Annotated in this window: 51 protein-coding genes (2 of these 51 running past the window's edge); 25 read left to right on the top strand and 26 right to left on the bottom strand. The window is 72.2% G+C overall.

The genetic code is table 11. From position 1 onward, the window contains the following. The 5 genes from atpA to ACZ7MY_RS16685 form a co-directional block, all read left to right on the top strand. Positions 1-1,340: the 3' portion of a F0F1 ATP synthase subunit alpha gene (atpA, locus tag ACZ7MY_RS16705; RefSeq protein WP_499602481.1), read on the top strand. It extends 232 nt beyond the left edge of the window; the window shows 1,340 of its 1,572 coding nt (coding positions 233-1,572); its start codon lies beyond the left edge, outside the window; the stop codon is at positions 1,338-1,340. A 2-nt stretch (positions 1,341-1,342) separates the two neighbouring features. Further along, the gene (locus ACZ7MY_RS16700; RefSeq protein ID WP_499602478.1) at positions 1,343-2,260 is read left to right on the top strand and encodes a F0F1 ATP synthase subunit gamma; all 918 of its coding nucleotides are present in this window, start codon (positions 1,343-1,345) and stop codon (positions 2,258-2,260) included. 2 nt (positions 2,261-2,262) lie between these two features. Then, entirely contained in the window at positions 2,263-3,705 is a 1,443-nt protein-coding gene (gene atpD / locus ACZ7MY_RS16695) for a F0F1 ATP synthase subunit beta (protein WP_499602476.1), read from the top strand. Positions 3,706-3,828: 123 nt separating this feature from the next. After that, the gene (locus ACZ7MY_RS16690; RefSeq protein WP_499602756.1) at positions 3,829-4,209 is read left to right on the top strand and encodes a F0F1 ATP synthase subunit epsilon; all 381 of its coding nucleotides are present in this window, start codon (positions 3,829-3,831) and stop codon (positions 4,207-4,209) included. A 99-nt stretch (positions 4,210-4,308) separates the two neighbouring features. Continuing rightward, positions 4,309-4,755, top strand: coding sequence for a DUF2550 domain-containing protein (locus ACZ7MY_RS16685; RefSeq protein ID WP_499602474.1), 447 nt, complete (start codon positions 4,309-4,311; stop codon positions 4,753-4,755). Positions 4,756-4,829: 74 nt separating this feature from the next. On the opposite strand, the gene ACZ7MY_RS16680 is transcribed toward ACZ7MY_RS16685, so the two are convergent. Then, positions 4,830-5,480 (bottom strand): response regulator, encoded by a 651-nt coding sequence (locus ACZ7MY_RS16680; RefSeq protein ID WP_499602472.1) that lies wholly within the window; start codon positions 5,478-5,480, stop codon positions 4,830-4,832. Beyond that, positions 5,477-6,679 carry a sensor histidine kinase gene (locus ACZ7MY_RS16675; RefSeq protein WP_499602471.1) on the bottom strand — a complete coding sequence of 401 codons (1,203 nt, stop codon included), beginning with the start codon at positions 6,677-6,679 and terminating at the stop codon, positions 5,477-5,479. The genes ACZ7MY_RS16680 and ACZ7MY_RS16675 overlap by 4 nt, the downstream gene beginning before the upstream one ends. A 135-nt stretch (positions 6,680-6,814) precedes the next feature. Here ACZ7MY_RS16675 and ACZ7MY_RS16670 point away from each other — a divergent pair, with 135 nt between their 5' ends. After that, positions 6,815-7,366, top strand: coding sequence for a hypothetical protein (locus ACZ7MY_RS16670; RefSeq protein ID WP_499602469.1), 552 nt, complete (start codon positions 6,815-6,817; stop codon positions 7,364-7,366). Between the two features lie 49 nt (positions 7,367-7,415). Here ACZ7MY_RS16670 and ACZ7MY_RS16665 read toward each other — a convergent pair whose 3' ends face one another. Next, the gene (locus tag ACZ7MY_RS16665; protein WP_499602468.1) at positions 7,416-7,988 is read right to left on the bottom strand and encodes a cob(I)yrinic acid a,c-diamide adenosyltransferase; all 573 of its coding nucleotides are present in this window, start codon (positions 7,986-7,988) and stop codon (positions 7,416-7,418) included. A 242-nt stretch (positions 7,989-8,230) separates the two neighbouring features. Here ACZ7MY_RS16665 and ACZ7MY_RS16660 point away from each other — a divergent pair, with 242 nt between their 5' ends. The 3 genes from ACZ7MY_RS16660 to ACZ7MY_RS16650 all read left to right on the top strand — a co-directional run bounded on the left by ACZ7MY_RS16660 (position 8,231) and on the right by ACZ7MY_RS16650 (position 12,404). Next, on the top strand, positions 8,231-9,079 hold the full coding sequence (locus ACZ7MY_RS16660; RefSeq protein WP_499602466.1) for a 3-hydroxyacyl-CoA dehydrogenase family protein: 849 nt from the start codon (positions 8,231-8,233) through the stop codon (positions 9,077-9,079). Positions 9,080-9,269: 190 nt separating this feature from the next. Then, positions 9,270-9,593, top strand: a complete 324-nt coding sequence (locus ACZ7MY_RS16655) for an STAS domain-containing protein (RefSeq protein WP_018563514.1) — start codon at positions 9,270-9,272, stop codon at positions 9,591-9,593. Positions 9,594-9,836: 243 nt separating this feature from the next. Continuing rightward, positions 9,837-12,404, top strand: coding sequence for a P-loop NTPase family protein (locus tag ACZ7MY_RS16650; protein WP_499602465.1), 2,568 nt, complete (start codon positions 9,837-9,839; stop codon positions 12,402-12,404). Between the two features lie 92 nt (positions 12,405-12,496). Here the strand turns inward: ACZ7MY_RS16650 and nucS are convergent, their stop codons facing one another. After that, positions 12,497-13,159 carry an endonuclease NucS gene (nucS, locus tag ACZ7MY_RS16645; RefSeq protein ID WP_499602464.1) on the bottom strand — a complete coding sequence of 221 codons (663 nt, stop codon included), beginning with the start codon at positions 13,157-13,159 and terminating at the stop codon, positions 12,497-12,499. Positions 13,160-13,345: 186 nt separating this feature from the next. On the opposite strand from nucS, the gene ACZ7MY_RS16640 reads away from it, so the two are divergent. Then, positions 13,346-13,738, top strand: a complete 393-nt coding sequence (locus ACZ7MY_RS16640) for an SCO5389 family protein (RefSeq protein ID WP_499602463.1) — start codon at positions 13,346-13,348, stop codon at positions 13,736-13,738. 53 nt (positions 13,739-13,791) lie between these two features. Here the strand turns inward: ACZ7MY_RS16640 and ACZ7MY_RS16635 are convergent, their stop codons facing one another. Further along, on the bottom strand, positions 13,792-14,817 hold the full coding sequence (locus ACZ7MY_RS16635) for an LLM class flavin-dependent oxidoreductase (RefSeq protein WP_499602462.1): 1,026 nt from the start codon (positions 14,815-14,817) through the stop codon (positions 13,792-13,794). Positions 14,818-15,028: 211 nt separating this feature from the next. Here ACZ7MY_RS16635 and ACZ7MY_RS16630 point away from each other — a divergent pair, with 211 nt between their 5' ends. Then, complete coding sequence (locus tag ACZ7MY_RS16630) at positions 15,029-15,352, top strand: Rv1322 family protein (protein ID WP_499602460.1); 324 nt, start codon at positions 15,029-15,031, stop codon at positions 15,350-15,352. 28 nt (positions 15,353-15,380) lie between these two features. Here the strand turns inward: ACZ7MY_RS16630 and ACZ7MY_RS16625 are convergent, their stop codons facing one another. The 7 genes from ACZ7MY_RS16625 to mce form a co-directional block, all read right to left on the bottom strand. Next, complete coding sequence (locus tag ACZ7MY_RS16625; RefSeq protein WP_499602459.1) at positions 15,381-16,250, bottom strand: ABC transporter permease; 870 nt, start codon at positions 16,248-16,250, stop codon at positions 15,381-15,383. Further along, positions 16,247-17,515, bottom strand: a complete 1,269-nt coding sequence (locus ACZ7MY_RS16620) for an ABC transporter ATP-binding protein (protein WP_499602458.1) — start codon at positions 17,513-17,515, stop codon at positions 16,247-16,249. Before ACZ7MY_RS16620 ends, ACZ7MY_RS16625 begins: the two co-directional genes overlap by 4 nt. A gap of 113 nt (positions 17,516-17,628) precedes the next feature. After that, a complete protein-coding gene (locus tag ACZ7MY_RS16615) occupies positions 17,629-18,405 on the bottom strand; it encodes an ABC transporter permease (protein ID WP_499602456.1) in 777 nt (258 codons plus the stop codon). A 1-nt stretch (position 18,406) separates the two neighbouring features. Then, positions 18,407-19,393, bottom strand: a complete 987-nt coding sequence (locus ACZ7MY_RS16610; RefSeq protein ID WP_499602455.1) for an ABC transporter ATP-binding protein — start codon at positions 19,391-19,393, stop codon at positions 18,407-18,409. Between the two features lie 137 nt (positions 19,394-19,530). Beyond that, a complete protein-coding gene (locus ACZ7MY_RS16605) occupies positions 19,531-20,463 on the bottom strand; it encodes a cellulose-binding protein (protein WP_499602454.1) in 933 nt (310 codons plus the stop codon). 103 nt (positions 20,464-20,566) lie between these two features. Continuing rightward, the gene (gene scy, locus ACZ7MY_RS16600; RefSeq protein ID WP_499602453.1) at positions 20,567-24,463 is read right to left on the bottom strand and encodes a polarized growth protein Scy; all 3,897 of its coding nucleotides are present in this window, start codon (positions 24,461-24,463) and stop codon (positions 20,567-20,569) included. A 178-nt stretch (positions 24,464-24,641) separates the two neighbouring features. Beyond that, positions 24,642-25,070 (bottom strand): methylmalonyl-CoA epimerase, encoded by a 429-nt coding sequence (gene mce / locus ACZ7MY_RS16595; RefSeq protein WP_499602451.1) that lies wholly within the window; start codon positions 25,068-25,070, stop codon positions 24,642-24,644. A gap of 172 nt (positions 25,071-25,242) precedes the next feature. Here mce and ACZ7MY_RS16590 point away from each other — a divergent pair, with 172 nt between their 5' ends. Together ACZ7MY_RS16590 and meaB are read left to right on the top strand one after the other, a co-directional pair. Then, positions 25,243-26,418 carry an acetyl-CoA C-acetyltransferase gene (locus ACZ7MY_RS16590; RefSeq protein ID WP_499602755.1) on the top strand — a complete coding sequence of 392 codons (1,176 nt, stop codon included), beginning with the start codon at positions 25,243-25,245 and terminating at the stop codon, positions 26,416-26,418. A 168-nt stretch (positions 26,419-26,586) separates the two neighbouring features. Then, positions 26,587-27,543, top strand: a complete 957-nt coding sequence (gene meaB / locus ACZ7MY_RS16585; RefSeq protein ID WP_499602449.1) for a methylmalonyl Co-A mutase-associated GTPase MeaB — start codon at positions 26,587-26,589, stop codon at positions 27,541-27,543. A 35-nt stretch (positions 27,544-27,578) separates the two neighbouring features. Here the strand turns inward: meaB and ACZ7MY_RS16580 are convergent, their stop codons facing one another. The 5 genes from ACZ7MY_RS16580 to ACZ7MY_RS16560 form a co-directional block, all read right to left on the bottom strand. Beyond that, positions 27,579-28,055 carry a MarR family winged helix-turn-helix transcriptional regulator gene (locus ACZ7MY_RS16580; RefSeq protein WP_499602447.1) on the bottom strand — a complete coding sequence of 159 codons (477 nt, stop codon included), beginning with the start codon at positions 28,053-28,055 and terminating at the stop codon, positions 27,579-27,581. Positions 28,056-28,119: 64 nt separating this feature from the next. Continuing rightward, positions 28,120-28,899 carry an AIM24 family protein gene (locus tag ACZ7MY_RS16575; RefSeq protein WP_499602446.1) on the bottom strand — a complete coding sequence of 260 codons (780 nt, stop codon included), beginning with the start codon at positions 28,897-28,899 and terminating at the stop codon, positions 28,120-28,122. Beyond that, a complete protein-coding gene (locus ACZ7MY_RS16570; protein ID WP_499602445.1) occupies positions 28,896-29,546 on the bottom strand; it encodes an AIM24 family protein in 651 nt (216 codons plus the stop codon). The genes ACZ7MY_RS16575 and ACZ7MY_RS16570 overlap by 4 nt, the downstream gene beginning before the upstream one ends. After that, entirely contained in the window at positions 29,546-30,184 is a 639-nt protein-coding gene (locus ACZ7MY_RS16565) for an AIM24 family protein (protein ID WP_499602443.1), read from the bottom strand. Before ACZ7MY_RS16565 ends, ACZ7MY_RS16570 begins: the two co-directional genes overlap by 1 nt. A gap of 3 nt (positions 30,185-30,187) precedes the next feature. After that, entirely contained in the window at positions 30,188-31,015 is an 828-nt protein-coding gene (locus ACZ7MY_RS16560) for a DUF2127 domain-containing protein (protein WP_499602442.1), read from the bottom strand. 211 nt (positions 31,016-31,226) lie between these two features. On the opposite strand from ACZ7MY_RS16560, the gene ACZ7MY_RS16555 reads away from it, so the two are divergent. Both ACZ7MY_RS16555 and ACZ7MY_RS16550 read left to right on the top strand, forming a co-directional pair. Then, complete coding sequence (locus tag ACZ7MY_RS16555; protein WP_499602440.1) at positions 31,227-31,580, top strand: DUF3817 domain-containing protein; 354 nt, start codon at positions 31,227-31,229, stop codon at positions 31,578-31,580. Further along, entirely contained in the window at positions 31,577-31,870 is a 294-nt protein-coding gene (locus ACZ7MY_RS16550; RefSeq protein ID WP_499514063.1) for an MTH1187 family thiamine-binding protein, read from the top strand. Before ACZ7MY_RS16555 ends, ACZ7MY_RS16550 begins: the two co-directional genes overlap by 4 nt. 150 nt (positions 31,871-32,020) lie before the next feature. Here the strand turns inward: ACZ7MY_RS16550 and ACZ7MY_RS16545 are convergent, their stop codons facing one another. Then, a complete protein-coding gene (locus ACZ7MY_RS16545; protein WP_499602439.1) occupies positions 32,021-32,995 on the bottom strand; it encodes an ArsR/SmtB family transcription factor in 975 nt (324 codons plus the stop codon). A 108-nt stretch (positions 32,996-33,103) separates the two neighbouring features. Here ACZ7MY_RS16545 and ACZ7MY_RS16540 point away from each other — a divergent pair, with 108 nt between their 5' ends. Next, positions 33,104-34,327, top strand: a complete 1,224-nt coding sequence (locus ACZ7MY_RS16540; RefSeq protein ID WP_499602437.1) for an MFS transporter — start codon at positions 33,104-33,106, stop codon at positions 34,325-34,327. Between the two features lie 102 nt (positions 34,328-34,429). Here the strand turns inward: ACZ7MY_RS16540 and ACZ7MY_RS16535 are convergent, their stop codons facing one another. After that, positions 34,430-36,055, bottom strand: coding sequence for a M4 family metallopeptidase (locus ACZ7MY_RS16535; RefSeq protein WP_499602434.1), 1,626 nt, complete (start codon positions 36,053-36,055; stop codon positions 34,430-34,432). A 417-nt stretch (positions 36,056-36,472) separates the two neighbouring features. On the opposite strand from ACZ7MY_RS16535, the gene ACZ7MY_RS16530 reads away from it, so the two are divergent. The 3 genes from ACZ7MY_RS16530 (at position 36,473) to icmA (ending at position 39,222) form a co-directional block, all read left to right on the top strand. Next, the gene (locus tag ACZ7MY_RS16530; RefSeq protein WP_319163135.1) at positions 36,473-36,979 is read left to right on the top strand and encodes a MarR family winged helix-turn-helix transcriptional regulator; all 507 of its coding nucleotides are present in this window, start codon (positions 36,473-36,475) and stop codon (positions 36,977-36,979) included. Between the two features lie 60 nt (positions 36,980-37,039). After that, positions 37,040-37,369: a DUF3817 domain-containing protein gene (locus ACZ7MY_RS16525; protein WP_499602432.1), complete on the top strand. Its 330-nt coding sequence runs from the start codon at positions 37,040-37,042 to the stop codon at positions 37,367-37,369. A gap of 152 nt (positions 37,370-37,521) precedes the next feature. Next, positions 37,522-39,222 carry a coenzyme B12-dependent isobutyryl-CoA mutase large subunit gene (icmA, locus tag ACZ7MY_RS16520; RefSeq protein WP_499602430.1) on the top strand — a complete coding sequence of 567 codons (1,701 nt, stop codon included), beginning with the start codon at positions 37,522-37,524 and terminating at the stop codon, positions 39,220-39,222. A 138-nt stretch (positions 39,223-39,360) separates the two neighbouring features. On the opposite strand, the gene ACZ7MY_RS16515 is transcribed toward icmA, so the two are convergent. Further along, a complete protein-coding gene (locus ACZ7MY_RS16515; RefSeq protein WP_499602428.1) occupies positions 39,361-40,506 on the bottom strand; it encodes a DUF3103 family protein in 1,146 nt (381 codons plus the stop codon). 202 nt (positions 40,507-40,708) lie between these two features. Next, positions 40,709-41,326 (bottom strand): TetR/AcrR family transcriptional regulator, encoded by a 618-nt coding sequence (locus ACZ7MY_RS16510; RefSeq protein ID WP_499602426.1) that lies wholly within the window; start codon positions 41,324-41,326, stop codon positions 40,709-40,711. Positions 41,327-41,517: 191 nt separating this feature from the next. Here ACZ7MY_RS16510 and ACZ7MY_RS16505 point away from each other — a divergent pair, with 191 nt between their 5' ends. The 4 genes from ACZ7MY_RS16505 (at position 41,518) to ACZ7MY_RS16490 (ending at position 45,697) form a co-directional block, all read left to right on the top strand. Beyond that, a complete protein-coding gene (locus ACZ7MY_RS16505) occupies positions 41,518-42,477 on the top strand; it encodes a tetratricopeptide repeat protein (RefSeq protein ID WP_499602425.1) in 960 nt (319 codons plus the stop codon). A 618-nt stretch (positions 42,478-43,095) separates the two neighbouring features. Beyond that, positions 43,096-43,719, top strand: coding sequence for a DUF6230 family protein (locus tag ACZ7MY_RS16500; protein WP_499602423.1), 624 nt, complete (start codon positions 43,096-43,098; stop codon positions 43,717-43,719). A 93-nt stretch (positions 43,720-43,812) separates the two neighbouring features. Continuing rightward, complete coding sequence (locus ACZ7MY_RS16495) at positions 43,813-44,436, top strand: DUF6114 domain-containing protein (RefSeq protein WP_499602422.1); 624 nt, start codon at positions 43,813-43,815, stop codon at positions 44,434-44,436. Beyond that, positions 44,426-45,697 carry a hydrogenase expression protein HypF gene (locus tag ACZ7MY_RS16490; RefSeq protein ID WP_499602420.1) on the top strand — a complete coding sequence of 424 codons (1,272 nt, stop codon included), beginning with the start codon at positions 44,426-44,428 and terminating at the stop codon, positions 45,695-45,697. Before ACZ7MY_RS16495 ends, ACZ7MY_RS16490 begins: the two co-directional genes overlap by 11 nt. A 127-nt stretch (positions 45,698-45,824) precedes the next feature. Here the strand turns inward: ACZ7MY_RS16490 and pyk are convergent, their stop codons facing one another. From pyk to pta, 3 genes are all read right to left on the bottom strand, one after another. Then, positions 45,825-47,249 (bottom strand): pyruvate kinase, encoded by a 1,425-nt coding sequence (gene pyk, locus ACZ7MY_RS16485; protein WP_499602418.1) that lies wholly within the window; start codon positions 47,247-47,249, stop codon positions 45,825-45,827. A gap of 109 nt (positions 47,250-47,358) precedes the next feature. Then, complete coding sequence (locus tag ACZ7MY_RS16480) at positions 47,359-48,510, bottom strand: acetate kinase (protein WP_499602416.1); 1,152 nt, start codon at positions 48,508-48,510, stop codon at positions 47,359-47,361. Positions 48,511-48,533: 23 nt separating this feature from the next. Continuing rightward, positions 48,534-50,612 carry a phosphate acetyltransferase gene (gene pta / locus ACZ7MY_RS16475; RefSeq protein ID WP_499602414.1) on the bottom strand — a complete coding sequence of 693 codons (2,079 nt, stop codon included), beginning with the start codon at positions 50,610-50,612 and terminating at the stop codon, positions 48,534-48,536. A 160-nt stretch (positions 50,613-50,772) separates the two neighbouring features. Here pta and ACZ7MY_RS16470 point away from each other — a divergent pair, with 160 nt between their 5' ends. Continuing rightward, positions 50,773-51,798, top strand: a complete 1,026-nt coding sequence (locus ACZ7MY_RS16470) for an ATP-dependent 6-phosphofructokinase (protein ID WP_499602413.1) — start codon at positions 50,773-50,775, stop codon at positions 51,796-51,798. Positions 51,799-51,859: 61 nt separating this feature from the next. Here ACZ7MY_RS16470 and ACZ7MY_RS16465 read toward each other — a convergent pair whose 3' ends face one another. Beyond that, on the bottom strand, positions 51,860-52,543 hold the full coding sequence (locus tag ACZ7MY_RS16465) for a response regulator (protein WP_499602410.1): 684 nt from the start codon (positions 52,541-52,543) through the stop codon (positions 51,860-51,862). Then, positions 52,540-54,174, bottom strand: coding sequence for a sensor histidine kinase (locus tag ACZ7MY_RS16460; RefSeq protein WP_499602408.1), 1,635 nt, complete (start codon positions 54,172-54,174; stop codon positions 52,540-52,542). The genes ACZ7MY_RS16465 and ACZ7MY_RS16460 overlap by 4 nt, the downstream gene beginning before the upstream one ends. Positions 54,175-54,317: 143 nt before the next feature. On the opposite strand from ACZ7MY_RS16460, the gene ACZ7MY_RS16455 reads away from it, so the two are divergent. Continuing rightward, on the top strand, positions 54,318-55,378 hold the 5' portion of the coding sequence (locus ACZ7MY_RS16455) for a cation:dicarboxylate symporter family transporter (protein WP_499602754.1). Its footprint extends 322 nt past the window's final position; 1,061 of the gene's 1,383 nt are visible here — the first part of the coding sequence; it begins with the start codon at positions 54,318-54,320; its stop codon lies beyond the right edge, outside the window.

Genomic DNA, 55,378 nt, shown 5'->3' with positions numbered 1-55,378 from the left:
TCGTTCTCGGCGAGTTCAGCGGCATCGAGGAGGGCCAGCCGGTGCGCCGCACCGGTGAGGTGCTCTCCGTCGCGGTCGGCGAGGGATACCTGGGTCGCGTCGTCGACCCGCTCGGCAACCCGATCGACGGCCTCGGCGAGATCGAGACCGACGGCCGCCGCGCCCTGGAGCTCCAGGCTCCCGGCGTCATGGCCCGTAAGTCCGTGCACGAGCCGATGCAGACCGGCCTCAAGGCCGTCGACGCGATGACCCCGATCGGCCGCGGCCAGCGCCAGCTGATCATCGGCGACCGCCAGACCGGCAAGACCGCCCTGGCGATCGACACGATCATCAACCAGCGCGACAACTGGCGTTCCGGCGACCCGAAGAAGCAGGTCCGCTGCATCTACGTCGCCATCGGCCAGAAGGGCTCCACCATCGCGGGCGTGCGCGCCTCGCTGGAGGAGGCAGGCGCCCTGGAGTACACGACGATCGTCGCGGCTCCGGCGTCCGACCCGGCCGGCTTCAAGTACCTCGCCCCGTACACCGGCTCGGCCATCGGCCAGCACTGGATGTACCAGGGCAAGCACGTCCTGATCGTCTTCGACGACCTGAGCAAGCAGGCCGACGCCTACCGCGCCGTCTCCCTGCTGCTGCGCCGCCCGCCGGGCCGTGAGGCCTACCCGGGTGACGTCTTCTACCTGCACTCCCGTCTGCTGGAGCGCTGCGCCAAGCTCTCCGACGAGCTGGGCGCCGGCTCGATGACCGGTCTGCCGGTCGTCGAGACCAAGGCCAACGACGTGTCGGCGTTCATCCCGACCAACGTCATCTCCATCACCGACGGCCAGTGCTTCCTGGAGTCCGACCTGTTCAACGCGGGCCAGCGACCGGCGCTGAACGTCGGTATCTCGGTCTCCCGAGTCGGTGGCTCGGCGCAGATCAAGGCCATGAAGTCGGTCGCCGGCCGCCTGCGCGTGGACCTCGCCCAGTACCGCGAGCTCGAGGCGTTCGCCGCCTTCGGTTCCGACCTGGACGCGGCCTCCAAGGCGCAGCTGGAGCGCGGCAAGCGCATGGTCGAGCTGCTGAAGCAGGGCCAGTACGCCCCGTTCCCGATCGAGGACCAGGTCGTCTCCATCTGGGCCGGCACCACCGGCAAGCTGGACGACGTGCCGGTCGAGGACATCCGCCGCTTCGAGCGCGAGCTGCTGGACTACCTCCGCCGCGAGAAGAAGGACCTGCTGCTGAGCATCGCCGAGACCGGCAAGCTCGGCGACGACACCGTCGAGGCCCTGACCGACGCGGTCGCGGAGTTCAAGAAGCAGTTCGAGACCTCGGACGGCAAGCTGCTGGGTGAGGGCTGAGCATGGGCGCCCAGCTTCGGGTATACAAGCGCCGCATCAAGACCGTCACCGCGACGAAGAAGATCACGAAGGCGATGGAGATGATCTCCGCGTCCCGGATCGTCAAGGCCCAGCGCCAGGTCGCGGCATCGTCCCCGTACGCCGACGAGCTCACCCGGGCCGTCGCGGCGGTCGCGACCGGTTCCAACACGAACCACCCGCTGACCACCGAGGCCGAGAACCCGACCCGCGCCGCGGTGCTGCTCGTCACGAGCGACCGCGGTCTGGCCGGCGGCTACTCGTCCAACGCGATCAAGGCTGCCGACCGGCTCACCGAGCGGCTGCGCGCGGAGGGCAAGGAGGTCGTGCACTACATCATCGGCCGCAAGGGCGTGGCGTACTACGGCTTCCGTGAGCGCCCGATCGCCGGGTCGTGGACCGGGTTCACCGACAAGCCGGCCTACGCGGACGCCAAGTCCGTGGCCGACCCGCTGATCGACCAGGTCCTCAAGGACACGGCCGAGGGCGGCGTCGACGAACTGCACATCGTCTTCACGGAGTTCGTGTCGATGCTGACGCAGGCGCCGGTGGAGAGGCGGCTGCTGCCGCTGTCCCTGGACGACGCCACCGGTGGCGAGGCCCGCAAGGAGGGGGAGATCCTCCCCCTGTACGACTTCGAGCCGTCGGCGGAGGGCGTCCTGGACGCGCTGCTGCCGCGGTACGTCGAGAGCCGGATCTTCAACGCGCTGCTGCAGGGTGCCGCTTCCGAGCACGCCGCCCGCCGCCGCGCGATGAAGTCGGCGACCGACAACGCCGAGGAGCTCATCAAGACGCTCACGCGGCTTGCCAACCAGGCCCGCCAGGCCGAAATCACCCAGGAAATCAGCGAGATCGTCGGTGGCTCCAGCGCCCTGGCCGACGCGTCTGCGGGGAGTGACTAAACATGACCACCACTGTTGAGACGGCCGCTGCCACGGGCCGCGTCGCCCGGGTCATCGGCCCGGTCGTCGACGTGGAGTTCCCCGTCGACGCCATGCCGGAGATCTACAACGCCCTCCACGTCGAGGTCGCCGACCCGGCCGAGGACGGCAAGAAGAAGACGCTGACCCTCGAGGTCGCCCAGCACCTGGGTGACGGCCTGGTCCGCGCCATCTCCATGCAGCCCACCGACGGCCTGGTCCGCCAGTCCGTGGTGACCGACACGGGCACGGGCATCACCGTCCCGGTCGGCGACTTCACCAAGGGCAAGGTGTTCAACACCCTCGGTGAGGTGCTGAACGTCCCCGAGGAGAACGCCAACGTCGGCGAGCGCTGGGCGATCCACCGCAAGGCGCCGAAGTTCGAGGACCTCGAGTCGAAGACCGAGATGTTCGAGACCGGCCTGAAGGTCGTCGACCTGCTGACCCCGTACGTCAAGGGCGGCAAGATCGGCCTGTTCGGCGGCGCCGGTGTCGGCAAGACCGTCCTCATCCAGGAAATGATCATGCGTGTGGCGAAGCTGCACGAGGGCGTTTCCGTGTTCGCCGGCGTCGGCGAGCGCACCCGTGAGGGCAACGACCTCATCCAGGAGATGGAGGAGTCCGACGTCCTCAGCAAGACCGCGCTGGTCTTCGGTCAGATGGACGAGCCCCCGGGCACCCGTCTCCGTGTGGCGCTGGCGGGTCTGACCATGGCGGAGTACTTCCGCGATGTGCAGAAGCAGGACGTGCTGTTCTTCATCGACAACATCTTCCGCTTCACCCAGGCCGGCTCCGAGGTCTCCACGCTGCTCGGCCGCATGCCCTCCGCGGTGGGTTACCAGCCGAACCTCGCGGACGAGATGGGCCTCCTCCAGGAGCGCATCACCTCGACCCGTGGTCACTCGATCACCTCGATGCAGGCGATCTACGTCCCCGCGGACGACCTGACCGACCCGGCGCCGGCGACCACCTTCGCCCACCTGGACGCGACGACCGTTCTGTCGCGTCCGATCTCGGAGAAGGGCATCTACCCGGCGGTCGACCCGCTGGACTCGACGTCCCGCATCCTGGACCCCCGCTATATCGCGGCGGACCACTACGAGTGCGCCATGCGCGTCAAGGGGATCCTGCAGAAGTACAAGGACCTCCAGGACATCATCGCGATCCTCGGTATCGACGAGCTGGGCGAGGAGGACAAGCTCACCGTCCACCGCGCCCGCCGCATCGAGCGCTTCCTGTCGCAGAACACCCACGCGGCGAAGCAGTTCACCGGCGTCGACGGCTCCGACGTCCCGCTGGACGAGTCGATCTCCGCGTTCAACGCCATCGCCGACGGAAAGTACGACCACTTCCCTGAGCAGGCGTTCTTCATGTGCGGTGGCATCGAGGACCTCGAGCGCAACGCCCGCGAGCTCGGCGTCAGCTGACGCCCGTCGCCCGACGGCTCACCGTGGCAGGGGGCGGACCCTGTGTCCGCCCCCTTGCCGCACCCCCGTTATCCTTTGTTTTATGCACCCGCCGGACGGCGGCGGGTGCCGACCCGAGGAGCCATCTTGGCTGAGCTGCACGTCGAGCTGGTCGCAGCGGACCGCAACGTCTGGTCCGGCGCGGCCACACTTGTCGTCGCACGCACCGAGTCCGGCGACATCGGCGTCATGCCGAACCACGAGCCGCTGCTGGGCGTGCTCCAGTCCGGCCCCGTGACCATCCGCACCGGCGAGGGCGGCACCGTCGTCGCGGCGGTGCACGGAGGCTTCATCTCCTTCGCGGACAACAAGCTCTCGGTGCTGGCGGAGATCGCCGAGCTCGCCGAGGAGATCGACGTCCAGCGTGCGGAGCGGGCCCTGGAGCGGGCGAAGGCCGACGCCGACGCCGCCGGCGAGCGCCGGGCCGAGGTCCGGCTGATCGCCGCGACCAGCGGGTCGCGCTGAGCATCCGGCCCACTGGGCCATGAGCCGCGGGAGGCCCGTGAGGGTGTCCCGCGGCTGCAGTATCCCTATTCGTGACACGGAGCGAGGAGGTCGGTGGGCGTGATCCTCGCTTTTCAGGTGTGCGGGGCCCTGGTGGCGCTTGCGCTGCTGGGGCTGTTCGTCTTCGGGCTGCGGCGCCGGCTGATCCAGCGGCCCGGCGGCACGTTCGACTGCAGCCTGCGGATGCCGCCCACCGCTGCCGGTGAGCCCTCGGGCAAGGGCTGGGCCTACGGCGTCGCCCGCTACAGCGGTGACCGGATCGAGTGGTTCCGGGTCTTCTCCTACGCGCCCCGGCCGCGCCGGGTGCTGGAGCGCTCCGCCATCGAGGTGCTGCACCGGCGCCTCCCGGAGGGGCAGGAGGAGCTGGCGCTCCTCTCCGACGCCGTCATCCTGGTCTGCGAGCACCGCGGCACCCGTCTGGAACTCGCCATGAGCGACGACGCCCTCACCGGCTTCCTCGCCTGGCTCGAGGCCGCCCCTCCGGGGCAGAGGGTGAACGTCGCCTAGCAGTCCGCTTCCGCCCCTCCCGGCTGGGGAAGGGTGAACGTCGCCCGACAGGCGCCGTCCGGTCCTGCCCGGCCCTACGGCCGTACCGACAGCCCCAACTCCTGCGCGAGCACCGCTGCCTGCACGCGGCTGCGCAGCTCCAGCTTGGCCAGCATGCGGCTGACGTGCGTCTTCGCGGTGGCCTCCGCCATCTCCAGGCGTGCCGCGATCTCCGCGTTGGACAGGCCCTGGCCCACGCAGACCAGCACCTCGCGCTCCCGGGGCGTCAGCGTGCCGAGGGCGGCGTGGTCGGCAGCCGGACGCGGCCGCGGGCGGGCGAACTCGCCAATCAGCCGGCGGGTCACCGCGGGCGCGATCATCCCCTCGCCGCGGGCCACCAGCCGTACGCCCTCGATCAGCAGGTCCGCCTCGGTGTCCTTCAGCAGGAATCCCGCGGCGCCCGCGCGCAGTGCCCCGAAGACGTACTCGTCCAGGTCGAACGTGGTGAGGACGAGCACGTCGGCGAGTCCCTCCCCGACGACCTCCCGGGTGGCGGAGACCCCGTCCAGCCGGGGCATCTGGAGGTCCATGAGGATCACGTCCGGGCGCAGCTCGCGGGCGAGGCGGACCGCGGCCTCCCCGTCGGCCGCCTCGCCGACCACCTCGATGTCGGGCACCGAACCCAGGATGAGCACCAGTCCCGCGCGTACGGCGGACTGGTCCTCGGCGACCACCACCCGGATCATGCGCTTCCCTCCGTGGGCAGTACCGCCCGTACCCGCCACGTCGTGCCCTCCCGGCCCGCCTCGAAGGTGCCGCCCAGCAACTCGGTGCGTTCCCGCATGCCGATCAGGCCGCTGCCGGAGCCGGGGGCGCGGGGGCCCGGCCGGTGCGCGGCGGCGCCGTTCCGGCAGGGGCTCGCCACGGTCACCGTCAGGGCCTTGCCGTCCTGCTCCAGCATGACGGGCACCTCGCCCGGCGACGCGTGCTTCAGGACGTTGGTCAAGGACTCCTGCACGATCCGGTAGGCCGCCAGCTCCACCGGCGCGGGCAGCGGGACGGCGCCCTCGGGGCGCGCGTCGCGCAGGACGAAGGCCGAGTGCGGGGCCGCCGCGTGCATCTGCCGCAGGAGCACGTCCAGACCGGCCAGCCGCGGGACCGCGGCCGGCTCCCCCTCCTCGCCCGCCGAGTCGCGCAGCAGCCCGATCAGCCGGCGCATCTCGGACAGGCCCTCCACGCTGTTCTGCCGGATGACCGCCAGTGCCTGGCGGGCAGGGCCCTCCTGGCGGTCCAGGGACAGCGCGGCGGTGGAGTGGACGGCGATCGCGGAGAGGTGGCCCGCCACCATGTCGTGCAGTTCGCGGGCCATCCGGGCCCGCTCGCGGCCCACCGCCTCCCGGCGGTCCAGCTCGGCCAGGAGCGCGGTCTGCTCCGCGCGCAGCCGTTCGTGGGCGGCCTCGTCGCGGTGCCGTCGTACGATCGCGCCCGTCGAGGCGGGGGCCACCGAGACCAGGGCGCCGACCACACCGATGAGCAGGGACTCGGCGACCGGGTGCACCGCCACGGCGGTGGCGGTGAGGGCCGCCGTGCCGAGCACGCTGCCGACCGGGACGATCCGGGCCAGCCGCTTCGGCCCGTACAGGACGGCGGCGTACACCAGGTCGGTGAACATCAGCACGGTCACCAGCAGCGAGCCGATCACGAAGTCCGCGCAGAAGGCGAGGACGCCGACGGCGATCGCGGCGCCGGGCGCGGTCCGGCGCAGCAACTCGCATGCGGCCATGATCGCCAGCGGCAGCAGGGGCAGCCAGGCGCGGTCGCCCGCCGGATGGTTCCCGGAGTAGGTGTACAGCCCGAACGCCCACATCGTGAGGCCCCCCGCGAGCCCCGCCACGGCGATCAGCACGTCGTCGCGGTGCGGGCGCCGGGCGGCGGTGGTCGTCATGGGCCCATCCCAGCACGCGGCGCGGACGACGCGCGTCCGCCCGGGGGCGGAGCCGGTGCCTACACCGAAGGTTGCAGCCGGGTCTCATCAGCGCAGGCGACGCCTCCCGCGGCGGCGGTGGGGGAGCCTTGCGGCATGTTGGTGACGCTGATCATCGCGTGCGAGATCGCCTTCTGGGTGCTGCTCGGCGCCGGGCTCGCCGTGCGCTACCTGCTGCGCCGGCCCCGGACGGGCGCGGCCCTGCTGCTGTGCGTGCCCCTGGTGGACCTGGTGCTGCTGGCCGCCGCCGTGGCCGACCTGCGCGACGGCGGCGAGGCCGCCGCCCGGCACGGTCTGGCCGCCGTCTACGTCGGCTTCTCGGCCGGGTACGGCCACTCCGTCGTCCGCTGGGCCGACGCCCGGTTCGCGCACCGTTTCGCGGGCGGCCCGAAGCCGCCGCCGGCGCCGAAGTACGGCCGGGCCCGGGCCGTGCACGAGTGGCGGTTGCTCGGCCGTACCGCGGTGTCCGCCGCCGTCGCCGCGGTCCTGCTGCAGCTGGCCGTGTGGCTCGTCGCGGACGCTTCGCGCACGGCGGCCCTGGGGGAGTGGCAGGGGCGGATGGCGGTGACGGCGGGGATCCACGCCGTCATCGCGGCGAGCTACACGCTGTGGCCCAAGCGGGAGCCGGCCGTCCGCCCGCGTACCTGAGCGGGCGGGGCCGGCCCTCCGCGTCGTCGCGGCCGGCGGGCGCGGTCGGTCAGCGGTTCTCGCCGGGCACCCACAGCACGTCGCCGACCTCCTTGTTGGCCGTCCGGGCCAGGATGAACAGCAGGTCGGACAGCCGGTTGAGGTAGGTGGCGGTGAGCGGGTTCATCGTCTCGCCGTGCTCCTCCAGCGCGGTCCACGTGGAGCGCTCGGCGCGCCGGACGACCGTGCACGCCTGGTGGAGCAGCGCGGCGCCCGGGGTGCCGCCGGGGAGGATGAAGCTGCGCAGCTTCTCCAGCTCCTCCAGGAAGCGGTCGCAGTCCGCCTCCAGCCGGTCCACGTAGGACTGCTCGACGCGCAGCGGCGGGTACTTGGGGTCGGGCACGACGGGCGTCGCGAGGTCGGCGCCGACGTCGAAGAGGTCGTTCTGGACCCGTACGAGGACGGACGCGACCTCCTGCGGGAGCGCGCCGAGCGCGAGCGCCACACCGATCGCCGCGTTGGCCTCGTTGGCGTCCGCGTAGGCCGAGATGCGGCTGTCGGTCTTGGCCGTGCGGCTCATGTCGCCGAGGGCGGTGGTGCCGTCGTCCCCGGTCCGCGTGTAGATGCGCGTCAGATTGACCATGTGTCGAGCGTAGTCAGGCCGCGCCCGGGGCGCGGCCCGTGGCGGGCCCGCGTCCGGGGGCGGCGGAAGCAGACTCCGGGGGCGGTCCCGGTCAAACTGGACGCGCAGCGGCAGCAACTGGGCGCCGGGGCCCTCAACTGTGCGACGAAGGACACAGGGTGACCCGCCTCTCTTCCTGCTGCGCTCCGTTGTGAAGCGGCGTTAAGGTCCCGGCAACAGCATCGAGAAGATTGGTGTGTGCCGTGGCGAAGAAGCTCGCCGTCATCGGAGCCGGCCTGATGGGCTCCGGCATCGCGCAGGTGTCCGCACAGGCGGGCTACGAGGTCGTCCTGCGTGACATCACGGACGAGGCGCTGGCCCGCGGCAAGGGCGGGATCGAGGCGTCCTACGGGAAGTTCGTCGCCAAGGGCAGGCTCACCGCCGAGGACGCGGACGCCGCGCTCGCGCGCATCACCACCACCACCGACCTGGACGCGGCCGCCGACGCCGACATCGTCGTCGAGGCCGTCTTCGAGAAGATCGAGGTCAAGCAGGAGATCTTCCGCGCCCTCGACAAGATCGCCAAGGCGGACGCGGTGCTGGCCTCCAACACCTCCGCCATCCCGATCACCAAGATCGCGGCGGTGACGGAGCGCCCGGAGAGCGTGGTCGGCACCCACTTCTTCTCGCCGGTGCCGCTCATGCAGCTGTGCGAGCTGGTCCGCGGCTACAAGACCGGCGACGAGACCCTGGCGCGCGCCAAGGCCTTCGCCGAGGAGATCGGCAAGACGACCATCGTGGTCAACCGGGACGTGGCCGGCTTCGTCACCACCCGGCTGATCGCGGCGCTGGTCGTCGAGGCCACCAAGCTCTACGAGTCGGGCGTCGCCACGGCGGAGGACATCGACGTCGCCTGCAAGCTCGGCTTCGGCCACGCGATGGGCCCGCTGGCGACCGCCGACCTCACCGGGGTCGACATCCTGCTGCACGCCGCCGACAACATCTACACCGAGTCCCAGGACGAGAAGTTCGCCCCGCCCGAGCTCATGCGGCGCATGGTGGACGCGGGCGCGCTCGGCCGCAAGAGCGGCGAGGGCTTCTACCGGTACTGACGGAGCGTCAACCAGAAGGGCCCGGCCCGGTGCGGACGACCGGCGGGCTGGGCCCCTCGGACCCCTCCTGTCACTCGCAAGGGTGAATTCGGTATCGGTTCGCTCACAGACGGCAACCTCTTCGTACGACGGACCGTCAGTTACGTAGAACCACGGCAGTTTCCACCCATTCACTCCACGGGGAGGCGTAATGCACATCAGGGGCGATCACGCCGAGCTGGTCGTCGGGGGCCGCCTCGACGTCCGCACCGCGGCGGACGCCCGCAAGGTCCTGCACAGCGCGGTGGACGGCGGCCACGGCGACCTCGTGCTCGACCTGACCGAACTCGACTCGTGGGACGCGACGGGCCTGGGGGTCATCATGGGGGCGCACCGTCGCTGCGGCCGGGCGGACCGGCGCCTCGTCCTGCGGGGCGTGCCCGCGCAGATGCAGCGCCTGCTGGTCGCCACGAGGCTGCACCGCATCCTGGTCATCGAGGGGGGAATCGCGGCAGAAGCACTGCCGCGGACCTAGGGCACCGACCGGGCGCGCCGCCACGGAAGCGGCAACCCCGGACAGATTCGGACGCAAGGGCGGCATGGCCGCCCTGGGCTTCGCACATACTGTGGGAAGGTTTAGGGTTCGGTTCCGGCGTGCCTCAACCCCGTACGCCGAGGAGGGGAGCCGGACCGGTCCAACGGCGGAACCGCGGGCCCGGTGGGGCCCCGCTGCGACGCACATGGGGGGCGGAGACTAATGGACCCACACGGACCCGACATGACCGGTGACGAGTACGGCGCACTACAGGACTCCACGAGCCCGGCCGAGCTGCCGCCCGCCGTCGGCGCGGAGGACGGCACCCTGCCGGTCCTGCGCCCCGGCCGGCCGCCGCGCGAACCGCTCGCCCTCGAGGTCGGGGCGGGCACGGCGGACGGCGACGCGCCACGCGTCGTCGAACTCGTCGTGGGCGACTGCAGGCTGACCCTCAATCCTGTCGACGGCAGCGAGGTCAGCTCCCTCGCCCCCGCCGACCTGCCCGCACCCGTGCGGCGTACGGCGGAGGGGCGCGCCGCGCTGACCGCCGCCGCCCGCCCGTCGGTGCCGCCGGGGCCGCGCGCTCCCGAGCTTCCGCTGCTGGAGCGGGAGGAGGAACGCGAGCGCCTGGTGCGGCTGCTCTCCCGGGGCCGCTCGGTGCGCGTCACCGGGCCCTCCGGCGCCGGCCGCAGCGTGCTGCTCGACGTCGTCGCCGAGGCCTGCGAGGACCTCGCCCCCGACGGCGTGATCCGGCTCTCCGGCTACCGGCGGACCCCCAGCGACCTGCTGCAGGAACTGTTCGGCACCGTCTACGACGCCGATGACCACCGCCCCGACCGCGGCCGGCTGCTGGAGCTGCTGCGCAACGTCGGCGCGGTCGTCGTCCTTGACGACCTGGAGTTCGGCGGCGCCTCCCTGGAGGAACTGCTCGCGGCGGCGCCCGAGTGCGCCTTCGTCCTGTCGGCCACGCCCGACGTGCCGGCCCCCGCCACCGACTCCCTGGTCGAGGAGGTCTTCCTCCCCGGACTGACCCGGGTCGCCTGCCTGGAGCTGCTGGAGCTCTCCGCCGGCCGTCCCCTGGAGGAGGACGAGACCGCCTGGGCGGCGGACCTCTGGTTCGAGTCCGAGGGTCTGCCGCTGCGCTTCGTCCAGGCCGGCGCGCTGCTGCGGCAGCGCGACGCCCTCGGGGCGGAGATCCTCGCGGCCGACGAGTCGGTGTGGGGTGACGTCGAGGCCGTCGACGGACTCCCCGTCGACGCGCCCTTCGGCGCCGACCCGGCCGCGTCGGCCTCGCACGTGCCGCTGCCCTCGCTCGCCGAGAGCGCCGCCCCGGCCGCCCTGCTCGCCTCCCGCCTCGGCGCCTCGGCCCAGGAGGCCCTGCGCTTCGCCGTGGCCCTGGGCGGCGAGTGCCCGCACCAGTCGCACCTTCCGGCACTCGTCGGCGAGACCCACGGCGACGCCGCGCTCGGCGAGATCGTGGCCGTCGGGCTCGCCGTGCCCGTCGCCGCGCACCACCGCCTCGCGGCGGGCGTGGCCCGGCAACTCGCCCTCGTGGACGGTCTCGCGGCCGGGGCCGCCGCCGAGGGCTCCCCGCAGGCGCTGGCCGCCGCGCAGCACTACGCCTGGTGGGCCGGGCACCCCTCGGTCACCCCGCGGCGCGTCGCCGCCGAGGCGGAGGCCATCCTGGCCGCCCTCGGCGCCGCGCGCGACGGCGGCCACGCCAGCGCCGCGGTGCTCCTGGCCCGTACGGTGGCGCCCGTCCTCGCCGCCGCCATGCACTGGAGCGCCTGGGAGCGTGCGCTGCGCGTCGGCCAGGAGGCCGCCCGGCTCGCCGGGGAGGTGGCCGAGGAGGCGTACTTCCTCCATGAACTCGGCGTCCTGGCGCTGTGCACGGGCAACCTGGACCGGGCCCGCAGCGAACTGGAGGCCTCGATAGCCCTGCGCGGCGCCCTGGCGGACCGCCAGGGCACCACGGTGGGGCGGCGGACCCTCGCGCTCGTCGTGGACCGGGAGGGCGGTCCTGTGCCCGGCACGGGCCTCGCCGGCGTCGAGACGCCGGCGACGGGCACCGACATGTCCGAGGCGCCGACGACGATCATCGGCAAGGGCCTGGCCGCGGCGGCCACCGCCCCGCGCCGCGTCCTGACCGGCTCGCGCCGCAACCTCGTCGCCGCCGGTGCGGGGGCCCTGCTGGCCGCCGTGCTCGGCACCGTCGTCACCCTCGGCACGACGGCCTCCGGGGGCGACCAGAACACCCCCATGAACGTGAAGCCGGTCGAGACCGCACAGGAGGACAACGCGGACGACGGCCTCCCGGCCGAGGACATCCCGAGCCCCGGCTCCAGCCAGCGCCCCCGGCCCTCCGCGAGCGGCAGCGACACCGCGACCGCACCGGCGGCCGGCACCGGCGGTGCCGGGTCCGTGTCCGGTGGCGGCTCCGGCGGCACCGACGGCGGGGACGGCGGCGGCTCCTCGACGGGCGGCGGCGCGGCCGGCGGCGGCGGGTCCGGCGGTGGGTCGCACGGCGGTGGCACGGGCGGCAACCAGACCGGGGGAGGGAACACGGGCGGCAGCCACTCCGGCGGCTCGGGCGACCCGACCGACGGCGGCTCGACGGACGGCGGTTCGACCGGAAGCCCGTCCACGTCGCCCTCGGGCTCGGGCACTCCCACCGATCCCACCCCGACCGAGACCGGAACGGACGGCGGTACCGACGACGGCGGCACCACGGCCAGCGCGAGCGCTCCCGACGGTTCCGCGACCGGCACCGATCTGCCCGGCGTCCCGGACGCCTCCGGCACGATCGCCTGACGAGGCGCGGCCCGTCGGCTGGTGCCCGGTGCGCCCGCCCGGGCCGCGCGCCGTCCTCGCCCCACCGTCCGGCGGGGCGAGGACGGCGTCCGTCAGAAGAGGCGGAGCTTGTCGTCCTCGATGCCGCGCAGCGCGTCGTAGTCGAGGACGACGCAGTCGATGCCGCGGTCCGTGGCGAGGACCCGCGCCTGCGGCTTGATCTCCTGGGCCGCGAAGACGCCCTTCACGGGCGCCAGCAGGGGGTCCCGGTTGAGGAGTTCGAGGTAGCGGGTGAGCTGCTCGACGCCGTCGATCTCGCCGCGGCGCTTGATCTCGATCGCGACGGTCGTGCCGGACGCGTCCCGGCACAGGATGTCCACCGGGCCGATGGCGGTCGGGTACTCGCGGCGTACCAGGCTCCACCCCTCGCCGAGCACCTCCATGCGGTCGGCCAGCAACTCCTGGAGGTGGGCCTCGACGCCGTCCTTGATCAGGCCGGGGTCGACGCCGAGTTCGTGGGTGGAGTCGTGCAGCACTTCCTCGATGGTGATGATCAGCTGCTCGCCGGCCTTGTTGGTGACCGTCCAGACCCCGTCCTCGCCCTCCTTGAGCGTGCAGGGCGGCGACATCCAGTTCAGCGGCTTGTAGGCACGGTCGTCGGCGTGGACGGAGACACTGCCGTCGGCCTTGACCAGGAGCAGCCTGGTCGCCGACGGCAGATGGGCGGAGAGCCGGCCCGCGTAGTCCACGGAGCAACGGGCGATGACGAGACGCATGGTCGGCAACGTTACTCGCTACCGGGCGCGGTCGGAAAATGGCCTGTTGTGAGCGCTCCCGCCTAGTGTCGTGGGACCTCTCCGCCTACGGTTGTGGGTGGAGGCCGTCGCGCGGGAGAACTCTGGGCGGCTTCTCTCCGTAGTCCGTCTGACTCCTCGGACAGAGGGGTCACGAGAGGAGTACTCATGTCGCTCGACGTCTCACCGGCCCTCCTCGAACAGGCCGAGCGAGGCGAGGTCGACGAACGGGAGTTCGTCGACTGCGTCCGGACTTCCCTGCCTTACGCATGGGACATGATCAGCTCTCTGGCGGCACAACTCAAGGTGGACGGCGGCCAGTTCGCCGACAACCAGGTACCCCCGCCGGACGAGCACGCGCGCGGTCAGCTGCTCCGCGCCCTGGCGAGTGACGCGATACGGGGGGCCCTGCAGCGGCACTTCGGGGTCCGGCTGGCGTTCCAGAACTGCCACCGGGTCGCGGTGTTCCCGCTGGACCCGGCGGTCGACGAGCGTTACGCCACCTTCACCTCCGTACGCGCACAGCTGCTGAACCAGTCCCCGGAGCTGCGGGACTGCTGAACCGGGCAGGGTGCTCCCGCCGTTGGTCGCACCACTGCTCTTTGATGTTTCAATCAGGCCAATTGCGGGAGCACTTCGCCGCCGAGCCGCGCCACGTTCTCCTCGGTGGCCGCGAGATCGCCGGAGCCCTCGACGAGCAGGGCGAAGCGGCGGATGCCGGTCCGCTCGGCGGTGGCGGCCAGACGGTCGGCGCACAGCGCCGGCGGGCCCACCGGGTGGAGATCGCAGAGGAGTTCGGTGTAGGCGAGCGGATCGCGCATCGTCCGGGGCCGGCCGTCGACCGTGCGGTGCGCGGCGAGGCCCCGCTGGAGCCAGCCGGGCATCGCCTTGGTGAGGGTCTCCACGGCGTCCGCGCGGCGGTCCGCGATCTGCACGACGCCCGCCGAGACGTGTTCCGCGGCGGCCACCATTTCGGGTGAAAGCCCCGCATCGCGCGCCTCCGCCTGCCACATTGCGACCATGGCAGTTTTGTCCTCGTCGCCGCAGTGCATGCCGAGCAGCATCGGCAGACCCCTGCGCGCCGCGAGCCGGACGCTGCCCGGCGAGGTGCAGGCGACGACGACCGGCGGCCCGCCGGGCGCCTCGAACTCGTCCGCCCGCGGCACGACATCGACCTCGCGGAAGGCGAATCGTTCACCCGAGGCCCCCACGCGGGGCTCGCGCAGCCAACGCAGCAGCAGGTCCAGCGACTCGGGGAAACCGCTCTCGAAGGCGGCGAGTCCGGCGCCGAAGACCTCCAGGTCCACCCAGGGACCGCCGCGGCCCACGCCCAGCGTGAAACGGCCGCCCGAGGTGATGTGCAGCAGCGCCGCCTGCTCCCCGAGCGCCACGGGATGCGCGGTCGGCAGCACGCTCACGGCCGTCCCGATCCCGATCCGGCGCGTCCTGCCCAGCAGCAGCGCGGCGAGCGTCACGGCCGACGGGCACACGCCGTACGGCACGAAGTGGTGCTCCGCCAGCCATACGGAGTCCAGCCCGGCCTTCTCCGCCGCCTCCGCGGTCCGCACCGCGCGGTGCAGTGCCTCCCCCGGTCCCTGCCCCGGGAACTGGGCGGCGAGGACGAAAGTACCGACACGCATCGTGCTTCACACCTTCCTCGGTGGCCGACACGGCTCCCCTACCGGCATTAACGCCTGACACGTGCCAAAGGCACGGCCCGGCCGCCGCGATTTCATGATTTTCCAGATGATGGCCGGAATGGGGGATGTCCGATCGGGTACCCGGCACGGTGCGCGCTACGCGTACGCTGGGAAGCGGTCCGAGTCCCCCGAACGCATGAGGTGTGTGCCCGTGTCCCCGCGCCGAAACCGCCCGCGAGGCGCCGCCGGCAGAGCCGAGGAGCCTCCCGAGGCCGGACCGGGCCGCGGTCCGGAGCGCGTGGAGAGCTGGCAGGGCGAGCAGTGGAGCGTCCGCCAACTGGCCGGGAGCACGGGCGGCAAGCACTACCGCTGCCCCGGCTGCGACCAGGAGATCCCGCCGGGCGTGGGCCACTTGGTGGCCTGGCCCGAGTACGGCGGCGTGGAGGACCGGCGCCACTGGCACACCGCCTGCTGGAACGCGAGGGACCGCCGGGGCGCACGGCTCCAGCGGTCCCGCAACGCCCCCCGGTACTGAGCGGGGAGCGGAAGCCCGGTGACCCGGGTCAGACGTCGCGCTTGGCGAGCGCCGCGTAGGCGGCGGCCAGGGCGACGGCCGTGACGATCGCGAGCACGATCAACTGGCGTACGCCGTCGGCGTCCCCGTTCTCCAGCATCGGCATCTGGTAGAGCGACGCGATGGCGTTGGGGGAGGAGTACTCGATCAGCTTCTCCTGCACCGTGTGCAGGCCGTCCGACTGCATGAAGATCGCGATGATCAGCGGCAGCAGGACCACGCCCATCATCGTGGTGATCGCGCCGGCGGAGTGCCGCAGGAGCGCGCCCACGGCCAGCGACAGCAGCCCGAGCAGGGCCACGTAGAGGCCGACGCCGACGGTGGCGCCGAGCCATTGGCTGCCGCTGGCGGTGGTGAAGCCGTCCTCGACGACCAGCCGGGGGCCGAGGAAGGAACCCTCGCCCACCGGCTTGCCCCCGAAGGTGGCGTAGTTCATCAGCGCGGTGAGCGCGCAGGCCACGGTGGTGACGGTGAAGGTCAGCGCGAAGAAGACGATCGCCTTCGCGGCGAGCACCCGGCCGCGCTGCGGGCAGGCGGTCAGGGTCGTGCGGATCATGCCGGTGCCGTACTCGGAGCTGATCACCAGAACGCCGAGCGTCATGACGCAGAGCTGGCCGAGGAGCACCCCGAACAGGCCGAAGCCGAGCACCGGGTCGATGACGATGTCGGACGAGGACAGGCCGACGATCAGCAGGTTGATCCCGAGGATCAGCACCAGCATGACGCCGAGCGTCCAGATCGTGGAGCGCACCGTGCGGATCTTGGTCCACTCGGACCTCAGTGCGTGGCCGAGGTGGGTCCGCTCCACCGGGACGGCGGAGGAGAACTGCGGGGCCGGGATGTGGACGGGGGCGGTCATCGGGCGTCCTCGACGGGCTGGGTCGGCTGCGGGGCGGGCGGGGCGGGCGGCACGGCCGGCGCCGCGGGCACGGCGGGCGGCACGGCCACGGCCGGAGGCACGGACGCGCCGGGCGGAACCGGCGGCTGCGCGTAGGGGTTCGGAGTTGCGCCCGGTGTCGCGCCGGGACCGGGCGGCACCGGCGGTCCGTACGGCTGCACCGGGGGCTGCGGGTGCCCGTAGCCGTACCCGTACGGCGGCTGCGGGGGGACGGGCTGCGGGCCGGGCTGTGGCCACGGGCCCTGCGGCGGCACGCCCCAGCCACCGGGCACCGGCGCACCGGCGGGCTGTTGCAGGCCCTGCCGCGGGTCGGCCGTGGAGCGGTAGTCCACGGCGCCGTTGGTGAGGCGCATGTAGGCCTCCTCGAGCGAGGCCTGGTGGGGGGAGAGCTCCCACAGCCGCACCTCGGCCTCGTACGCGAGGTCGCTGATCCGCGGCAGTTCCAGACCGGTCACACGCAGTGCGCCGTCCTGCTCCTGCTGCACCTGCGCGCCCGCACCGGTCAGCGCCTTCGCCAGCTTCTCGCGGTCCGCGGCCACGTCCGGGGTGCGGACCATCGCGAAGCCGGTGGAGTTGCCGGCGATGAAGTCCTTGACGCTCGTGTCGGCGAGCAACTGCCCGCGGCCGATCACGATCAGGTGGTCGGCGGTCAGCGCCATCTCGCTCATCAGGTGCGAGGAGACGAAGACGGTACGGCCCTCCGAGGCCAGCTTGCGCATCAGGTGACGCACCCAGTGGATGCCCTCCGGGTCCAGCCCGTTGACCGGTTCGTCGAAGAGCAGCACCTCCGGGTCGCCCAGCAGCGCCGCGGCGATGCCGAGGCGCTGCCCCATGCCCAGGGAGAACCCCTTGGAGCGCCTGCCCGCGACGTCCTGAAGGCCCACGACGCCCAGCACCTCGTCCACCCGGCGGGCCGGGATCCCGGACAACTGGGCCAGGCACAGGAGGTGCTGGCGCGCGCTGCGCCCGCCGTGCACGGCCTTGGCGTCCAGCAGCGCGCCCACCCGGCGCGGGGCGTTGGGCAACTGGCGGAACGGCCGGCCGCCGATGGTCACCCGTCCCGCGGTCGGGGTGTCCAGGCCCAGGATCATCCGCATCGTGGTCGACTTCCCGGAGCCGTTGGGCCCCAGGAAGCCGGTCACCATGCCGGGCCGCACCTGGAACGACAGGTTGTGGACGGCCGTCTTGCTGCCGTAGGTCTTGGTGAGGCCGACTGCCTCGATCATGCTCCGCCCCTCGACGAACAGTCCGCGGGGCGGCGCTCGCCCCCGTGAGTATCAGGAGGCTAGCGGGGCGGGATCGGTTCCCGCCCCGTGAGGCCCGAAACGTCCCGCTGCGGTCAGGCGTCCCGCTTCTTCAGCAGCGCGTAGCCGCCGATCAGCGCGACGACCACCCACAGCGCCATGATGCCGAGTCCGCCCCACGCGCTGTACGGGGCGGGGTCGTCCGGGGCGATCGTGGCCCGCATGATCTTGCTGCCGGCCTGGTCCGGGAAGTACCGGGCCACCTCCTTGGCGCCCGGAACGGCCGAGAGGATCCCGGAGATCAGGAAGAAGAAGGGGATGAGGATGCCCAGCGAGACCAGCGGGCTGCGCAGCATCGTCGCGACGCCGACCGCGAAGAGCACCATCAGCGTCATGTAGAGGCCGGCCCCGAAGACCGCACGCAGCACACCGGGGTCGCTGATCGAGGTGGCGAGGTCACCGCCGAGGATGGCCTGGCCGATGAAGAAGGAGACGAAGCTGACGAGCACCCCGAGGACGAAGGTGATGCCGGCGGCGACGGCGACCTTGGAGAGGTAGAAGGTCGCGCGCTGCGGCACCGCCGAGAGCGAGGCCCGGATCATGCCCGTGCTGTACTCGCTGGAGATGATCAGCACGCCGAAGGTGATCAGCGCGAGCTGACCGAGGAAGAGACCGGACAGGCTCTGGCTGGTGGCGTCGAACTGGGCGCGCGCGCCCTCTTCGATGGTGTCCCACTGGGTACGGAAGAGCAGGCAGAACAGACCGCTGATGACGATGGTCAGGACGGCGGCCGACGCCAGCGTCCACACGGTCGACCGGACGGTCCTGACCTTGGTCCACTCCGACTGCAGAACAGCGGTGGTCGCTGCCATGTCAGGCTTCCTTTCCGGCGCTGGTGTTCCAGGCGGAGCCCCACTGGGGTGCGGGAGCGGCGGCCTCGCCGCCCTCCGCCGCGGGCCCACCGGCGTGGTACTCCACCGACTCGGCGGTGAGTTGCATGAAGGCCTGCTCCAGTGAGGCCTGCTGGGGGCTGAGCTCGTGCAGCACCAGCTGGTTGCGGGCGGCCAGTTCGCCGATCTTGGCGGATTCCGCACCCTCGATCTCGAAGGCGCCCTCGTCGCCGATCACGGCGGTGATCGACGCGGCGGCCAGCGCGTCCTTGAACTTCTCCGGTTCCGGGGTGCGGACGCGTACGTAGGAGCGGGAGTTCTCGGCGATGAAGTCCGCCATCGTCGTGTCCGCCATCAGCTTCCCGCGACCGATCACGATCAGGTGCTCGGCGGTCAGCGCCATCTCGCTCATGAGGTGGCTGGAGACGAAGATCGTGCGGCCCTGGGCGGCCAGCCCCTTCATCAGGTTGCGGATCCAGTGGATGCCCTCCGGGTCCAGTCCGTTGACCGGCTCGTCGAACATCAGGATCTCGGGGTCGCCGAGCAGCGCCGCGGCGATGCCGAGGCGCTGGCCCATGCCCAGGGAGAAGCCCTTGGAGCGCTTCTTGGCGACGGGGGCGAGACCGACGATCTCCAGCACCTCGTCGACCCGGCGGGCCGGGATGCGGTTGGACTGCGCCAGGCACAGCAGGTGGTTGTGGGCCGTGCGGCCACCGTGGATGGCCTTGGCCTCCAGCAACGCCCCGATGTGTTTCAGCGGTTCGTGGAGCTCGCGGTAGTGCTTGCCGTCGATGCGGATGCTGCCGCTGGTCGGATTGTCCAGGTCCAGCATCATGCGCATCGTCGTCGACTTCCCCGCCCCGTTGGGGCCGAGGAAGCCGGTGACCACCCCCGGCCGCACCGTGAAGGTGAGGTCGTCCACCGCGGTCTTGTCGCCGTACCGCTTGGTCAGCCCCTGCAGCTCGATCATGCCGCATACACTATTTGGCCGCGGCGCGCGATGCACGCGGAATTCCCGCCCCCGTTTGCGCTCCCCGGATGTGCGCGAGCCCCCCGCCTCCTCGGCGGGGGGCTCGCGCACGTCCGGGGCTCCGGCTCCGCGGTGCGTCAGCGCTGGGCCGGGACGCCGCGCGAGACGGGCTCGTCGTCGGCGGGGGCGCCGGCCGCGGCGACCGCCGCACCGGTCAGCGTGGCCAGCATCTCGCGGACGTTGGTCAGCTGGGCGTTGATGCTGTCGCGGCGGTTGGTGAGCGCCGCCAGCTCGCGCTCGGATTCGCTGCGGATGCGGTCCGCCTTGGCGTTCGCGTCGGCCACGATGTCCTCGGCCTGGCGCTGCGCGGTCTCCACCGTCTGGCGGGCGCGGCGCTCGGCGTCGGTGCGCAGCTTCTCGGCCTCCAGGCGGAGCTGCTCGGCGCGGTGCTCGATCTCGGCGAGGCGCTTCTCGGCCTTGGCCTGACGGGACGCCAGGTCGCGCTCGGACTGCTCACGGCGCTTGGCCAGGTTGGTCTCGAAGTCGGCCGCGGCCTGGGCCGCCTTGGCGCGGGTCTCCTCGAAGAGGGCGTCCGCCTCCTCACGCTTGGCCTGCGCGTCCTTCTGCGCGTCGGCGCGCAGCTGACCGGCCTCACCCTTGGCCTTCTCGACGATGCGCTCGCCCTCGTCCTCGGCCTTCGACTTCCGCTCGACGGCGTAGGACTCGGCGTCGTTGCGCACCTGGGTGGCGGCGGACTCGGCCAGTTCGCGGTGCTGCTCGGCGGCCCGGCGGGCCTCCTCGCGCAGGTCCTTCGCCTCCTCCTCGGCGAGGCGGAGGATCTTCTCGACGCGCGCGCCGAGACCGGCGTAGGACGGTTCGGCGTCGTTGACCTGGGCCTGCGCGTTCTGGGTCTCGAGGTGGAGCTCCTCGATGCGCTTCTCCAGCGCGTTGATCCGCGCCAGTGCGCTGTCACGGTCGGCGACGAGCTTGGTGATGCGGTCGTCCACCTGCCCGCGGTCGTATCCACGCCGCACGAGCTCGAAGCCGAAGGGGGAGGAAGTGTCGCTCATGGGGTTCCTGTCAATTCAGACCGGGTGGGGTGATAGGGGGAATCCTAGGGGCCCAAGCGGCGTGTCTTACAGTCACTGTCCAGTAACTGTGCACAATGACCGCTCAATCGAGTGGCGCATCGTCGGACCGCTTGCTCCCTGTCCGGGTCGTTCCGGCCGCTGCACCGGCAGTGACCGCGTTCTTACCGTTCTGTGTGGCGTTCTGACTGGTGCCCTTTCCACCGTCGACCGGCTGCTGGAATGACTCCAGTGCCTCGAGGACATCCTGCACGCGGGTGATCTCCGCGTTGATGTCCTGGCGGCGCCGGCTCAGCACCTCGAGCTCCTTCTTGCCCTCGGTCACGATGCGCTCGGCCTCGACGCGGGCCTCGCTCCGCACCCGTTCCGCCTCGCGCTCCGTGTCGTTCTTCTTCTGCTCGGCCCCCTTGAGCAGTTCCTCCGCCTTCTTCACCGCGGCGATGCGCACCTTGCTCGCCTCGGCGCTTGCGTTGGACCGCGTCTCCTCGGCCCTGGCCTCGGCGTCGGTGACCATCTCGCGGGCCTTCGTCTCCGCCTTCTCCAGCTGCTCCGTGGCGGCCTCGACCAGCTTGTCGACCCGCTCGCCGGCCGACTTCATCGTGGCGGCCGACTCGCTACGGGCCCGCTCGTGCAGCTCCTCGACCTCGGCCTCGACGCGCTGCCGCAGCTCCTGCGCGCGCTCGCGGATGGCGGTGGCGTCCCTGCGGGCCTCCTCCAGCAGGGTGTCGGCGTCCGTACGGGCGCGCTCCACCATGCCGTTGCTCTCCGCGGTGGCCTCGGCGACGATCCGGTCGGCCTCCTTGCGGGCCGCGCCGACCATCGTGTCGGCCTGCTCCTCCGCGGCCGTGCCGATCTTGAGGGCCTCGCTCTGCGCGCCGGAGACGAGCTCGTCCGCCTGCTCGGCGGCCTCGGCGCGGCGCTTGTTGGCGTCCTCGCGCGCCTCGTCGCGGATCCGGTCGGACTCCGCGCGGGCCGCCTCGGCGTCACGCTCGGCGGAGTCCAGGGCGTCCTTGGCCAGGATGCCGAGCCGCTCCGCCTCCGCCCGGGCCTTGGTGATCAGCTGGTCGGCCTGCTGGGCCGCCTCCGTACGGCGCTTGTTGGCCTCGTCGCGCGCCTCGTCCAGGATGCGGCGGGCCTCCGCCTCGGCGACGCCCAGCGACTCCTCGGCCGCGCGGCGGCGCTCCTCGGCGTCGCGCTCGGCGGAGTCCAGGGCGTCCTTGGCGAGGATGCCCAGCCGCTCGGCGTCGCGCTGGGCCTTGCCCACGGCCTCCTCGGCCCGGACGGCGGCGTCGGCACGGAGCCGGTCGGCCTCCTCGATGGCCTCGGTGAGCAGCCGGTCGGCCTGCTCGGCGGCATCCACCCGCTGGCGGTTGGCCTCCTCGCGGGTCTCCGCCCGCAGCCGGTCGGCCTCGTCGATCGCCTCGCCGACCGTGCGGTCGGCCAGCTGGCGGGCCTCCTCGGCCTCCTCCTGCGCCTCGCGGCGCATGCGCTGGGCGTCCTCGGTGGCGCGCTCCCGCTCGGCGTTGGCGTCCGAGTGCAGCCGGTCCGCGGCCTCCTGGGCCTCGGACCGCAGCCGCTCCGCCGCGTGCTCGGCCGCCGAGCGCAGCCCGGTGATCTCCTCCTCGGCCTGCTCGTGCAGCCCGTTGACCGAGTCCCGCACCTGCTGGGCGGTCTGCTCGGCCGCGCCGACCAGCTCGGCCGCGTGCCGCTCGGCCTCGGCGACCAGCCGCTCCGCCTCGGCGCCGGCCTCCTCCACCCGCTTGCGGGCGGCCGCCAGCAGCTCCTCGCCCTCGCGGCCGGCCTGCGCGCGCTCCTGCTCCGCCTCGCCGCGGGCCGCGCCCAGCAGCTCCTCGGCCTCCCGGCGCCGCCGCGTGGCCTCCTCCTGGGCGGCGGACAGCGCCTCGGCCGCCTCGGCCCGCAGTCGTCCCGCGGTCTCCTGGGCCTCGGCCCGGAGCCGGTCGGCGGTCTCCTGCGCCTCGGTGCGCAACTGCTCGGCCTCGGCCGCGGCGTCGCCCCGCAGGCGTACGGCGAGCTGCTCGGCCTCGGCCCGGGTCCGCGACGCGTCGGCGGCGGCCTCGTCGCGCAGCCGCGTGGTCTCCTGCTCGGCCTGCTCCTGCAGCCCGCGGACCCGCTCGGCGACCTCGGTACGCAGCGTGGCCGCCTCCTCGGCGGTCTCGCGGCGCAGCCGCTCCGCCTCGGTGCGGGCCTCGCGCAGCGCCTCCTCGGCCGCGTCGATGCGGCGCTCGGCCTCCTCGCGCAGCCGGACCAGATCCGCCTCGGCCTCGTCGCGCAGCCGCTGGGCGGCCCGCTCGGCCTCCTCGCGCAGCAGCAGCCCGGCGCCCTCGGCGTCCTCCTTGACCTGCTCCGCCTGCTGCTCGGCCTCGGCACGGACCTGCTCGGCCTCGCCGCGGGCCCGCTCCAGCAGCTCGTCGGCCTGCTTGCGCAGGCCCGCGGCGCGCTCGATCGCCTCGGTGCGGACCTTCTCGGAGTCGGTGGTGGCCTTCTGCCGGTGCTCCGCGGCGTCGGCCTTCGCCTTGGTCAGCAGCTCCTCGGCGGACCGGGCCGCCTCCTCGATCTGCTGGACCGCCTCGCGCCGTGCCTCGCCGCGGATGCGCTCGCCCTCGGCGACCGCCTCGGCGCGCAGCTGCTCGGCCTCGCCCCGCAGCCTGCGGGCCTCCTCCTGCAGCTCGACCGTCTTGGCGCGGTACTCCTTGGTGTCGTCCTTGGCGGTGCCGAGCAGCTCCTCGGCCGACTCCTCGGCCTGGCCGCGCAGCCGGTCCGCCTCGGTCTCCGCCTCGCGGCGGATGCGCTCGGCCTCCTCGCTCGCCGCGCGGGTGGTGGCCCGGGCGTCCTCGGTGGCCTTGTTGAGGACCTCCTCGGCGGTGCGGGCCGCCTTGGCCAGCGCCGCCGCCGCGTCCTCGGCCGCCTCGGACTTGGCGGTCTCCTGCGCCTGGCTGCGCAGCCGCTCGGCCTCGGTGTTGGCGTCGGCGAGGATCTGCTCGGCCTCGGCCTTGGCGGTCTCCGCCTCCTTGGTCGCCTCGGCGACCAGCCGGGCCACCTCGGCCCTGGCCGTACGGGTGCGCTGCTCGTTGTCGGCGTCGACCGTGGCCAGCCGCTTGGCGGCGTTGGCCGAGGCCTCCTCGCGGAGCCGGTCGGCCTCGCTCTGCGCCTCGCGCAGCTTGTCCTCGGCCTCGCGCAGTTTCTCCTCGGCGGAACGGGACAGCTCGCCGGCCTGGGTGCGGGCGTTGTCCGCGTCGCTCTGTGTGGAGGCACGCAGCTGCTCGGCCTGGGTGGTGGCCTCCTGGGCCTGGCTGGCCGCGGCGTTCAGCAGCCGCTCGGCGTCCGCCCGGGCCCGGCGCAGCAGTTGCTCGGCCTCGGCGCGGGCGGCCGTGGAGTCGGCCTCCAGCCGGTCGCGGGCGCCCTCGGCGATCCGCTGCGCCTCGGTGCGGGCGGCGGCCAGCGCGGCCTCCGACTCGGCGCGGGTCTCCTCCATGAGCCGGCGGGCCTGCGACTCGGCGCGGGCGCGCAACTGCTCGGCCCAGGCCACGTTCTCGTTGACGTGGCTCTCGACGTTGGTGCGGCGCTCGGCCAGCTCCTCGTCCAGCCGGCGGCGCCGGGCGACGGCCTCGGCGTGCCACTCGGCCTCGACGCGCGCCTGGTGCTCCGCCTGCTCCTGGAGGAGCCGCTGGGTGGCCGCACGGGCCTCGCGCAGCTCCCGCTCGGCGTCGGCGCGCAGCTGGTCGGCCTGGATCTGCGCGTTGCGCAGCAACTGGTCGGCCTGATGGCCGAGGTTGTCGTAGGCAGGGCGAGTCGCGAGGTTGCGGCGCGCCTCGTGCAGCTTGGCGCGCAGCACCTCGACCTGGTAGCCGAGGTCTTCGGCATGCTGGACGACCTTGTCCCGCTCCTTACGAAGCCGCTCCATCTCGGCCTCGAACTGCGAGAGGTGGTCGTCCTCAACCTCGTAGCGGTCGTAGCCCCGCACTCCGCGGTCCCATCCGTCTCCTGGTGTACCCACCCGCCAACCGAGTGAGATTCCCCGGGGCCCCGTTCACCGCGGAGCCTTACGGAGAATTGTGTCCGATCCCACGCCGAGGCGCGGGCAGGTACCCCAGCCCACCCCGGGGTCGCCAGGCCACTCTACCGGGGCGAGTCGTCTCCGGTCAGTGGTCCTTGGCCGAGGTGACGAGCTCGGTCAGCACACCGTGGCAGTCCTTGGGGTGCAGGAAGGTGATCCGCGACCCCATGGAACCCTTGCGCGGGCTGTCGTAGAGCACCCGCACGCCCTTGTCGCGGACGGCGGCCGCGTCCGCGTCGACGTCCTCGGTGCCGAAGGCGATGTGGTGCACCCCCTCCCCGTTCTTGGCCAGCCACTTGGCCACCGTGGAGTCCTCGCGGGTGGGCTCCAGGAGCTGGAGGTAGGAGGCCCCGCCGTCGGAGGTCTCGTTGATCTTGAGCATCGCCTCGCGCACGCCCTGTTCCTCGTTCACCTCGGTGTGGAACACCTCGAAGCCGTAGGTGGCACGGTAGAACTCGACGGTCTTGTCGAGGTCGAAGCAGGCGATGCCGATGTGGTCGATTCGCGTCAGCATGACTCCAGTGGACCGCCGGACGGCATGGTCACGCAACGTGCGCGCGATCACACCGTCTGCCGGGTGACCGCCGGCCGCACCCCTCAGTACATTGACAGCACCCTCGAAAACCATCGTTAACATTCCCTCCGTGCAAAGGGGCCGCGTCATGACCAGCCAGGCACGAACGTCCGTGATCGTCGCGGGTGCGCGCACCCCCATGGGCCGGCTGCTCGGCTCGCTGCGCACCTTCTCCGGCGCCGAACTCGGCGCCGTCGCCATCAAGGCCGCGCTGGACCGGGCCGGCATCGGCGGCGACCAGGTGCAGTACGTGATCATGGGCCAGGTGCTCCAGGCGGGTGCCGGGCAGATCCCCGCCCGCCAGGCCGCGGTCAAGGCCGGCATCCCGATGAGCGTCCCGGCGCTGACGATCAACAAGGTCTGCCTGTCCGGCCTGGACGCCATCGCGCTGGCCGACCAGTTGATCCGGGCGGGTGAGTTCGACGTCGTCGTGGCCGGCGGCCAGGAGTCGATGACCAACGCCCCGCACCTGCTGCCGAAGTCCCGCGAGGGCTTCAAGTACGGTGCCGTCCAGATGCTGGACGCCATGGCGCACGACGGCCTCACCGACGCCTTCGAGGACATCGCGATGGGCGAGTCGACCGAGAAGCACAACACGCGCCTGGGCATCGGCCGCGCCGAGCAGGACGAGATCGCCGCGCTCTCCCACCAGCGGGCCGCCGCCGCGCAGAAGAACGGCCTGTTCGAGGCGGAGATCACCCCGGTGGAGATCCCGCAGCGCAAGGGCGAGCCGGTGGTCTTCGCCAAGGACGAGGGCATCCGCGCCGAGACCACGGTCGAGTCGCTGGCCAAGCTGCGCCCCGCCTTCAGCAGGGACGGCACGATCACCGCGGGCACCTCCTCGCAGATCTCCGACGGCGCCGCCGCGGTGGTCGTGATGAGCAAGGAGAAGGCCGAGGAACTGGGCCTGGAGTGGATCGCCGAGATCGGCGCCCACGGAAACGTGGCCGGCCCGGACAACTCGCTGCAGTCGCAGCCGTCCAACGCCATCGCGCACGCCCTGAAGAAGGACGGGCTGTCCGTGGGCGACCTGGACCTCATCGAGATCAACGAGGCCTTCGCCGCGGTCTCCGTGCAGTCCATGAAGGACCTGGGCGTGACACCTGAAAAGGTGAACGTCAACGGCGGTGCCATCGCCCTCGGTCACCCGATCGGCATGTCCGGCGCCCGCATCGTCCTGCACCTGGCCCTTGAGCTCAAGCGCCGCGGCGGCGGCGTGGGCGCGGCGGCCCTGTGCGGCGGCGGCGGCCAGGGCGACGCCCTGATCATCCGCGTGCCGGGCAAGTAGCCGCACACCGACAAGCAACGGAACGAATGGCGAGTGAGCCGAAGGGGAGCGGCCGGTGTCGAAAGGGAGAGCGCGCGGAGCCTGCGAGGAACGAGCAGGCGAGCACGGTCGACCGTCGACACCGGCTGAGCGAACCGGAGGCGAGCCGAGCCCGAGGAATGAGGAGTCATGGACGTCCCCACCCTGGTGGAGCAGGCGCGGCAGGGCCGCCCGCGGGCGGTCGCCCGGCTGATCTCACTGGTGGAGGGGGCGTCCCCGCAGCTCCGGGAGGTGATGGCCGCCCTCGCGCCGCTGACCGGCGGCGCGTACGTGGTCGGCCTGACCGGCTCGCCGGGGGTCGGCAAGTCGACGTCGACGTCCGCGCTGGTCGCCGCCTACCGGCGGGCCGGCAAGCGGGTCGGCGTACTGGCCGTGGACCCCTCCTCGCCGTTCAGCGGGGGCGCGCTGCTCGGTGACCGGGTCCGGATGAGCGACCACGCCTCCGACCCCGGTGTCTACATCCGCTCCATGGCCACCCGTGGCCACCTGGGCGGTCTGGCCTGGGCCGCGCCGCAGGCCATCCGGGTGCTCGACGCGGCCGGCTGCGACGTGGTGCTGGTGGAGACCGTCGGCGTCGGCCAGTCCGAGGTGGAGATCGCCGCTCAGGCCGACACCTCCGTGGTGCTGCTGGCCCCGGGCATGGGCGACGGCATCCAGGCGGCGAAGGCGGGCATCCTGGAGATCGGCGACGTGTACGTCGTCAACAAGGCCGACCGGGACGGCGCCGACGCGACCGCCCGCGAGCTCAACCACATGCTGGGCCTGGGCGAGTCCCGCCTGCCGGGCGACTGGCGCCCCCCGATCGTCAAGACGGTCGCCGCACGCGGCGAGGGCGTCGACGAGGTGGTCGAGGCGCTGGAGAAGCACCGCGCCTGGATGGAGGAGCACGGCGTGCTCGCGGAGCGCCGGCTGCGCCGCGCGGCCCTGGAGGTCGAGCACATCGCCGTCACCACCCTGCGCGAGCGCATCGGCGACCTGCACGGCGACCGCCGCCTCGGCGCGCTCGCCGAACGCATCGTCGCCGGCGGGCTGGACCCGTACGCCGCCGCCGACGAGCTCGTCGCGGGCCTCACCGAGCAGGCCTGAGGCCCGCGCCGGCCGGCGCGGGCCGGCGGACGGCGTCAGGCCCTGCCGCGTACCGCGCGCAGATGGTCCGCGACCGGGTCGAGGGCCCTGCGCAGGGCCGCCAGGTCCGCGGCGGGGAGCAGGTCGATGAAGTGCTCCCGTACGGCTCCGACGTGGTGCGGGGCGACCTTGCGCATGGTCTCCCAGCCGTCATCGGTGAGGACGGCGTACAGCCCGCGCCGGTCGGACTCGCAGTTCTCGCGGCGGACCAGGCCCGCGGTCTCCATGCGGCTGATCTGGTGGGACAGCCGGCTCTTGGACTGCAGGGTGGCGCGGGCCAGGTCGCTCATCCGCATGCGGCGCTCGGGCGACTCCGAGAGGTTCACCAGGATCTCGTAGTCGTTGTAGGTCAGACCGTACGGCTGCAGGTCCCGTTCGAGCTGGTGCGTCAGCAACTTGCTGACCTCCAGGTGGATGCGCCAGGTGCGCTGCTCGTCGGCGGTCAGCCAAAGGGTGCCGGTCTCTGTCTCCATGATGGAATTATACCCAGAAAGTTGAAATCCGGATTATTCGGGGTCCCGATACGTGTCGGTAGGGTCACAGACCGAAGCGGCGCTGCAGGTCCCCGAGCTGACCCGGGAGCCTCGGCACGCCCTGCGGCATGCCCGGGGCGCCCGCCCCGCCGCCCGGGACGCCCGCCTCGTGCGGCACCGCGCCGGTGGCCTGTTCGGGCATGAGGACCTCGCTCGACTGGAGCAGCACCTGCCCCGCGCCGACGAACTCGAACTGGTGCTCCTCGCCCGAGGTGCCGCCGACGCCGGTCAGCGCCCGCAGCCCGCCCAGGACGCCGCGCATGTACCCGTGGTCGTAGTGGTGGCAGGGGGACGGGCAGTCCGCCCAGCCCACCAGGGCCTGCGGGTCGACGCGCACCGGCGGTTCGACGAAGTGCACCGCGCCGTTGGAGGCCGCCACGAACTTCCCGGTGCCGATCAGGGTCAGGAAGCCCGGGATGATCGACTGCTTGAGCGCCAGCCCCGGCTGGAAGGCCAGCAGGTTCCCCGACCGGATGGTGAGGTTGCCGTCCTCCAGGTCGTAGGAGTTCACGTCGAAGGCGCGGTCGGCGAGGATCATCTTGCCCTGGCCCTCGGCGACCACCCAGTCCGCGGCGTGCAGCGGGGAGTGGAAGTTGGCGCGGATCAGCCCGTCGAGCGCGCCGTGGCCGATGCCGTGGAAGCTGATCTGCCCGTAGTAGGCGATCATCTTCCCCTTCTGCAGGAACCACTGGCCCTTCAGGTCGACGCTGAAGGCGTACGGGTTGACGTTGTCGTCGACCGGCAGCGTGTAGGGGTCGTGGACGACCGGTCCGTTGGGGGTCACAGCTTCTCCTCGCTCGCCTGTACGTAGACCGTGCCGTGCCCCGACAGCTCCAGCTGGAACGCCTCGCCGGAGCCGCGGCCCACCATGTCGCGCCAGCCGAGCGCGGTGGACAGCTTGTTGCGTACGTCACCGCGGTGGGCGACGTACGCCTGGGGGTCGACGTGCACCGGGCGCTGCGGGGTGATCGGCAGCTCGATGACGCCGCCGTGCGCCATCACCGCGACCGCGCCCTGCCCCTGCAGGGTCGTCGTGAACAGCCCCTGGCCGGTGACCTGGCCGCGGATGACGCCCATCACGCCGCCCTGGGACCCCATGAACATCGTGCCCTGCCGCAGCGAGCCGTCGAAGGCCAGCAGCCGGTCCGCCTCGACGTACAGGGTGTCGCCGGTCAGGTCCACGCAGTGGACGTGGTGGCCGCCGTGCCCGAACATCACCGAGCCGTGGCCCTCGACGGTCATCAGCGGGGTCGCCTCGTTGGCGAGCCGGCGGCCGATCATCGAGCCGATGCCGCCCTGGCCGCCCTGCACGTTCGGCGTGAAGGTGACGTTGCCCCGGTAGGCCAGCATCGCGCCGCGCTGGCTGAACAGCCGTTGTCCCGGCAGCACCTGGGCCTCGACCATCTTCGAGTTGATGCGGGTGAACGGCATCAGACCTGCCCCCCGATGGTGTTGCGCTCGCTCGGCTGCACGTAGACCAGGCCGTCGCCCTCGAAGCGGATCTGGAAGGACTCGCCGCCCGACTCGCCGATCATCGTCCGCCAGCTGATGCCGGCCTGGAAGTGCTGCTGGAGGTTGCCGGTGTGCGCCACGTACGCGCCCGGGTCCACCTGGAGCGGCATCCCGGGGGCGACGCGGAGCACCACCGCCGGGCCGTCGGAGGTGATCGCCGCCTGGCCCATGCCCTCCACCGTGGTGGTGAACAGGCCGTTGCCCTGCGAGGCGCCGCGCAGCCCCGTGAAGGTGGTGCCGGTGCGCAGCGTCGCCTCGGTGGCCAGCAGGTTGCTGGCCTCGACGTAGAGCTTCTCGCCGTTCAGCCGTACGAGGTTGATCTCGCTCGCGCGGTCGGCGAAGAAGCAGGTGCCCTGCCCGCGTACCTCCATGACCTCCATCGACTCGCCGGTCAGCCGGCGGGTCACCATGCCGCGCAGACCCTCGCCGCCCCCGGACATCTTCTTGAAGCTCATCTGGCCGTCGTACGCGACCATCGAGCCGTTCTTCGCCTTCACGGCGTCGCCGGCCATGTCCACGGCGAGCACCTTGCTGCCCTGCAATCGAAACTGAGCCACGGGTCAGACCGTATCCGTCCGGGAGGAACCCGTCACCAGGGTCCTCGTCACTTGGTGTCCACCGGTTCCGTGCGGCGCCCCCGCCGCCTCCTCGACCTCCAGCAGCGAGGCGCCGCGGCGCTCGGCCTCGAAGGCCGCGTGGCCGCCGCGCAGCCCGAACAGCCGCTTCGCCAGCAGGATGTAGAGGACCGCGAGGAGGTTGAGGACGAGCGTGCCGATCTTGAGGTAGCTCACCTTCTCGGTGAGCTCCCAGACCTCCAGCGGCAGGAAGGCCGCCGTCGCGACCACCGTCAGGTACTCCGCCCACCGCTTGGCCGCCCACAGCCCGACGGCCTCGACGATCTCGATCACCGCGTACGCGAGCAGCGCGCCCGCCACGATCAGCAGCGTCGAGTGCCGGTACTCGAAGGTGCGGCGGATGGTGTCCACGACGGGGGAGTGGTCGAGGTCGTAGTGGAAGTGCCCGAAGACCGGGCGGAAGACGGTGAGGTACTCCTCGAAGAACCGGCGCACCGAGTCCTGCGAGTTGCTGAACCGCCACACCGCCCAGGCCGCGACGACGATGAACAGCCCGCGCAGCAGCCGCTCGACCGCCAGGAAGCGCAGGATGAACAGGTCGCGCAGCGCCCGGCCGCGCGGTACCTCCGGCGCCCGGTCGGCCGGTCCCGAGCCGTGCGGCGCGCCCAGCGCGAAGTCGCCGCACCGCAGGCAGCGCCAGACCTCGCCCAGCGCGGTGTCGGCACGCAGCCGCTCCCGCAGGTGCGCCTCGTCCGGCGCGTACGTGATGTGCCCGCGCCGGGCGCAGTGGCGGCGGTCCCAGTCCAGTTTCATCCCGCTTCTTCCTCGAGAGGGCGGTTCGTCGTCCGTCGAGGAGGGGGACGCGTTCGGCGCGCCGATGGTTCACCTGTTCCCCCGGGGGCCCCGGGGGCGGGGCGGCCACAGGGCCGGGTGATAATGGGTGGACCACTTGTGATCACGTTCACAAGCGTCTCTGTCGCAGTGCCGAAGCCCGCCGCAGTCCCTGTCCCGATAGTGAGGTCCCGTGGACACCAAGACCGCCTCCGCCCTGAACCGGCTCCGCCTGGTCTCCGCTCCAGAAGCGGTGTCGTTCCTGCTCCTGCTGATCTGCTCGGTGCTCAAGCGCACGACGGACTTCGACGCGGTCCCCGTGATGGGGATGGTCCACGGCATCCTCTTCATCCTCTACGTCCTGTTCTGGCTGGACGCCTGGAACCGCGCCAAGTGGCCGCTCGGCCGCGCCGCGCTGTACTTCGTGCTCTCCGTCCTGCCCACCGGCGGCTTCTTCGCCGAGCGCAGGCTGCGCCGCGAGGCCGAGGACAGCGTCATCGCCGCCCGCGCGCGCAAGGAGCTGAAGGAAGGCGTGGTCGAGGCATGATCGTCGCCTTCTCCGTCACCCCGCTCGGCGTCGGCGAGGACGTCGGCGCGTACGTGGCCGACGCGGTCCGCGTGGTCCGCGAGTCGGGCCTGCCCCACCGCACCGACGCGATGTTCACATCCGTCGAAGGCGAGTGGGACGAGGTCATGGACGTCGTCAAGCGCGCCGTGGCCGCCGTCGAGGCCCGGGCGCCGCGCGTTTCCGTCGTCCTCAAGGCCGACATCCGGCCCGGCGTCACGGACGGGCTCACCTCCAAGGTGGAGACCGTCGAGCGGTACCTCGCGCAGTAGGCCCGCCCGCCCTTCGGGCGAAAAGACGCGGGCTGCGGAGGGGAGGGCGGGGGCCCTGCCTCGTTTGCAGTGCGCCCGAAGGGCGCGAGACGGCGCGACACCCGAACGACCCCCCACACCCCCCACAACCGCCGTGGCCGGCAGCGCCGGTCAGTCACCGACGAGCGCGCTGCCCAGCGGGGTCCGCTCGTACAGCACCTGGTGCCCGTAGCGGCGCGAGGTGAGCAGGCCCGCCTCCCGCAGGACCGCCAGGTGCGCCGACACCGACGACAGGGCGAGGCCGTGCCGGTGGGCGAGCGCGGTCGTGGTGGCCGGTTCGCCCAGACCGCCGAGGATGGCGGCGCGGTTGGCCCCGATGAGCCGCACCAGGGCCTCCGAGGCGGCCTGCGGTGCCTGCCACAGCCCGCCGATGCCGCGCGCCGGGTAGACGACGGTGCCCTGCCAGGGCGGGTCGAAGCCCGCCGCGAGGTCCGGCCACACGAAGACGCTGGGTGCCAGGACCAGTCCGTCACCGCCCAGGTCCCGGTCGTGCTCGGTGGGCTTGTGCAGCGTGAGGGTGTCGTCGGCCCAGCTCAGCGACGGGTGCAGGTCGGCGAAGAGTCCGGTCAGCCCGCCGTCCGCGAGCCGGCGCGCACGGAAGGCGATGTCCGCCTCCAGCACCGCGCGCAGCCGGGGCCAGTACGGGGCGATCAGCGCTTCCCAGGCCCGCTCGTACAACTCCGCCAGCTCCCGCACCGCGCCTGCGGGGTCGGCCAGCATCGCCCGGCCCTGCGGGGTGTCGGCGGCGCCCGGGGTGTCCGCCAGTGAACGGGCCAGGTCCTGCCGGGCGACCTCCGGGTCGGTGGCCCGTACCCGGGCGAGCTCGTCCTCGATGGCCGCCGAGGGGCCCTGCGGGGGCGGGCAGAGGAAGTCCGGGCTGTGGCCGCGGCGGGGCATCAGCAGCCACAGCGGAGTGAGGTCCAGCGTCCGCGCCGCCTCATGGGTCTGCCGCAGCCAGGGCAGGTGGTACGCCTGCAGCCCGGGTTCCTTGAGGGTGCGCACGGCGCCCTCCGTCTCCCACAGCGGGGAGATCGCGAACCGGCAGCGCAGCAGGTCGTCCGGTCCGAAGCGCATGCGGAACGGCACGGCACACCTCCTGCTCCTCGGGACCGGCCCGTGTCCCGGCTGCGGCCTGACTTTCGGCTGGAGCCGAAACACTACGGCGTGCCCCCTCCCGCCCGCCAGGCTGCGCCCATGACGCTGAACACCGACACCACCGCGGCCGGGCAGGCCGCCGGGCGCGGCTACCGCGCGGTCTTCGCCGTACGGGAGTTCCGGGCCGTCTTCGCGGCACACGTGCTGTCGCTCCAGGGCACCGTGGTCGCCGAGATCGCGCTGTCCGTGCTGGTGTTCCGGCTCACCGGCTCCCCGCTGCTGACCGCGCTCACCTTCGCGCTCGGCTTCGTGCCGTACGCGCTCAGCGGCACCCTGCTCGCCGGGATCGCCGACCGCTTCCCGCCGCGCCGGGTGCTCGTCGTCTGCGACCTGCTGTGCGCGGTGTGCGCCGCCGGGATGGTGCTGCCCGGGACGCCGATCGCCGTCCTGCTGGGGCTGCGGTGCGTGATGGCGATGATCGCCCCGGTGTTCACCGGCACCCGGGCCGCGAGCCTGGCCGACATCCTGCCCGGCGACACCTTCGTGCTGGGCCGGTCCCTGATCCGCATGGTGGCCCAGGGCGCGCAGATCGTGGGCTTCGGCATCGGCGGGTTCCTGCTGGTCGTCCTCCCGCCCCGGGCCGCGCTGGCGATCACCGTGGCGGCCTTCCTGGGCTCCGCCCTGCTGCTGCGCCTCGGCACGGCGCGGCGCCCGGCACGCGGCGTCGGCGCGGCGCGCTCCGCCGGCGGCAGCGGCCGCCTGATGCGGGACCCCCGGGTGCGGGCGCTGCTGCTGCTCTGCTGGGTGCAGCCGTTCTTCGTGGTGTTCCCCGAGGCGCTGGCCGCCCCGTACACCGACTCCATCGGCGCCGGCACGCCGGGTCTCGGCCTCTTCATGGCGGCGATGCCCGTCGGCACCGTCCTCGGCGAGCTCCTCGCGGGTGCCTTCCTGCCCCCGGCGGCCCGCGCCCGCATCACCGTCCCCCTCGCCGCGTGCTCCCTCCTGCCGTACGCCCTCTTCGCCTTCCGCCCCTCCCTGCCCCTGGCCGTCGCCGCGATGTTCACCACGGGCCTGACGGCCGCCTACACCCTCGGGCTCGACCAGTGGTTCGTGGCGGCGGTGCCGGAGGCGTTGCGGGGGCGGGCGATGACGTTGCAGTCGGCGGGGCTGATGACGATCCAGGGTCTGGGGATGGCGATGGCGGGTGCGTCGGCGGAGTTCGTGCGGCCGCACGTGGTGACGGCGTCGGCGGCCGGGGTGGGTTCGGTGTGCGTGCTGGTGGTGCTGGCGCGGGTGCGGGGGACGGCCGCCGGCGGGAAGTGAGGGGCCGGGGGGTGAACGCGTGCTCGTGGTGCCGCGGACCGTATGGGGCGGTCCGCGGCACCACGAGTGATGGGGGTGCCGGTCGGGTCAACCGGTCGTGGGTCAGCTGACGTTGACGCCGGTCCATGCGGCGGCGACCGCGTTGTACTCGGCGGAGCCGCTGCCGTACAGGTCCTTGGCCGCGCTGAGGGTCGCGGTGCGGGCCTTGGCGTAGTTGGTGGACGAGGTGAAGTACACCGTCAGCGCGCGGTACCAGATCGCCGCGGCCTTGGCGCGGCCGATGCCGGTGACGGTGGAGCCGTTCTTCGTCGGGCTGTTGTAGCTGACGCCGTTGATGGTCTTGGCGCCGCTGCCCTCGGAGAGCAGGTAGAAGAAGTGGTTGGCGACGCCCGAGGAGTAGTGGACGTCGAGGTTCTTCACCGAGGACGACCAGTAGTCGGCGGAGGCGCCGTCCTTGGACGGCTTGTCCATGTACCGCAGCGGGCTGCCGTCACCGTTGATGTCGATCTTCTCGCCGATGAGGTAGTCGGGCGTGTCCGAGCGCAGGTTCTCGTAGAACTCCACCATGGTGCCGAAGATGTCGGAGGTGGCCTCGTTGAGGCCGCCGGACTCCCCGGCGTAGGTCAGGCCGGCCGTGGCACTGGTGACGCCGTGGGATATCTCGTGGCCCGCGACGTCGAGGGCGGTCAGCGGGTGCGTGTTGCCCGAGCCGTCGCCGTAGGTCATGCAGAAGCAGCTGTCGTCCCAGAAGGCGTTGACGTAGTTGCTGCCGTAGTGGGCGCGCGACAGGGAGCCCTTGCCGTCGTTGCGGATGCCGGAGCGGCTGAAGGTGTTCTTGTAGAAGTCCCAGGTCGCCGCCGCGCCGAACTGGGCGTCCACGCCGGCCGACTGGCGGTTGGTGGCGGAGCCGTTGCCCCAGACGTCGTCGGTGTCGGAGAAGGTGGTCCCGGTGCCGCTGGTGCGGTTGTTCAGGTCCGTGGTGTAGATGCCGCCGCGGCTCGCGTCCTTGAGCGTGTAGGTGCTGCCGGACTTCGTGGTGGTCAGCGGGACCGAGCCGACGTGGACGCCGGTGCCGCTGCCGGTCTGGATGCCCTCGTAGCGCTGGATCACGGCGCCGGTGGCGGCGTCGGTGATCACGTTGAGCGCGCTCGGGGTGCCGTCGGCCTGCGTGCCGTGGACCACGGTCCGGTAGGCCAGGCGCGGCGTGCCGCTGACGGCCCAGACGACCTCCTGCGGGGCCGCGGCCTCGCCCACCGCCTTCAGCGGCTCCTCGCCCTTGACGAGGGGGGTCTTCAGCAGGCCCTTGACCGTGGACGTGGCCTTCTCCCGGGCGGCGGCGGCCGTGACGGAGGGCGTGAGTGTGGCGGGTGCGATTCTCGTGGTGACCGCGCGCGAGACGGACCGGGTGGCGCCGTTCGCGTCCTGGTGCACCACCAGGTCGCCGCCGAGCACCTCCAGGCCGGCGTAGGTGCGGTCGTAGCGCAGGTGACGGGTGCCGTCCGGGTCGACGACGGCGTCCCTGACGGTGAGTTGCTCGCGGTCGCCCAGGCCGAGGCTCCCGGCGAGGCCGGCGGCCTGGCCGCGGGCGTCGGAGAGGGCCTGCGCGTGGGAGGCGGCGATGCCCTGGGCGGTGGGGGCGCTCTGGGCGGTCGCGGTGAAGGACTGGAGACCGCCGGCGAGGAGCGCCGAGGCGGCGGCGAGGGTGCCGATTGCCAGCTTCTTGCGCAATGTGACTCCTTGGGTCCCGTCGCGTGGGGGCGACGGGCGAGGACCCCGGTCGTGTGGGGGACCGGGGCGGTGTGGGGGTAGCGCGGTGTTCCGCGCGCCAAAGAGCCTCGCACCGAACGGCGGGTTGATGACAGGTGCATTTCATGTCTTGGCCGGTTCGCACGACGGCGGCCCCCGCCCATGCGGCCATCTCCCGGCCCAAAGGGTGACAACTCCATCCGAGGAGTAGGGGAAACCCTCCCCGGGGAGGGCGGCTTTCCGGTCACGATCCGGTTCCGGGGTGGCCGAAACACCGCGGTAATACGTGTGACGGGATCCCGGCGTACGATCACCCGCGCCATGGCGCCGGCGGACGGCGCCGTCCCGCCCCGCGAGACGCCGCTGCCCAGCATGTGACCGACGGGTAGGCTCGGGCCTGTGCCCAAGCCGCTGAGCCTGCCCTTCGACCCCATCGCCCGTGCCGACGAGATCTGGACCCGGCGCTGGGGGCGCGTGCCCTCGATGGTCGCGATCACGTCGATCATGCGGGCCCAGCAGATCCTGCTCTCCCAGGTCGACTCCGTCGTCAAGCCCTACGGGCTGACCTTCGCCCGCTACGAGGCCCTGGTGCTGCTGGCCTTCAGCAAGGAGGGCGAGCTGACGATGTCCAAGATCGGCGAACGGCTCATGGTGCACCCCACCTCGGTCACCAACACCGTCGACCGCCTGGTCGCCGCCGGCTTCGTCGCGAAGCGGCCCAACCCGAACGACGGCCGCGGCACGCTCGCCTCCATCACCGCCAAGGGCCGCGAGGTGTGCGAGGCCGCCACCGAGGACCTCATGGGGATGAAGTTCGGGCTCGGCGCGTACGACGACGAGGAGTGCGCCGAGATCTTCGACCTGCTGCGCCCGCTGCGGATAGCCGCGGGGGACTTCGAGGAGTAGGGCGCCCCCGGCGCCGGGCCGGGGGACGGTGCCGGAATCGCACCGGTTAGGCTCGTCGCCATGAAAAGCAGCGTCCTGACCCGGTACCGGGTGATGGCCTACATCACCGCCGTCATGTTGCTGGTGCTCTGCACCTGCATGGTCTTCAAGTACGGCTTCGACACCGGTGAGGGGGTGACGCTCGCCGTCTCCCAGGTCCACGGTGTGCTGTACATCATCTACCTGGTCTTCGCCTTCGACCTGGGCTCCAAGGCGAAGTGGTCGTTCGGCAAGCTTGCCTGGGTGCTGCTGTCAGGGACCATTCCCACCGCCGCGTTCTTCGTCGAGCGCAAGGTGCGCCGCGAGGTCGCCCCCCTGGTGGTCCCCGCGGGTGAACCCGTCAAGGTCTGAGACCGGCCTGACCAGCTACTTCCTCCCCTCGTTCGACGGACGGGGGGATCCGCCGTCGACAGGTACTAGGACGTCCTAGTATTTTCGCCTTGTAGGGGGCATCCTCGTGGTACGGGGACCGGCCCGGTGGGCGAGAGAGGCGGAGACACGGCATGGACGCTGCAGCCATCGAGGAGGGGCGCAGTCGCTGGCAGGCGCGCTACGACGCCGCGCGCAAGCGCGAGGCCGACTTCAGCACGCTCTCCGGCGACCCGGTCGAGCCCGTGTACGGCCCGCCGGCGGGCGCCGACGTACCCGGCTTCGAGCGGATCGGCTGGCCCGGCGAGTACCCCTTCACGCGCGGACTGCACCCGACCGGCTACCGGGGCCGTACGTGGACGATCCGCCAGTTCGCCGGCTTCGGCAACGCCGAGCAGACCAACGAGCGCTACAAGATGATCCTCGAGGCGGGCGGCGGCGGTCTGTCGGTCGCCTTCGACATGCCGACCCTCATGGGCCGCGACTCCGACGACCCCCGCTCGCTGGGTGAGGTCGGCCACTGCGGTGTCGCCATCGACTCGGCCGCCGACATGGAGGTCCTCTTCAAGGACATCCCGCTCGGCGACGTCACCACCTCCATGACGATCTCCGGCCCCGCGGTGCCGGTCTTCTGCATGTACCTGGTGGCCGCCGAACGCCAGGGCGTCGACCCCGCGGTGCTCAACGGCACCCTGCAGACCGACATCTTCAAGGAGTACATCGCGCAGAAGGAGTGGCTCTTCGCCCCCGAGCCGCACCTGCGCCTGATCGGCGACCTGATGGAGCACTGCGCGGCGGGCATCCCGGCGTACAAGCCGCTGTCGGTCTCCGGCTACCACATCCGCGAGGCCGGCTCGACGGCCGCGCAGGAGCTCGCGTACACCCTCGCCGACGGCTTCGGCTACGTGGAGCTGGGCCTGTCCCGCGGACTGGACGTCGACACCTTCGCGCCGGGCCTGTCCTTCTTCTTCGACGCGCACCTGGACTTCTTCGAGGAGATCGCCAAGTTCCGCGCCGCGCGCCGGATCTGGGCCCGCTGGATGCGCGACGTGTACGGCGCGAAGACCGACAAGGCGCAGTGGCTGCGCTTCCACACCCAGACCGCCGGCGTCTCGCTGACCGCCCAGCAGCCGTACAACAACGTGGTCCGCACCGCCGTGGAGGCGCTGGCCGCGGTCCTCGGCGGCACCAACTCGCTGCACACCAACGCCCTGGACGAGACCCTGGCGCTGCCCAGTGCCCAGGCGGCGGAGATCGCGCTGCGCACGCAGCAGGTGCTCATGGAGGAGACCGGCGTCGCCAACGTGGCCGACCCGCTGGGCGGCGCCTGGTACGTCGAGGCGCTGACCGACCGCATCGAGGCGGACGCGGAGAAGATCTTCGACAAGATCAGGGAGCTCGGCGCCCGCGCCGTGCCGGACGGCAGGCACCCGGTCGGGCCGATCACTTCGGGCATCCTGCGCGGCATCGAGGACGGCTACTTCACCGGGCAGATCGCCGAGGCCGCCTTCGAGTACCAGCGCGCCCTGGAGAAGGGCGACAAGAAGGTCGTCGGAGTCAACTGCCACACCGGCTCCGTGACGGGCGACCTGGAGATCCTGCGGGTCAGCCACGAGGTCGAGCGCGAGCAGGTCCGCGTGCTCGCCGGCCGCAAGGGCGAGCGCGACGACGCGGCGGTCCGCAAGGCGCTGGACGCGATGCTGACCGCCGCCCGGGACGGCAGCAACATGATCGAGCCGATGCTGGACGCGGTGCGCGCCGAGGCCACCCTCGGCGAGATCTGCGGCGCCCTGCGCGACGAGTGGGGCAGCTACACGGAGCCCGCCCGCTTCTGAAGCGGCACGCGACACACGGCACGCCGCACCCCGCACGCGACGAAGGACACGGGGCCCGGCGGGAACACGCGCTGTTCCCGCCGGGCCCCGCTCCCGTGCCCGCCGCCCCCGGAGCCCGGGGGGCGGCGGGCACACCGCTCAGAACTGCTCGACCCAGTACGGCTGCAGGGTCATCCAGCCGTTGCCGCGGGCGCCGTAGCGGGTGCCGTTGTCGCTCTGCGCCAGCGTGTACCAGGAGTCGACGTAGTCCGGGTCGTCGGTCCACCAGTCGTCCGGGACGGCGTCCAGGACCGCGTTCACCAGCGGGATGTAGGTGCCCTGGTCGGCGATGGTCAGCAGGACCCCCGCGATGGCCTTCGCCAGGTCGCGGTAGTTGGTGCTGCCGTCGTCCTCCATCATCACGGCGTCGGCGAGGTTGTACTTGTACAGCGACCAGTTGACCAGGATCTGGTTGGGGCTGTACGTCGTCCCGTCGTTGTCCAGGTACGGCATGTCGACGGGGTCGACCCGTACGACGCCGTCCTGGCCGAAGCCCGTGACGAGGGTGTAGATCTCGGCGTCGCCCTTGACCCACGGCTCCTCGTCGTCGGAGAGCCGGACCTGGGTGATGCGCGTGGTCCAGAAGCCGGCCCCGGCCGCCGAGGCCGAGGAGGACTTCGCCGCGGAGCGCGGGGCGGCGGAGGTCAGGCCCTGCCGGTCCAGCTCGCCCTGGAGCACGTCCAGGCCGGCGGCCAGCGCCTTGGAGCCGTCGATGTCGACGACGTACACCGGGTGGGTGGGAGCGGTACGGGCGTCGAGCCGGTGGGCGCGGCCCCGGCTGTCGTAGGCGGTGACGGTGCGGACGTCCTCGTCCGAACTGGCCGCGGCCACCCAGGGGGTGACGCCGGAGGCCAGCGCACCGCGCATCGAGTCGTCCCCGAGGCGCAGCCGCAGCAGGGAACCGACGTCCGCGCCGAGGCCCTTGGCGGCGGCGATCCGCCGGTCGGCGTCGGCGAGGGTCGACCGCAGCCGCGGCCCGGCGAGTTCGGTGACGGCCACCTCGTCCGAGGCGAGTGCCGCGTGGCGGACACGGGCGCGCCACGAGGCGTCGGAGAGGGAGCCGGCGATGGCGCGTGCCGCCTGGTCCTCCGCCACGGTGACGGCGGACGACGGGGCGTGGGCGCGCGAGGTGGCGGTCGCCGGGAGCGCGGTGGCGCTCTGGGCGGCCGTCAGGGCGATCAGCGAGGCGGCGACGGTGGCCATGGTGGCGACGACGCCGCGCCGACCGGTGTGAGGGTGTCTCACGTGGATCGATCCTCCTGGGGGCGAGCGATCAATGGACGCGCTGACAAGGTGGAACGAGGGAACGCCGAGCAACGGCCATGCCTGGCCGCCGGGTTGTCTATGCGAGTAGATGACCCGCCGGTAAGCATGACGATGACATGCCATGCGGGCAAGGGGTGTTGAGGCTTCGGTGGCGGAAGACCGGTCGAACTCCGGGCGACGGCTAGATCGTCGGGGCTGCCGCGAGGCCCCCCAGCAGGACCGTGGTGAAGCGGGCCGCCCAGTCGGCGTCCACCGGTTGGCAGCTGACGAGGGCGCGGTGCACCACGGCCCCCGCGATGACGTCGAAGATCAGGTCGACCTGCGGGGCGGGGTCGCCGTCGTCCGGCGGGATCTCCCCGCGTTCCTGCGCGCGCCGGCGGCCCTCGACGACCAGGCGCTTCTGCCGGTCGACGATCGCCTCCCGGATCCGCTGCCGCAACGCCTCGTCGTGGGTGGCCTCGGCGACCACCGCCATGAGCGCGGTCCGGGTGGCGGGCTGTTCCAGCAGGGCGGCGAACTGCAGGACGACGCCCTCCACATCGGCCCGCAGGCTGCCGCGGTCGGGCAGTTCCAGCTCGTCGAAGAGCGCGGCGACCGCGTCCACGACCAACTCGTTCTTGTTCGCCCAGCGCCGGTAGAGGGTGGTCTTGGCCACCCTCGCGCGGGCCGCGACGTCACCCATGGTGAGCTTGCCCCAGCCGAGCTCGACCAGGGCCTGCCGTGCGGCGTCCAGGATCGCCCGGTCGGCCTCCGCGCTGCGGGGACGTCCGGTCCTTCTGCCTGTTTCACGCGCGCACATGGCTGGGAACCCTATCCCCGTTGCGTGGGATGCGACCGTACAGTTACGCTACGGGTCGTATCGAAAGGATGACGGCCACCGCGCGCGGACGGGGACCTCGCGCCGAGCGGTGCGTCATCGTTCCGCGCCGGAAGTGGCGCTTTCGGGGGGCGATTCCCCGGGAACCGCGACGAGGGGGGAGGATTGGTCTCATGCAGCCACGGAACATGTCCATGAGCGGCGTGGTCGACCTCGCCGCGGTGAAGGCGGCCGGAGAGGCCAAGGCGAAGGCCGAGCAGGCCCGCGCGGAAGCCGCCCGCCACGGGGGAGCGCCCGCCGCCCCCGCCCTGGTGACCGAGGTCACCGAGGCCACCTTCGAGAGCGATGTACTGCAGCGTTCCACCGAGGTCCCGGTCGTCGTCCACTTCTGGACCGACCGCGCGGACGCGAGTGTGCAGTTGCAGGAGACGCTGGAGCGGCTCGCCGGCTCCTACGCGGGCCGGATCGTCGTCGCGAAGATCGACGTCTACGCCAACCAGCTGCTGGTGCAGCAGTTCGGCGTGCAGGGCATTCCCGCGGTGTTCGCGGTGCTGGCCGGCCAGGCCATGCCGCTCTTCCAGGGCGCCGCTCCCGAGGACCAGATCCGTGAGGTGCTGGACCAGCTGGTCGCCGTGGCCGAGCAGCGGTTCGGCATCACCGGTGTGCCGGTCGAGGAGGGCGCCGAGGTGCCGGTCGTCGAGGAGCGGCCGCCCAGCCCGCAGGAGATCGCGCTCTCGGCGGCACACGACGCCCTGGACCAGGGCGACCTCGGTGGCGCGATCCAGGCGTACCGCAACGTGCTCTCGGACGACCCGGCCAACGCCGAGGCGAAGCTGGGCCTGGCGCAGGCCGAGTTGCTGCAGCGGGTGGAGGGCGCCGACGCGCAGGCCGCCCGCAAGGCCGCGGCCGACGCCCCGGGTGACGTGGCGGCGCAGATCGCCGTGGCCGATCTGGACCTGGTCGGCGGCCATGTCGAGGACGCCTTCGGCCGCCTGGTGGACACGGTGCGGCGCACCGTGGGCGAGGACCGCGACACCGTACGGCTGCGGCTGCTGGAGCTGTTCGAGGTGATCGGCGCCGACGACCCCCGGGTGACGGCCGCCCGTGCGGCCCTCGCGCGAGTGCTGTTCTGACCTGATCACATAAGGTGGCGGTGCCTCGAAAGCCATTTCGAGCCCGGTACAGGACCGGCCGCGCTTTACCAAATCTTGATGAAGCGCGGCCGCTGTTACTTCCGGTAAGAGAGTGACGGCACTCTGTCCGGAACCATCACCCGATGGGTGATTTTCACACCCTCATCGCAACTACTCAGTGTAGCGACTATGGTCTAGACCATATCTCCTGGGTTATCGCACCGTTACCCGCTAGTAACGACGCCCCTTGTGCAGCGGCGCCGAATGGACCACGATCGGCCAAGCCCGGTCCGTCGCCGAGAAGTCGGCATCCAGCCGTCCGATCGCGAGCGGGTCCCCACCGGGCCGGACCGCCGAAGCTGTGCCAGCAGCGGACGCGGACCGGGGACAGGGGGGTCTCTGCCGTCCGGCAGGGCCTGTCCAGCAGGTTGCGCGAGAGCGTGGCCATGTGGTTGTCGCTCGGGGGTGATCGCCGATTTTCGGACAGTGTCGTCCGCTCTTTCCCGCGTGACGGCCGTCGATACGGCGCTCTCCTTCCCGAGGACGTAGCACTTCTCCCATCCCGCCGCAATCCCCACGATTCCGGCCGGAGATGTACGTCCGAGAAGGAGGAAAGTCATGGAGTCGCTCATCCGCGGCGGTACCAGATGGAAGCGGTTCGCCGTCGTCATGGTGCCCAGCATCGCGGCCACCGCGGCGATAGGCGTGGCCCTGGGTCAGGGCGCGCTCGCCGCGTCGTTCAGCGTTTCCGGCCAGCAGTTCAAGGTCAAGGCCCAGGACCTGGACGGTGACGGCTTCGTCCAGTACGGAGCCCTGGACATCCAGCACGGCGGCAAGCCGATCCCGGTCGCGGTCTCCGCGTTCGACTCGGCCACGATCACCGGACTGTGCCAGTCCGTGGTCGTGCCGACGCCGATCGGCGACGTCACGCTGAGGCTCGGCGCCGGCAACGGCGGCAAGAAGGTCGAGGCGAAGAACCTCTACATCGACCTCGACCAGCTCGACGCCGATGCGGAGTTCACCGACATCAACATCGGTGTCGCCGCTGAGGACACCCAGCAGGGCCCCGGAGTGAAGGCCGGCGACAAGATCGTCCCCGGCTCCTTCGCCCAGGAGGCCCGTAAGGCCCACCTCACCGGTGTGGAGCAGACCGCCTGGGCGACCAGCGCGGGCACCTTCAAGCTCAGCGGGTTGAGCATGTCGGTGAAGATGGGTTCCGGCCCGAAGATCGAGTGCTTCTAGCCTGACCGGAGGGGGTGGGGGGCACGGGATGCCCCTCACCTTCCTCACCCCCGACTCTTCTCAAGAAACGCCAGTCCCAGGGAGCTGTTTTCCATGAGCGCCGAGACACACGGACTGAGGGGCCGGTTCGGCTATTGGCGGTTCCGCTTCCGCGTATGGCGCGGGCAGCGGCCGTTCTGGGCGGGCCTGCTGACGCTGCTGGCCGGACTTCCCATCGCGTACTTCCCGTACGCCCATCTCTCGCTCGGCGCGCTGAGCCTGACCATGGCCACCACGGCCGGGTCCGGTTCGCTGATCATCGGCGTGCTGCTGGTCGTGCTCGGCCTGACCATGTGGTTCCAGTCGGCGGTGCGCGTCTTCTCGGGCGTCGCGTCGATCCTGCTGTCGCTGGTGTCGCTGGTGGTCTCCAACTTCGGCGGCTTCCTGATCGGCTTCCTGCTGGGCCTCGTCGGCGGTGCCCTCGCCGTCTCCTGGGCCCCGGGAGCACCGCCCGCCGAGGGCGGCGCGGACCCGGCGGAACTGCCCGGCAGCGGCACGGGCGACGACGGCGACACCGGCTACGTGCCGCCGCCCGGCTCCCCCTACGCGGCGGCCTACGGCGAGTACCCGGCGGACCCGGACGCCGGTCCGGCCGCCGACCAGGCAGGCACCGCGCCGCAGCACCCGGTGGACGGCGCCGAGACCGTAGACGCGAACGGGAGGCACAGTGCGGGGTGATGAGGTCCAGCCCGCTTCCGGGGTCGCCGCCGGCAGCGGCACCCGTGAGAGAACGGGGCCGCGGCACGCGGCACCGAGGAAGTCGCTGCTGACCAAGCTGCAGATGCCCGCGGGCAAGGCGATAGCCCTGGCCGCGATGCCGACGGCGGTCCTGATGGGCATGGGACTGACCCCGAGGCTGGCCTCTGCCGACGAACTGCCGAGGAACCCCTTCTCGGGCACGAAGTGCGTCGAGCAGCCCGACGAGCCGTCGCAGTCCGCGACGTCCGGCGCCACCCCGTCGAGCGGCGCCACCAAGACCCCGACCCCGACCGCGACCCCGTCCGGGGACCCCTCGTCGCACGACCCCTCCACCGGTTCCGGTGACGGGGGCGGCAAGGGCGAGGAGGGCGGCGGCGGTTCCTCCGGCGGCTCGGGGACGACGGCGCCCGACCCGTCCGCCTCGCCGTCGGCGACCAAGCAGAGCAACCCGCTGGACCCGCTGGGCGTCGGCGACGCCCTGGGGGACCTGCTGGGCCTCGGCAAGAAGAGCGGGGAGGCCGCCACCGCGACCCCCACGCCGTCCACGACGCCCTCCCCGGGCGCCACGTCGGCCGCTCCCAAGCCGAGCGCCTCCACGGGCACGGTGAAGAAGAAGGCCGAGGACACCACCGAGGCGCTGAAGAAGACCGTGTCGGAGGCGGCCGACAAGCTCTCGGAGACCACCGGGAAGGCCGCGGACGCCCCGGACCCCGCCGAGAGCACCCCGGCGGTGTCCGAGGACGGCAAGACCCCGTTCCCGTGCCCGACCCACGACGCGCAGGCCCTGGCGGACGCCGCCTACCAGGAGACGCAGTCGCTGCTGCCGGACGACCCCTGGGTCCTGCGCAGCAGCCTGCTGACCCTGACCGGGCTCGACTACAAGGGCATCGTCGAGGTCAAGACCTGGAGCGGGAAGGTCAAGAAGGTCCTGAAGTTCACCGCCACCGGCGTGGACATCAAGGACCTGAAGCAGGAGGTCGTGGGGCCGAACGGCACCGTCGGGCACGTGGACGCCCGCAAGGGCAGCACCTCGACGATCCGCAACGGCACGGTGACGATGTACACCGAGTCGCTGAAGGGCAACCTCTTCGGGCTCATCCCGATCGAGTTCACCCCGGACACCCCGCCCCCGGTCAACGTGCCGGCCGCGTTCTTCACCAACGTCACGGTCGTGCAGGCCGGACAGTTCGGCGGCACGCTGAGGCTCCCCGGCATGCACGTGTACAACACCGCGGACTGAGTCCGCGAACGGTCCGGCCGCGTACGACCCCTCCGGGAACCGCGCACGACGAAACGGCGGAGGGCGCCGTCCCCGCAGGGGGAGGTGCCCTCCGCCGTTCCCGTGTTCCGGGCGGCCCGGCGGCCGGTCAGACCGCGCGGTGGCCGAGGTGGTGGACCCGCACCAGGTTGGTGGTGCCGGGGACACCGGGCGGGGAACCGGCCGTGATGATCACGGTGTCGCCCTCGGTGTAGTCGCTGAGCTTCAGCATCTCCTGGTTGACGATCTCCACCATCTCGTCGGTGGTGTTCACGTGCGGGACGACGGTGGTCTGCACGCCCCAGGTGAGCGCCAGCATGTTGCGCGTCGACTCGTCGGTCGTGTACGCCACCACCGTCTGCGGCACGCGGTAGCGGGCCAGACGGCGGGCGGTGTCGCCGGACTTGGTGAAGGCGACCAGGGTCTTGGCGTCCAGGTAGTCCGCGAGCTCGGCGGCGGCGCGGGCGACGGCGCCGCCCTGGGTGCGCGGCTTGCGGCCGTTGAGCGGCCACAGACCCTGCTTGAGGAGTTCGACCTCGGCCGCCTCGATGATCCGCGACATGGTCTTCACGGTCTCGATCGGGTACTTGCCGACGCTGGACTCGGCGGACAGCATGACCGCGTCCGTGCCGTCCAGGATCGCGTTGGCGACGTCGGAGGCCTCGGCGCGGGTCGGACGGGAGTTGGTGATCATCGACTCCATCATCTGGGTCGCGACGATCACCGGCTTGGCGTTGCGGCGGCAGAGCTCGATCAGCCGCTTCTGCACCATCGGGACCTTCTCCAGCGGGTACTCCACCGCCAGGTCGCCACGGGCCACCATGACGCCGTCGAAGGCCGCGACGACGTCCTCCATGTTGTCGACCGCCTGCGGCTTCTCGACCTTGGCGATGACCGGCACGCGGCGGCCGACCTCGTCCATGACGCGGTGGACGTCGCGGACGTCCTTGGCGTCGCGGACGAAGGAGAGCGCCACCATGTCCACGCCCATGTGGAGGGCGAAGCGCAGGTCCTCGACGTCCTTCTCGGACAGCGCGGGCACGTTGACCGCGGCGCCGGGCAGGTTGATGCCCTTGTGGTCGGAGATGACGCCGCCCTCGACGACCAGGCAGCGGACCCGCTGGCCCTCGACCTCGATCACGCGCAGCGCGACGTTGCCGTCGTTGATCAGGACGGGGTCGCCGGCGCGGACGTCGGCGGGCAGGCCCTTGTAGGTGGTGCCGCAGATGGTCCGGTCACCGGGGACGTCCTCGGTGGTGATGACGAACTCGTCACCGGCGACCAGCTCCACGGGACCGTCCGCGAAGGTCTCCAAACGGATCTTGGGGCCCTGGAGGTCGGCGAGCACGCCGATGGCACGTCCGGTCTCCACGGAGACCTTGCGCACCCGCTGGTAGCGCTCCTCGTGCTCGGCGTGGCTGCCGTGGCTGAAGTTGAAGCGGGCCACGTTCATACCGGCCTCGGCCAGCGTCTTCAGCTGGTCGTAGGAGTCGACGGCGGGACCCAGGGTGCAGACGATTTTCGCTCGGCGCATGACGACGATCCTATCGGGTTTGTTCCGCTCCGGAATTTTCCCGTGCGGGGGAGGCATGGACGGTGCGGACGGCGGCCATAGAGTAGAGCCTCCGGGTGGCCCCAACGAGTCACCGGCCCGTCACCAGCGAGTACGTCTGCTGTGCGATCTCCAGCTCCTCGTCGGTGGGGACGACCGCGACCGCCACCCGGCTGCCGCCGGCCGACACCACGCGGGCGGCGCTGCCGCGCACCGCGTTGCGCACCGGGTCCAGCTCGATGCCCAGGGCCTCCAGCCCGCCCATGGCGGCGGCCCGGACCGCGGCGGAGTTCTCGCCGACGCCCGCGGTGAAGGCGATCGCGTCGACCCGGCCCAGCACGGCGGTGTAGGCGCCCACGTACTTGCGCAGCCGGTGGACGTAGACGTCGAAGGCGAGCTGCGCGGCCTCGTCGCCCTCGGCCATCCGGCGGGCGATCTCCCGCATGTCGTTGTCGCCGCACAGGCCGAGCAGGCCCGAGCGCTTGTTCAGCAGCTCGTCGATCTCCGGCACCCCCATCCCCGCGACACGGGCCAGGTGGAAGACCACGGCCGGGTCCAGGTCCCCCGAACGGGTACCCATCACCAGGCCCTCCAGTGGGGTGAGCCCCATCGAGGTCTCCACGCACTCGCCCCCGCGCACGGCCGAGGCGGAGGCGCCGTTGCCCAGGTGCAGCACGATGACGTTGACCTCGGCCGGGTCCCGGCCGAGCAGCCGCGCGGTGGCGCGGGAGACGTAGGCGTGCGAGGTCCCGTGGAAGCCGTAGCGGCGCACCTGGTGGGCGTCGGCGGTCTCCCGGTCGACCGCGTAGCGGTACGCGTGCTCGGGGATCGTGGAGTGGAAGGCGGTGTCGAAGACGGCGACCTGCGGCAGGTCGGGGCGCAGTTCGCGGGCGACCCGGATGCCGGTGACGTTCGCCGGGTTGTGGAGCGGGGCGAGCGGCACGAGTTCCTCGACGGCGGCGAGCACCTCGTCGTCGACCAGCGTCGGCGCGGTGAAGCGCGTGCCACCGTGCACCACCCGGTGCCCCACCGCGGCCAGTTCGGGGGAGTCCAGGCCGAGGCCCCGGGCGGCGAGCTCCGCCGCGACGGTCTTCAGCGCCTCGGCGTGGTCCGCGACCCCGCCCGGCTCGCCGATCCGCTCGACGATCCCGGCCGCCGGCCGGCTGCCGTCGGCCATGTCCAGCAGCTGGTACTTCAGCGACGAGGAACCGGAGTTGAGGACGAGGACGCGGGTGGCGGGCACGGTGCCTTCCTTGCTGTGGCCGGTCACCGGTCGCCCTGCGCCTGGATGGCCGTGATGGCGACGGTGTTGACGATGTCCTGGACCAGCGCGCCGCGCGACAGGTCGTTGACGGGCTTGCGCAGGCCCTGCAGCACGGGGCCGACCGCCACCGCACCCGCCGAACGCTGCACCGCCTTGTAGGTGTTGTTGCCGGTGTTGAGGTCCGGGAAGATCAGCACGGTGGCGTTGCCGGCGACCTTCGAGTCCGGCAGCTTGGTGGCCGCGACCTTGGCGTCGACCGCCGCGTCGTACTGGATCGGGCCCTCCACCAGCAGCTCCGGGCGCCGCTGCCGGACCAGTTCGGTGGCCCGGCGCACCTTGTCCACGTCGGCGCCCGAGCCGGAGGTGCCGGTGGAGTACGACAGCATCGCCACCCGCGGCTCGACCCCGAACTGGGCGGCGGTCTCGGCGGACTGGATCGCGATGTCGGCCAGCTGCTCGGCGTCCGGGTCGGGGTTCACCGCGCAGTCGCCGTACACCAGCACCCGGTCGGCCAGGCACATGAAGAAGACGGAGCTGACGATGGACGCGCCCGGGGCGGTCTTGATGACCTCGAAGGCCGGGCGGATCGTCGCCGCCGTGGAGTGGACGGCGCCGGAGACCATGCCGTCGGCGAGGCCCTGCTCCACCATCAGCGTCCCGAAGTAGGAGACGTCGGCGACGACGTCGTACGCCAGCTCGTAGCTGACGCCGCGGTGGGCGCGGAGCCGGGCGTAGAGCTCCGCGAAGTTCTCGCGCAGCGGCGAGGTCTGCGGGTCGGTCAGGGTGCAGCCGGGCACGTCGACGTTGACGCCGAGCTCGCCGGCCCGCTTGCGGATGGCGTCCTCGTCGCCGAGCAGGACGATGTCGCAGACGTCCCGGCGCAGCAGGACCTCGGCCGCGTGCAGGATGCGCTCCTCGGTCCCCTCGGGCAGGACCACCCGGCGGCGGCCCGAGCGGGCCCGCTCGATCAGCTCGTGCTCGAACATCATCGGGGTGACGCGCTCGCCGCGCACCACCGACAGCCGCTCGGTCAGCTCGGGACCGTCCACGTGCTTCTCGAAGAGCCCGAGCGCCGTCTCCGCCTTGCGCGGGGTGGCCGCGCCCAGCCGCGCCTCCAGGGCGAACAGCTCGGCGGCGGTCGGGAAGCTGCCGGCCGGCACCGACATCACCGGCGTGCCGGGGGCCAGCCGGGCCGCCAGGGCCATGATCTCCGGGCCGGGCACCTCGTCGAGGGTGAGCAGGATGCCGGCGATGGGCGGGGAGCCGGCGGAGTGCGCGGCCAGCGAGCCGATGATCAGGTCAGCCCGGTCGCCCGGGGTGATCACCATGCAGCCGGGGGTCAGCGCGCGGATGAAGGTCGGCAGCATCGCGCCGCCGAAGACGAAGCCCATCACGTCCCGGGACAGTCCGCCGTGGTCCCCGAGGAGCACCTCGGCGTGCAGCGTCTCGACGACCTGGGAGACCGTGGGGGCCGACAGCGCGGGCTCGTCGGGCAGCACGTACGCGGGCACCGGGAGCCGGCGGCGCAGCCGCTCCGCGGCCTCCTCCAGCACCTGCGGGGGCACCCGGTTGGCGATCATGGCGATGATGTCGCAGCCCAGCCCGCTGTACGCCTGGTGCGCGTTGCGGACCTCGTCCACCACCGAGTCGGCGCTCTGGTCGCGGCCGCCGACCACCGGGATCACCGAGGCGCCGAACTCGTTCGCGAGCCGGGCGTTGACGCCCAGCTCGCCGGGGAGGTTGGTCTCGTGGAAGTCCGAGCCGAGGACGAGCACGGTGGGGAACTCCGCGGCCACCAGGTGGTAGCGCTCCACCAGGCGCGCGATGAGCGCGTCCCGGCCCTGCTCGGCCTGGAGCGCGGCCGCCTCCTCGTAGCTCAGGCCGTGGGCGGTCGCCGGGTCCTGGGTGAGCCGGTAGCGGCTGCGCAGCAGCTCGAACATCCGGTCGGGCGTGTCGTGGACGAGCGGCCGGAACACCCCGACGCGGTCCACCTGCCGGGTCAGCAGCTCCATGACGCCCAGCTCGACGACCTGGCGGCCGTCCCCCCTGCCGATACCGGTTACGTACACGCTGCGCGTCACGCGCTCTCTCCGTTCCTGCCCGGCGTGATCCACCCGGACACGGGTGGCGGATACGTCTTGACATTACAGTTCGGCGTGCGTATGGCGCGCGGCGGGTGCGGTGCGGACCTACGATGCGAAAAGGTGACCGTACACGCGACCGGAGGGAGCGTGGAGCGCCATGCGCATCGGAGTCCTCACCGCCGGCGGCGACTGCCCCGGGCTCAACGCCGTGATCCGCTCGGTGACCCACCGCGCGCTGACCTACCACGACGACGAGGTCATCGGCTTCGAGGACGGCTTCAAGGGGCTGCTGGAGGGCCGCTACCGTCCGCTCGACCTGAACTCCGTCAGCGGCATCCTCGCCCGGGGCGGCACCATCCTGGGCTCCTCCCGGCTGGAACGCGCCCGCCTCCACGAGGCCGCCGACAACTGGCGCACCCTCTGCTCCGGCTACGACCTGGACGTCCTGATCCCCATCGGCGGCGAGGGCACGCTCACCGCGGCCCGGCTGCTCGCCGAGGCCGGCATGCCGGTGGTGGGCGTCCCCAAGACCATCGACAACGACATCTCCGCCACCGACCGCACCTTCGGCTTCGACACCGCCGTCACCGTGGCCACCGAGGCCATCGACCGGCTCAAGACCACCGCCGAGTCCCACCAGCGGGTCATGGTCGTCGAGGTCATGGGCCGGCATGCCGGATGGATCGCCCTGGAGTCCGGCATGGCCGGCGGCGCCCACGGCATCTGCCTGCCGGAACGGCCCTTCGACCCCGCCGACCTCGTCGCGATGGTCGAGGAGCGCTTCGCCCGCGGGAAGAAGTTCGCCGTCATCTGCGTCGCCGAGGGCGCCCACCCCGCCGAGGGCACCATGCCGTACGCCCACGGCGAGATCGACGCCTACGGCCACGAGCGCTTCGCCGGCATCGGCGCGCGGCTCGCCGCGGAGCTGGAGCAGCGCATGGGCAAGGAGGCCCGCCCGGTCATCCTCGGCCACGTCCAGCGCGGCGGCGTGCCCACCGCGTACGACCGCGTGCTGGCGACCCGCTTCGGCTGGCACGCCGTGGAGGCCGCGCACAAGGGCGCCTTCGGCTGCATGACGGCGCTGCGCGGCACCGCGGTGGAACTGGTGCCGCTCGCCGACGCGGTGATGGTGCTCAAGCGGGTGCCCGAGGACCGCATGCAGGAAGCCGAGTCGGTGTTCTGACGCACCGTCACTCTCGGGCGGGTGAACGGCGCTTGCGGTGAACGGCCGCGGGGCGCACGGCTCAGGGGCGGCGCTGCGTCGCCCAGCGGTAGGTGAGTTCGGGCCTGCCGACCTGGCCGTACTGCGGGGCGCGTACCGCGCGGCCGGTCTCCACCAGGTGCTCCAGGTAGCGGCGGGCCGTGATCCGCGAGACGCCCACCGCCTGGGCCGCCGCGTTCGCCGACAGCCCCTCCGCCGCCTCGCGCAGCGCCGCGGTCACCGCCTCCAGGGTCGGCCCGCTCAGGCCCTTGGGGAGCACCGAGCTCTCCGGGCTGCGCAGCGCGGCCAGGGCGCGGTCCACCTCGTCCTGGCCCGAGGCCTCCCCGCCGGCGAGCTCGTCGCGGTAGCGCGCCCAGCGTTCCAGCCGGTCGCGCAGGGTGGGGAAGGTGAAGGGCTTCAGCAGGTACTGCACCACCCCGACCGAGACGGCCTGCCGCACCACCCCGAGGTCACGGGCCGAGGTCACCGCCACCACGTCGGCGGTGTGCCCGGCCGCGCGAAGGGTGCGGACGACCTGCAGCCCGTGCCCGTCGGGCAGGTTGAGGTCGAGCAGGATCAGATCCACCTGGTGGCGTTCCAGGGCGCGCAGCGCCGCGCCCCCGGAGTGGGCCACCGCGGCCACCGTGAACCCCGGCAGCCGTTCCACGTACAGCCGGTGGGCGTCCGCCGCCACCGGGTCGTCCTCGACGACCAGCACCCTGATCATGTCCGCACCTCCCCGCGCAGCGGCAACCGTACGGTGAAGGTGGCGCCGCCGCCCACCGGCCCGTCCAGGTCCACGGTGCCGCCCGCGCGCCGGGCGGTCTGCTCGACGAGCGCGAGCCCGAGGCCGTGCCCGTGGCTCTTGGTCGTCCAGCCGCGCCGGAAGACCTCCCGCACCACCGCCGGGTCCACCCCGCGCCCGCTGTCGGTGACCCGCAGCAGCAACTCGCCCTCGTCGGCCCGGGCGGTGACCTCGACGTGCGGGCGGGCGGTCGTCTGCGCGGCCCCCTCGATCGCGGCGTCCAGGGCGTTGTCGATCAGGTTGCCCAGCAGGGTGACGAGGTCCCGGGAGGTGAGGGAGGCGGGCAGCACCCCGTCGTCGATGCGGCTGTCCTCGGTGACCGTCAGCTCCACACCGCGCTCGTGCGCCTCGGCCGCCTTGCCCAGCAGCAGCGCGGCCAGCACCGGTTCCGCCACCGCCGCCACCACGCGGTCGGTCAGCGCCTGGGCCAGCTCCAGTTCGGCGGTCGCGAACTCCACCGCGTCCTGGGTGCGTCCCAGTTCGATGAGCGAGACGACCGCGTGCAGGCGGTTGGACGCCTCGTGCGCCTGCGAGCGCAGCGCCTCGGCGAAGCCCCGCACGGAGTCCAGTTCGCCGGTGAGGGACTGCAGGTCGGTGTGGTCCCGCAGGGTCACCACGGTGCCGCGGCGCTCCCCGCCGCGCACCGGCGAGGTGTTGACCACCACCACCCGCTCCGCGGTCAGGTGCACCTCGTCCACCCGCGGTTCGGCCGCCAGCAGCGCGCCGGTCAGCGAGGTGGGCAGCCCGAGCCCGGCGACGTAGGAGCCGACCACGTCCTCGGGCAGGCCCAGCAGTTCGCGGGCGGCGTCGTTGCACAGCGCGACCCTGCGGTCGGCGTCCAGCAGGATCAGGCCCTCGCGCACCGCGTGCAGGGTCGCCTGGTGGTAGTCGTACATGCGGCTCAGCTCGGCCGCGGCCATGCCGTGCGTGTGGCGGCGCAACCGGGCGTTGGCGAGGTAGGTGCCGACGCCGCCGACCGCCAGGGCCGCCGCGGCGATCCCGATGAGCACCGCCAGCTGTTCCCGGACCCGGTCGGTGATGGCCTCGACCGTGATGCCGACGCTGACCAGGCCGACGATCCGGCCGTCGTCGTGGACGGGGGTGACCACGCGCACGGACGCGCCCAGCGTGCCGGTGTAGGTCTCCGTGAAGGTGCCGCCGCGCTGGGCGGCCTCTATGTGCCCGAGGAAGCGGTGGCCTATCTGCCCGGTGTCGGGGTGCGTCCAGCGGATGCCGTCCGGGCTCATGATCGTGATGAAGGAGACGCCGGTGTCCCGCCTGACCTGCTCCGCGTACGGCTGGAGCGCGGCGGTGGGGTCCGCGCCGCGGATGGCCGCCGCGACCGAGGGGGCGTCGGCCACCGCCCGCGCGGCGGCCGTGACCCGGTCCTTCGCGGCGTCCTCCGCGCGCTCGGCGGCGTTGACGTAGACGAGCACCGCGATGCCCGCGACCACCATGGCCACGATGACCACCTGCATCGCGAACAACTGGCCCGCCAGGCTGCGCGCACGGCGGCGCGGCCGGGGGCGGAGGAGGCGGGTCGGGAGCAGCATGCCCACCAGTGTGCACAGGTGCCGCGAACACAATGAACGCAAACGTGACCTGGCTCACTGCGCAGGCGCATAGTCACCGGGACCTATCCAATCGCGGGCGTCCCGGGACGGCGTCCGGGTGGACCGAGGAGACGAAGGTGTCAGTGCCGGTACAGAGCCGTACCCAGGGTCGCAGGGACCGCACCCATTTCCTGTACATCGCGGTGCTCGTCGCCGCGGTCGCCGGCGCCGTGCTCGGGATGGTCGCGCCCGACGCGGCCGTCGAGCTGAAGCCCATAGGCACCGGCTTCGTGAACCTGATCAAGATGATGATCTCGCCGATCATCTTCTGCACGATCGTGCTCGGCGTGGGCTCGGTCCGCCAGGCCGCCAAGGTCGGCAGGGTCGGCGGCCTCGCCCTCGGCTACTTCGTGGTGATGTCCTTCGTGGCCCTCGCCATCGGCCTGGTGGTCGGCAACATCCTCCAGCCCGGCGACGGGCTGCACCTGACGAACGCGCTGGCGGACGCCGGCCAGGCGCAGGCCAAGGACGCCCCGGCCGAGACCCTGCCGGACTTCCTGCTGAGCATCATCCCGGTCACCCTGGTCTCCGCCTTCACCGAGGGCCAGGTGCTGCAGACCCTCCTGGTCGCCCTCCTGGTCGGCTTCGGCCTGCAGGCCATGGGGACGGCGGGCGAGCCGATCCTGCGCGGTGTCGGCCACATCCAGAAGCTGGTCTTCCGCGTGCTGTCCATGATCATGTGGGCGGCCCCGATCGGCGCCTTCGGCGCGATCGCGGCGGTCGTCGGCTCGGCGGGCGTGGACGCCCTCAAGGCGCTCGCCACGATCATGCTCGGCTTCTACGTCACCTGCCTGATCTTCGTCGTGGTCGTGCTCGGCCTGATGCTCCGGTTCTTCGCCGGGGTCAACCTCTTCCAGCTGCTGAAGTACCTCGGCCGGGAGTTCCTGCTGATCGTCTCCACCTCGTCCTCGGAGTCGGCGCTGCCCCGCCTCATCGCGAAGATGGAGCACCTGGGCGTCAGCCGTCCGGTCGTCGGCATCACCGTGCCGACCGGCTACTCCTTCAACCTCGACGGCACCATGATCTACCTGACCATGGCGTCGCTGTTCATCGCCGACTCGATGGGCCAGCCGCTCGCCCTCGGCCAGCAGATCACCCTGCTGCTCTTCATGATGGTCGCCTCCAAGGGCGCCGCCGGCGTCAC

This window comes from Streptomyces sp. NPDC111520 (assembly GCF_055635295.1).
The sequence above is the reverse complement of the archived record's forward strand: the minus strand, read 5'-3'. Positions and strand labels throughout refer to the sequence as shown.

Excerpts from the sequence above, each read along its gene's own strand:
- ACZ7MY_RS16700 (WP_499602478.1), top strand. The coding sequence starts at position 1,343 with ATGGGCGCCCAGCTTCGGGTATACAAGCGCCGCATCAAGACCGTCACC.
- atpD (WP_499602476.1), top strand. The coding sequence starts at position 2,263 with ATGACCACCACTGTTGAGACGGCCGCTGCCACGGGCCGCGTCGCCCGG.
- ACZ7MY_RS16680 (WP_499602472.1), bottom strand. The coding sequence starts at position 5,480 with ATGATCCGGGTGGTGGTCGCCGAGGACCAGTCCGCCGTACGCGCGGGA.
- ACZ7MY_RS16675 (WP_499602471.1), bottom strand. The coding sequence starts at position 6,679 with ATGACGACCACCGCCGCCCGGCGCCCGCACCGCGACGACGTGCTGATC.
- ACZ7MY_RS16670 (WP_499602469.1), top strand. The coding sequence starts at position 6,815 with ATGTTGGTGACGCTGATCATCGCGTGCGAGATCGCCTTCTGGGTGCTG.
- ACZ7MY_RS16665 (WP_499602468.1), bottom strand. The coding sequence starts at position 7,988 with ATGGTCAATCTGACGCGCATCTACACGCGGACCGGGGACGACGGCACC.
- ACZ7MY_RS16655 (WP_018563514.1), top strand. The coding sequence starts at position 9,270 with ATGCACATCAGGGGCGATCACGCCGAGCTGGTCGTCGGGGGCCGCCTC.
- ACZ7MY_RS16650 (WP_499602465.1), top strand. The coding sequence starts at position 9,837 with ATGACCGGTGACGAGTACGGCGCACTACAGGACTCCACGAGCCCGGCC.
- nucS (WP_499602464.1), bottom strand. The coding sequence starts at position 13,159 with ATGCGTCTCGTCATCGCCCGTTGCTCCGTGGACTACGCGGGCCGGCTC.
- ACZ7MY_RS16640 (WP_499602463.1), top strand. The coding sequence starts at position 13,346 with ATGTCGCTCGACGTCTCACCGGCCCTCCTCGAACAGGCCGAGCGAGGC.
- ACZ7MY_RS16635 (WP_499602462.1), bottom strand. The coding sequence starts at position 14,817 with ATGCGTGTCGGTACTTTCGTCCTCGCCGCCCAGTTCCCGGGGCAGGGA.
- ACZ7MY_RS16625 (WP_499602459.1), bottom strand. The coding sequence starts at position 16,250 with ATGACCGCCCCCGTCCACATCCCGGCCCCGCAGTTCTCCTCCGCCGTC.
- ACZ7MY_RS16620 (WP_499602458.1), bottom strand. The coding sequence starts at position 17,515 with ATGATCGAGGCAGTCGGCCTCACCAAGACCTACGGCAGCAAGACGGCC.
- ACZ7MY_RS16615 (WP_499602456.1), bottom strand. The coding sequence starts at position 18,405 with ATGGCAGCGACCACCGCTGTTCTGCAGTCGGAGTGGACCAAGGTCAGG.
- ACZ7MY_RS16610 (WP_499602455.1), bottom strand. The coding sequence starts at position 19,393 with ATGATCGAGCTGCAGGGGCTGACCAAGCGGTACGGCGACAAGACCGCG.
- ACZ7MY_RS16605 (WP_499602454.1), bottom strand. The coding sequence starts at position 20,463 with ATGAGCGACACTTCCTCCCCCTTCGGCTTCGAGCTCGTGCGGCGTGGA.
- mce (WP_499602451.1), bottom strand. The coding sequence starts at position 25,070 with ATGCTGACGCGAATCGACCACATCGGCATCGCCTGCTTCGACCTCGAC.
- meaB (WP_499602449.1), top strand. The coding sequence starts at position 26,587 with ATGGACGTCCCCACCCTGGTGGAGCAGGCGCGGCAGGGCCGCCCGCGG.
- ACZ7MY_RS16580 (WP_499602447.1), bottom strand. The coding sequence starts at position 28,055 with ATGGAGACAGAGACCGGCACCCTTTGGCTGACCGCCGACGAGCAGCGC.
- ACZ7MY_RS16570 (WP_499602445.1), bottom strand. The coding sequence starts at position 29,546 with ATGCCGTTCACCCGCATCAACTCGAAGATGGTCGAGGCCCAGGTGCTG.
- ACZ7MY_RS16560 (WP_499602442.1), bottom strand. The coding sequence starts at position 31,015 with ATGAAACTGGACTGGGACCGCCGCCACTGCGCCCGGCGCGGGCACATC.
- ACZ7MY_RS16550 (WP_499514063.1), top strand. The coding sequence starts at position 31,577 with ATGATCGTCGCCTTCTCCGTCACCCCGCTCGGCGTCGGCGAGGACGTC.
- ACZ7MY_RS16540 (WP_499602437.1), top strand. The coding sequence starts at position 33,104 with ATGACGCTGAACACCGACACCACCGCGGCCGGGCAGGCCGCCGGGCGC.
- ACZ7MY_RS16525 (WP_499602432.1), top strand. The coding sequence starts at position 37,040 with ATGAAAAGCAGCGTCCTGACCCGGTACCGGGTGATGGCCTACATCACC.
- icmA (WP_499602430.1), top strand. The coding sequence starts at position 37,522 with ATGGACGCTGCAGCCATCGAGGAGGGGCGCAGTCGCTGGCAGGCGCGC.
- ACZ7MY_RS16510 (WP_499602426.1), bottom strand. The coding sequence starts at position 41,326 with ATGTGCGCGCGTGAAACAGGCAGAAGGACCGGACGTCCCCGCAGCGCG.
- ACZ7MY_RS16505 (WP_499602425.1), top strand. The coding sequence starts at position 41,518 with ATGCAGCCACGGAACATGTCCATGAGCGGCGTGGTCGACCTCGCCGCG.
- ACZ7MY_RS16500 (WP_499602423.1), top strand. The coding sequence starts at position 43,096 with ATGGAGTCGCTCATCCGCGGCGGTACCAGATGGAAGCGGTTCGCCGTC.
- ACZ7MY_RS16495 (WP_499602422.1), top strand. The coding sequence starts at position 43,813 with ATGAGCGCCGAGACACACGGACTGAGGGGCCGGTTCGGCTATTGGCGG.
- pyk (WP_499602418.1), bottom strand. The coding sequence starts at position 47,249 with ATGCGCCGAGCGAAAATCGTCTGCACCCTGGGTCCCGCCGTCGACTCC.
- ACZ7MY_RS16470 (WP_499602413.1), top strand. The coding sequence starts at position 50,773 with ATGCGCATCGGAGTCCTCACCGCCGGCGGCGACTGCCCCGGGCTCAAC.
- ACZ7MY_RS16465 (WP_499602410.1), bottom strand. The coding sequence starts at position 52,543 with ATGATCAGGGTGCTGGTCGTCGAGGACGACCCGGTGGCGGCGGACGCC.
- ACZ7MY_RS16460 (WP_499602408.1), bottom strand. The coding sequence starts at position 54,174 with ATGCTGCTCCCGACCCGCCTCCTCCGCCCCCGGCCGCGCCGCCGTGCG.